We start from the raw sequence: 57,671 nt of genomic DNA, 5'->3' as shown, positions 1-57,671 counted from the left end.
TTGACGGGCGACATGGCATCAAAACAACATCCCCTCGTCCATGAACAGCTGTGCGCTGCGATCACAACCGCATTCGTGCTTGCCGCGATGCCCGAGAGCGGCGCACAGGCATCGGCGCTGCGGCCGCGAATCGTGAAACGCGTTGTGGACCAGCTGCGCGAGGACCCCGCGCGCGCCTGGACAGCCGGCGACATGGCTCAGGTCGCCGGCGTCAGTGTCCGCCGCCTGCAGGAAGGGTTTCGCGCCTATCTCGGCGTCACGCCTCGCGAGCTGTTGGCCGACATCCGCCTCGCCCGGGTGCGCGAGGAGCTGCTGCACGGAACCGAGAATGCCACTGTCACAGGGGTTGCCATGCGGTGGGGCTTCACCCACACCGGCCGTTTCGCCGCCGCGTACCGCCGCAAGTACGGCGAGCCGCCGTCGCAGACCCTGCACGCCTGACAGACATGGCCATCGGGTGCTGTCCAGAATTCCGCCGGCCACCGGCGTGACCCGGATCGCAACTCACCGCGCATTACGGATCGTGTCCGCGCTTTGCGGATCGACGCCGCTGACGGACCCAAATAGTTTGTCCCACAACGATCTCAACGAGGAGTCTCATGGGCGAGCAGCATGACTTGAGAAGCGTCTTTGGCCAATTCGCCACGGGCGTCACCGTCATCACGTGCCGTAACGGCGACGGCGCACCACACGGCGCCACAGTCAACGCATTTACCGCGGTGTCATTGGAACCGCGCCTGTGCCAGGTGACGATGACCAGACGATCCAAGGCCTGCGCGTACCTCAGCGGAGCGCCCTTCGCGGTCAACGTCCTGGCCAGCGATCAAATCGACACAGCGATGCATTTCGCCGGCCGGCCCTGCGTGCGTGACCCCGCATGGGCCGAAGGCCCGACCGGTCCGATCTTGACGGGCACGTCGGCCACCCTGTCGTGCCGCCCGTGGGCCGAGTATGACGGCGGCGACCATGTCATCTTCATCGGCGAAATAGTCGATGCCGTTGCCCACAACAAACCGCCACTCATCTTCTACCGCAGCACCTTTCACAGCCTCGGTGTGCCATCGGCGCACGCGACATGGGCAGGCAGCGCCGATGACCCCGAAATCGGTTGGTTCGACGCTGCGACGTCCTTCACTCCCCTGCACCTCCCTCACACCGTCTAACGCGAAGGAACACCCGACCATGACCACCACCACTCCGAGCAGCGACACCACACCCACCGAAAGCAGCGCCGTCAACTACGCCACCCGCCCCATGACCGGCGACGAGTACATCGAATCGCTGCGCGATGACCGCGAGATCTACCTGCACGGTGAACGCGTCGCCGACGTCACCACCCATCCGGCCTTCCGCAACCCCATTCGCATGACAGCACGGCTCTACGACTCGCTACACGGCGGCGAGCACGTCGACGAGGTGACCAGCCCGACCGACACCGGCAATGGCGGCGTCACAATGCCGTTCTTCAAGGCTCCCCATTGCGCCGACGACTTGCTCAAAGAGCGCGACGCGATCGCCCGCTGGGCGCGCATGACCTACGGATGGATGGGCCGCAGCCCCGATTACAAGGCGTCTTTCCTCGGCACCCTGCACGCCAACAAGGAGTTGTACTCGCCGTTCCAGGACAACGCCGAACGCTGGTACCGGGAGTCGCAGGAAAAGGTCCTGTACTGGAATCACGCCATCATCAACCCTCCGGTGGACCGGCAGCTGCCGCCTGACGAGGTCGGTGACGTGTACATGAAGGTCGAGAAGGAGACCGACGCCGGCCTCATCGTCTCGGGCGCGAAGGTCGTCGCCACCGGTTCGGCGATCACCAACTACAACTTCATCGCCCATTACGGCCTGCCCATCAAGAAGAAGCAGTTCGCGCTCATCTGCACGGTGCCGATGAACGCGCCAGGGGTGAAGCTGATCTGCCGGTCCTCGTTCACCCAGCAGGCCGCGGTCATGGGCACCCCGTTCGACTATCCCCTGTCGAGCCGCATGGATGAGAACGACACCATCTTCATCTTCGACAAGGTCCTGGTGCCGTGGGAAAACGTGTTCATGTACGGCGACGTCGACAAGATCAACGCCTTCTTCCCGCAATCCGGCTTCCTGCCCCGCTTCACCTTCCAGGGCTGTACACGACTCGCCGTGAAACTCGACTTCATCGCGGGGCTCTTGATGAAGGCGCTCGAGGCAACCGGCGCCGGCGGATTCCGCGGCGTGCAGACCCGGGTCGGCGAAGTGATCGGCTGGCGAAACCTGTTCTGGTCATTGAGTGAATCAATGGCACGCGACCCCGAGCCGTGGGTCGGCGACACAGTCATTCCCAAACTCGAATACGGCCTCACCTACCGGATGTTCATGATCCAGGGATACCCGCGCGTCAAGGAGATCATCGAGCAGGACGTCGCGTCGGGCCTTATCTACCTGCCTTCCAGCTCAGCGGATTTCCTCTCGCCGAACGTGCGCCCGTACCTCGACAAGTACGTCCGCGGATCCGACGGCATGCCCGCGGTCGAGCGCGTGAAAATCATGAAGGCGCTATGGGATTCGGTCGGTACCGAGTTCGGCGGCCGCCACGAGTTGTACGAGCGCAACTACTCCGGCAACCACGAGAACGTGAAAGCCGAGCTGCTGTTCGCCGCCCAAGGACGCGGCGACGCCACTGCGATGAAAGGCCTTGCCGAGCAGTGCCTTTCCGAGTACGACCTGGACGGCTGGACGGTGCCAGACCTCATCGGCAACGACGACGTGTCCTACTTCGGTAACCGCTGAGCCCACACGTCCTTCGCTACGAGTTCATGCCGCTACGTTCGCTTCCACCGGCGCGATCAAACTGCGCCGGTGGAAGCCTGAACCTGAGCCCATCCGGAGATGAACGGTGAAGATCACCCGGGTCGAGGCGATTCCGTTCGCCATCCCATACACGAAGGCGCTGAAGTTCGCGTCCGGTGAGGTGCACGTCGCAGAACACGTCTTGGTCCGGGTGCATACCGACGACGGGGTGGTCGGCACGGCCGAAGCCCCGCCGCGGCCCTTCACCTATGGCGAAACCCAGACGGGCATCATCGCCGTAATCGACCAAATCTTCGGCCCGCAGATCATCGGGCTGTCCCTGCTGCAACGCGAGGTCGTGAACGCGAAACTTGCTCGCACGGTGGGTAACCCGGCCGCCAAAGCCGCGATAGACATGGCCCTGTGGGATGCGCTCGGGAGAACCGTCGGCATCTCGGTCGGTGACATGCTCGGCGGGTTCACCGACCGACTGCGGGTGAGCCACATGTTGGGCTTCGACGACCCTGCGGCGATGGTGGCCGAGGCACAGAAGATGCATGAGGTGTATGGCATCCGCACCTTCAAGATCAAGGTCGGGCGCCATCCGGTCACGTTGGATACCGCCGTCGTCCGCGCACTGCGGAACCACTTCGGCGACGACGTCGAACTCTACGTCGACGGCAATCGCGGCTGGAGCGCATCGGAATCACTGCGCGCCATGAAGGAGATGAGCGACCTGGGCCTGCTCTTCGCCGAGGAACTCTGCCCAGCCGATGACGTGCTGGGCCGCCGATGGCTCGTCGAGCACCTCGACATCCCTTTTATCGCAGACGAATCTGTGCCCACGGCGGCTGACGTCACTCGCGAAGTCCTGGCCGGGGCGGCGACGGCCATCAGCATCAAGACCGCCAGAACCGGATTCACCCAATCGCGACGCGTGCACCACCTGGCCGAGGGTCTCGGGCTCGAAGTCGTCATCGGCAACCAGATCGACGGTCAGATCGGCACCGCCTGCTCACTCGCCTTCGGCGCCGCCCACCAGAACACGTCACAACATGCCGCTGAGCTGTCGAACTATCTGGACATGAGTGACGACCTGCTCGCGGAGCCGTTGAGCATCCGTGACGGAGCACTTCAGTGCCTACCCGGCCCCGGGCTGGGCATTGACGTCGATGAGGACAAGCTCGCCCACTACCGCACCGACCGTTGACATCCCGCGGTAGCAACAGGCCCCTCCATTCCCAGGCCCCCAGATTTGAAGGAGATAGAAATGACAACTTCTGCGACAAGCGCCACCGCCGCGGCGTCCGGCGCCGCTGCCACTGAGCGTTTTCACACCGACAAGACGCCGTACGAGGCAGTCACGGACACCCCAACTGAACGGGTCGACATGCTTGCGCGCGAGGTCCTCGCCGGCATCCACGAGACGATCCGGCGGCACGCCGTCAGCTACGACGAGTACAACGCCCTCAAGGCATGGCTCATTGGCGTCGGCGAGGATGGCGAGTGGCCCCTGTTCCTCGACGTCTTCGTCGAGCATGTCGTCGAGGAGGTCAACACCGCACATCGACGCGGCAGCAAGGGCACCATCGAAGGCCCTTACTACGTGCCCGACGCCCCCGAAATCGACTCTCCCGCAACGCTTCCCATGCGCGACGGCGAACAGGGCACACCACTGGTGTGGACCGGCAAGATCACCACTCCTGACGGCGCCCCGCTGCCAGGCAAGATCGAACTCTGGCAGGCCGACGCCGACGGTTACTACTCCCAGTTCGCGCCCGCCATCCCGCCGTGGAACCTGCGCGCCACCATCCCCTCCGACCGTGACGGCACCTTCAGCATCACCACGATCCGGCCGGCGCCCTACCAGATACCCACAGACGGCTCCTGCGGACGGCTCATCTCCGCAGCGGGCTGGCACGCCTGGCGCCCAGCTCACCTGCACGTCAAGGTGTCCGCGCCGGGATATCAGACCCTCACCGCACAGCTCTACTTCCCGGGCGATCCGCACAACAACGACGACGTCGCCACCGCCGTCAAACCCGAACTGATGCTCGAACCGGTCGCCGGGCCGAACGGCATCTCCGTCACCTACGACTTCGCCCTAGACCCGCAGAGCTGACCGCCGTGATCTTCCACGTCCGGATGGATGTCCACCCACCCACCGACCTCGACCCAGCGGCCTGGGCCGACCTCGTGGCCCGCGAGAAGGCCTACTCCCAGGACCTACAGCGCAGCGGACAATGGCCGCACATCTGGCGCATCGCCGGTGAGTACTCCAACTTCTCGATCTTCGATGTCGAGTCCAACGACGAACTCCACCACATACTCTCCAACCTGCCGTTGTTCGCATACATGACCATCCGCGTCACGCCATTGGCGACCCACCCCTCCGACATCAAGAGCCCGGCGCGGTGAGTACCCGACCCGTGCTCGGCGGTCTTCACCTTGCAGAGCCGCCGGGCGCTCCGGATTGTCCGCTCCTGGTGGTCGGGCCGTCGCTGGGCACCTCCGCGGCGGCGCTGTGGAATGCTGCCGCGCAACACCTTTCCGCCCATGTCCGGGTGGTCTCTTGGGACTTGCCAGGGCACGGCAGCACCCAGGGAGCATGCCATGACCCGTTCGTGATGGCGGACCTCGCAGCCGCGGTTCTGGAACTGGTCGACCAGTCGTCACCCGGGGCCGTCTTCCACTACGCGGGTGTCTCAGTCGGCGGGTGTATAGGCCTGCAACTGCTGCTCGATGCTCCCGAACGTGTAGCGACAGCAACGCTGATCTGTACCGGCGCGCGGATCGGCACATCGCAGGCGTGGCACGACCGCGCCGCGACGGTGCGGCGCAGTGGCACTCGCGCGGTTCAAGACAGCTCAGCGCAACGCTGGTTTGCCGCCGACTTCGACGAACGTGACCCTGCGACCTACCGGGCGCTCATCGACGGGCTGGACGAGATCAACCCTGAGGGATACGCCCAAGTATGCGAGGCACTCGCAGACTTCGACGTGGAGACCCGATTGCCGGAGATCGTCGCACCGGTCTGCACCATCGCCGGCGCTGAGGACATTGCCACGCCGCCACAGTTGTCGCACCAGATAGCCGTCGGCGTCCAGGCGGGGTGCAGCGCCGTCCTCGACGGTGTCGCTCATCTGGCTCCTGCCGAAAAGCCCAGAGAGGTCGCGGAAGTCATCTTGAGTCACATCGCCAGCTACGCGGACAGTAAGACCTGAAACAGGGCGTAGCCTGTTCGACGTGAAGTCGAAAGCTGCTCTCCCCCAGAATTTCTCGATAGTGGGTCCGGGACAGACACGTCTACAGCTCAGCAGTTGAGAAGGGTGACGTCGAGTCTTTGCGCCAGTTCCGCGCGGCTGATGCCGTAGGTGTCCCGGACGGTCACGCCGTCGGCCTCGATGTCGAACACTGCCAGATCGGTATAGACGCGCGACACGCATCCCAGACCCGTCAATGGATACGTGCACGTCGGAACCAGCTTGGCGGAGCCATCTTTGGCGAACAGCGTCATCATGACGAACACCTGTTTGGCACCGATGGCCAGGTCCATGGCACCGCCGACGGCGGGAATTGCATCGGGAGCGCCCGTGTGCCAGTTGGCCAGATCGCCGGTGGCCGACACTTGGAAGGCGCCGAGCACGCAGACGTCGAGATGGCCGCCGCGCATCATCGCAAACGAATCGGCGTGGTGGAAGTACGCGGCACCGGGAAGCTCGGTGACCGGGATCTTGCCCGCGTTGGTCAGCTCGGGGTCGATCTGGTCGCCGACGGCGGCCGGTCCCATGTTCAGCATGCCGTTTTCGGTGTGCAGCACGATGCCGGCGCCGGCGGGCAGGTGATCGGCGACGGTGGTGGGCTGGCCGATTCCGAGGTTGACGTAGGAGCCGGCTGGTATGTCGCGGGCGACCAAGGCGGCCATCTGGGCTTTGGTCAGTGGGCTCATACCGCTACCACCTTGTCGACGTAGATGCTGGGGGTGATGACTGCTTCGGGATCGAGTGCGCCGGTCTCGACCACTTCCTGGACCTGAACGATCGTGGTCTTCGCCGCCGTAGCCATCACGGGACCGAAGTTACGGGCGGTCTTGCGATACAACAGGTTTCCCATCCGGTCGGCCTGGTGGGCCCCTATCAGGGCGACGTCACCGGCCAAGGGATATTCCAAAATATAGGTGCGGCCATCGATCACCCGTTCCTCTTTGCCTGCGGCGAGCGGCGTTCCGACGGCGGTCGGGCAGTAGAACCCGCCGATGCCGGCGCCGGCGGCACGCATCCGTTCGGCCAGGGTGCCCTGCGGCACGACCTCGAGTTGGATGTCACCCGCGCGGTAGAGGCCGTCGAAGACCCAAGAATCGGATTGCCGGGGGAAGGAGCAGATAACCTTGCGGACGCGCCTGGCGGCCAGCAGAGCAGCCAAACCGGTGTCGCCGTTGCCCGCGTTGTTCGACACGACGGTGAGATCGGTTGCGCCGTGGTCGATCAGCGCATCGATGAGTGCGACGGGCATGCCCGCCATTCCGAAACCGCCGATAAGGACGGTGCTTCCGTCCTTGATGTCGGCCACAGCATCCGCGGTGGTGTCACAGATGGTCGCCATCACTGCACCGCCTCGAATACCGCGGCCAGCCCCTGGCCCCCGCCGATGCACATGGTTTCCAGGACCGTGCGTGCGCCACGTCGCCGTGCTTCGTAGGCCGCGGTGGCCAGGATTCGGGCACCGGTGGCACCGATCGGGTGTCCCAGTGAGATTCCGGAACCGTTGGGATTCAGGCGATCGTCAAGCGGGTCGACCTTCCACTCTGCGAGCACCGCCAGCACCTGGGCGGCGAAGGCTTCGTTGAGCTCGATCAGATCGATGTCGTCGAGCGTCAGTCCGGCGCGCTGTAGCGCTGCGGCGCTGGCCTTCACCGGCCCGATGCCCATGGCCTCGGGGGCGCAGCCCGTCACCGCCCACGCCCGTAACTTCAGAAGAGGCGTCAGGCCGAGCCGGGCGGCATCGGCAGCGGTGGTGACCACACACAGGGCGGCACCGTCGTTCTGCCCGGATGCGTTCCCAGCCGTGACTGTCGACTCGCCATCCACCTTGCACCGGATCGGGCGTAGTGCGGCGAGCTTCTCGACGCTGATATCTGCGCGGGGATGCTCATCGCGGTCGACGACGACATCGCCGTGACGGCTTGGCACGGTGACAGGCACCAGTTCGTCGGCGAAGCGTCCGGCTTCGTGGGCAGCGATCGCCCGCTGGTGTGAGCGCACCGACAACGCGTCCTGCTCGTCGCGTCCGATCCCGTAGTCGCGGCGCAGGTTCTCCGCCGTCTCGATCATGCCGCCGGCGATGGGATGTGAACTCCCACCGGCGGTTTCGCGGGCGCGATCGAGCCGGTCCATCAGCGCGACACCGCCCTGCCGGACGCCGGTCCGCAGACCGAGGGCGTAGTGCTCGACATTGGACATCGATTCCGCCCCGCCTGCGATCACCACACTTGCCGCTCCGGTGGCCACCTGCCCGGCGGCGTAGAGCACGGCCTGCAGGCCGGAGCCGCACCGTCGATCGATCTGCAGGCCGGGGACCCCGACGCCCAAGCCGGCGTCCAACGCTGCGATACGGCCGATGGCCGGGGCCTCACCGTTGGCATAGCCGTTGCCCAGAACGACATCATCGACGTCACCTTCGTCCAGGCCGGTACGGTCGATCAGCGCGCGCAGAGCCACGGTCGCCAAATCGGTAGCAGTCAGCGCCGCCAGAGCCCCGCCCATCCGGCCGACCGGAGTTCGGACGGGATTGCAGATCACGACATCCATGCCTCGACGGTAGGTCTGTGCGCAGATATTCTGAAATACTTAAATCAGAATCTTTGATAGGTAGAACATCCTAATGGAGCTGCGACATCTGCGGTACTTCCGGGCAGTCGCCGAAGAACTGCATTTCGGACGCGCAGCCCAGCGCCTACACATCGCCCAACCGCCGCTGTCGCAGCAGATTCGCCAGCTCGAGCGCGAGTTGGGCGTGGAGTTGCTGATCCGCTCGACCCGCCACGTCGCGTTGACCCCGGCGGGCCAGGCTTTCCATGCGCGTGCCATCGCAATCCTGGACGCGGTAGACGACGCCGCGGATCTGGCTCGCCGAGTGGCTGACGGCACCACCGGTCGGCTCACCATCGGTTGCGTCGGCTCGGCCACCTACTCGGTGCTGCCGCGGCTCGTCCGGGCGCTCGGTGAATTGCTGCCCGATGTCGATGTCCGAGTGCGTGGTGAGATGCTCGCCCCGGCGCAACTGGCGGCGTTGGCGGCGGGCGAGATCGATCTCGCCCTCCTGCGCCCGCCCGTCATCGACCCCGGGCTGTGCACCGAGATCATCCGCCGGGACTCGCTGTTGGTCGCGCTGCCGGAAGGACATCGGTTGAGCAAGCGAAAGGCACTGGCAATAGGCGATCTCCGAGAGGAAGGCCTCGTAGCACATGCCGGCGGGGGTCGCTCTGTCATGGCATTGCTACTGGCGACGCTGTGCGCCGACGCCGGCTTCACTCCCCGAGTGCGCCATGAAGTGGAGGAGACCTCGACACTGGTCACCCTGGTGGCCGCCGGACTGGGGGCCGCGATCGTGCCGGCACCAACATCGGCCCTGGACATCGCTGGTGTGGTCTACCGCCCACTGCAGCCGAGAAGTCTCGGCGTCGAACTGGTGGCCGCCTGGCCGGCCTCAGCCCACGATCAACTGGTCCGCCGCGTGATCGAGGCTCTCCGCGAGAGCGCAACGTGAGCTATCGTCGAAATGATCTTTGTTGCAAGGACATTGGCGGCGCGTGCGGCATCTGTGCACCCGACTGGCGACCGAAATCACTTGGCGGAGCTGCTATGCGTTGGCACTCGGATTGAGTGCGCGCCGAATTCCGCGCGCGGCGGCCAACAGGAGGGGGACGTGCGCGGTGAGTCGATCGTCATTGGGACCAACGATCGACAACGCCGCAATGGCTTTGCCCAGGCTGTCGAAGACGGGGACGGCAAGCCCTGCCGCGTCATCATGGATGTGGCCGGGAAGCAGTGCGTATCCGCGGCGGTGGACGAGGTCGAGTGCGTCACGCAGCTTTGCGGGGTCGGTGACGGTCTGTCCGGTGTAGGCCTTCATCGGTTGTCGCAGAATGCGCTCCCGCTGATCTTGGGGGCCAAACGCGAGCAGCACATGGCCCGAAGACGAGGCGTGTAACGGCAGTCGGCCGGCTATCCGTGAGTAATTGATGACGGCGTTTTTCGCCGACAATCGTTCAACGAAGAGAACGTCGTCGCCATCAGGAACCCCTAACTGCACGTGGTGGTCTACGACGGCGTGGATGTCGGACAGATACGGCATCGCCGCTTGATGCAGCGACAGGGTTGGCGAGGCGCGTGAAGCCAGTTCCCACAACCGGACGCCAACCCTCACTTCGCGGTTTTCGCCTCGCTCCAACAGTCCGTGCGCGACCAGTTCGGCCACGATCCTCGATGCCGTCGCGACATGGAGCTGACTGCGCCGGGCGATGGTCGAGACGGACAGTGCCGGCTGGTCGGGCTCGAACGCTGACAGCACGCGGATCGCCCGGGCGAGCGTGGATTCCCCCGTGTGGGTCCGTGGCATGTTGAGGTTCACCCCAGCTTCAGCGACTGAATCTTCTCATTCATTGATACACCAGTCGGTGGTGGCAGGGGTTGCGGATCACACTCATTCGCGAGTGTGAAGGAGCGGAGATGCTACCGATTGACGAACGAACGCCAGTAGCCCAGCGACGAAATGCCAGTGTGACAGCCGTCGTCGTCACCGAAAAGCGAGTCGTGGCCGAAGGGGTGGTGTCCCTGGAGCTGTCGGCTGCCCATGGCGGCCGGCTGCCTGATTGGGCGCCCGGCGCCCACATCGACCTCATCCTTCCCAACGGGCTGACCCGTCAGTACTCGCTATGTGGTGATCGCTGGACCCCTGATCGCTATCAGGTGGGTGTGCTCAAAGAGCCTGCCAGCCGCGGGGGTTCGGCATACGTGCACGACGTCCTCGCCGTCGGCGATCAAATCGAGATCGGCGGGCCGCGCAACAATTTCGCTCTCGTGCCATCGCCGACGTATCTGTTCGTGGCCGGAGGAATCGGCATTACTCCGTTGCTGCCGATGATCAGGCAGGCCGACATGCTCGGGACCAACTGGCACCTGCTTTACGGTGGCAGGCGCCGCGCATCCATGGCATTTCTGGACGAACTGTCGGCGTACGGCGATCGGGTGACTGTCGCTCCTCAAGACGAGTCAGGGCTGTTGGATCTGCCGGCCTTCCTTGGAGATCCGCGCGCCGACACCAAAGTGTATGCCTGCGGCCCGGTTCCACTCTTGGATGCCATGGAGCGCGCGATGGTTGACTGGCCGAAATACGCGCTGCGCAGCGAGCGATTTGTCGGCCACACCAATCTCAGCGCCGCGTCGCTGACCACGTTTGAGGTCACCCTGGCGCGCACCGGAGTGACCGTCACGGTCGGTCCCGACGATTCTGTGCTGGATGCCGTGCGGGCCGCTGGCGTTGACGTGCTGTCCTCCTGTCAGCAGGGCACCTGCGGCACTTGCGAAGTGACGGTTCTGCGCGGCACGCCTGATCACCGCGACGCCGTCCTCGATGACCACGAACGCCAGGCCGGTGACTGCATGTTCCCGTGCGTTTCGCGTAGTCACAGCGACAACCTGGTCCTGGATCTGTGACCCTTCCCGACTCTCGAAGGAGGACAATGATGTCCACACTGGTGCCACCCACCGCCCTACCCAACAACGATGCCGACCCGTTCAGCGACGAGCTACTTGAAAACCCTCTGCCCCTTCATGAGGCCCTCCGTGAAGCGGGCCCAATAAGCTACTTGAGCCTTTACGGCGTCTACGCGCTGGCCCGCTACGAACACGTGCGAGCGGCGTTGAGCAACTGGCAGGACTTTCAGTCGTCGGCCGGTGTCGGATTATCGAACTTCCGGCGCGAAAAGCCCTGGCGCCCACCGAGTCTGCTTCTAGAGGCCGACCCTCCCCGCCACGATGCACCACGGCGGGTATTGAGCAAGATTCTTGGGCCTCGCGCTCTGCACACACTGCGCGAGGGCTGGATCGCCGACGCGACCGCGCTCGTCGACACCGTCCTGGCCGACGGCCCCGAGTTCGACGCCGTCACTGCACTGGCGCAGGCGTTCCCGCTGCGCGTCTTCCCCGACACTGTGGGCATTGGTCAGGAAGGCCGGGAGAACCTCCTGCCCTACGGTGACCATTTGTTCAACGCGTTCGGCCCCGCCAACAGCCTTGTCGCCAATGGCGCGGCGCGCGAACCCGAACTCAGCGCGTGGACCCACGCGCAATGTCAGCGGGAAGCACTCGCGGACAGGGGGTTTGGCGCCGACATCTGGGCTGCGGCCGATCGGGGCGAGATCACCTACGAACAGGCGCCCGTGGTCGTACGGTCGCTGCTGTCGGCCGGCGTCGACACCACGGTGCACGGCCTGTCGGCCACGCTCTTCGCCATGGCTACCAATCCCCTGCAGTGGCAACGACTCCGGGAGGAACCCGCGCTGATCAGAACCGCGTTCGACGAAGCCGTGCGGTGGGAGTCGCCCGTACAAACGTTCTTCCGGACTGCCACCCGCGACGTCCATCTCGGCGATTCGGTGATTCCCGAAGGCGAGAAGATCCTGATGTTCCTCGGCGCCGCCAATCGCGACCCCCGGCGCTGGGACCATCCAGACCAATTCGACTTATCCCGAGATCCCTCCGGACATGTCGGATTCGGTATGGGGATCCATCAATGCGTGGGACAGCACGTAGCTCGTTTGGAAGCCGAGGCGCTACTGTCGGCGCTGGCACGCCGGGTCGAGCGGATCGAGTTGGCAGCGCCGGCGATTCGCCACCACAACAACACGCTCCGCGCATGGGAGAGCATCCCCGTCAAGGTGACGCTGGCTTGAACAACCGGGGCGAGGGTGCGGAACGGCGTGGTGTCTGAGGCGAGGGACGGATAATGCTCCCGTGCCCGGGGCGTACGCCTCGGGCACGGATTCGACTCCAATTCCCATATGGCCCAAGCCATATGGGAATTGGAGTCATCTGCGCCATGGCGGCATGTCCGAGGCATCGCCGTTGAGACGGCTCATTCGGACCCAGCCGGCAACTCCCTAATTCGGCTGCTGCCAGTGATTCCACTGCAGGAAATGATCGACAGGGGCGCGGTTGACTGGGCCGAATCGACCGAGGGGGTAACCAATTGGCACGATGGCGAATGTGCGGACATTGCTCGGTATGCCGAGTATGTCTTTGAGTTCGCGCTCAAACAGCAAATGCCAGGTGGTCAGGCTGGCACCCAGGCCGGACTGACGGGCGGCCAGGAGCAAATTTTCAACCGCCGGGTAGACGCTGGCGGCGATGGATAGGCGTCCGAACTTGCCGAAGTTCGCCCCGCCGGTCAAGGCTCGGCGGATACCGAGCTTACCGAAAGCACGTGCGACCGCCGCAATATTGTCGAGCCAATTGTCCATCATTGACGACACATCACAGCACACCACGATCAACGCGGGTACGTCTTCGAAGTGGTCGGCGAGATACTGCGCCGCCCCGACCGTGCGCTGATACTGCTTCGGTGACACTCCCGGTGGACGCGCGTCGGCCTGCGCGGTGACGTAAAAGCGTTCAGCTCGCCGCCACAGCGGCGCAATTCGTGCGATTTGGGTTCGGTCGTCAACCACGACGTAGCGAGTACCCTGCGAGTTGCCGCCGCTGGGCGCCCACGACGCAGCCTGGATCAGCCGTTCGATCAGCTCACGCGGCACCGGGTCCGGTTTGAGTCGGCGCATCGCGCGCATCGTGCGCATGACGTCATACAGATCGCCGGCCGGCGGCCGCGTCACTTCTTCTTCCTGCTCCGGCGCGATAACTGCGGTGTGCTCAATGGGCGACGCAGTGATGGGCTGATCCATTTGTTGGTTTCTCCTCGTCTTCGTCGATGGCTCAGAAACTGGTCGCTCCAGGTGTCCGATTGACACCGGGTCTGTCCGGGCGCCGGCGGGCGCAGCGGGCTCCGGCGGGAAGGTCATCAGACAACCTGACTCGATGGGTTGCGTCACTGAGCGGCATCTCTCACAGCATCGGCTGCTGTGGCGCAGAACACATCGGTTTAGGTACCCGTCTCCATACCTGCGGGCATACCTGTCTTGGCTCTGAGTCCCTTGCATTCGGCAACAAGCCGCTTTGCGATCTCGGCTGTCCCGCGAAGTGGGCTGCGGCATGAAAATTCAGGCGACGCGGCCCACACCAGGGAACAGGTATGCGAACGGGTATGGCAGTGGGCATACGTACCCGTGCGGGCCCCCGGCAGATCACGGATGGTCCTGTGTCATGAGTCACAACCACGTAGACGCCGTCATCGTCGGCGCCGGATTCGCGGGCCTGTACGCCACCTACCGCCTTCGGGACCAGCAGGGCCTTTCCGTCCAGAGCTTCGAGGCACTGGCGGGACCGGGCGGTGTCTGGCACCGGAACCGCTATCCCGGCGCCCGGTGCGACCTGGAGAGCGTGTGGTACTCCTTCTCCTTCGACGAGGATCTGCAGAGAGAATGGCGTTGGACCGAGCGCTTCGCCTCCCAGCCCGAGATCCTCTCCTACCTCGAGCACGTGGCGGACCGGTTCGACCTGCGGCGTAGCTTCCGGTTCAACACGCGGGTCATCTCGGCGGTCTGGCGGGACGACGCCGATCGCTGGGAAGTTCGAACCGACGACGGTGCGGTCACGATGGCTCGGTACTTCATCAACGCTGCCGGAGCGTTCTCCGTGTCGAAGCCGAATGATTTCCCCGGTCAGGACGATTTCGCGGGCACTATCGCCCACACCAGCCAGTGGCCGGCCGAGGGTGTGGACCTGCATGGCAAGCGCGTGGCCGTGATCGGGACGGGGTCGACCGGGATCCAGGTCATCCAGACGATTGCGGGTGAGGTGGGCGAGCTCACGGTCTTCCAGCGCACACCCAACTACGCGTGCCCGCTGGGCAACGGCCCACTGTCCGACGAGGAGTTCGCCGAGGTCGTCGCCGACTACCCCCGATTGCGCGCGGAGTCCAGGGCCAGCATGGCCGGCGCACCGTATCCACGCGCCGACCGGCCCGCCCTGATGGACCCGCCGGAGGTGCGGCAGAAGGTCTACGACCATTTTTACGAGGCCGGCGGCTTCCGCATGCTGGTCTCCACGTACATCGATCTCATCACGGACGCCGACGCCAACGAGACCGCGGCGGAGTACATCCGCGGAAGGATCCGGCAGCGCGTCAACGACCCTGAGGTCGCCGAACTCCTCTGCCCCGACAATCACCCGTACGGCGTGAAGCGAGCCACGTTCGAGTCCGGCTACTTCGAGGTGTTCAACCTGCCGCACGTGCGTTTGGTGGACGCGCGATCGACCCCGATCGAGAGGATTACGAGCAGAGGGATCGCGACGACGGAACAGGAGTACGAATTCGACGTCATCATCCTGGCGACCGGGTTTGACGTGGGTTCCGGCGCTCTTCTCCAGATGGGCGTGGTGGGTCGCGACAACCGCAAGCTGGCCGATCACTGGAGCGGGGGCCAGCGAGCGTACGTGGGGATGGCCACGCATGGGTTCCCCAACCTGTTCCACATCAACGGCCCACAGAGTTCGGCCGCGCTGTACAACAACCCGATCGGCATCGAGGACAGCGTCGACTTCGTGAGCGGAATCATCGCGCACGCCGATGCCGCCGGTTGCGCCCGTGTGGAGGCGAGCGAGTCGGCGGAGAACCGCTACAACGAGCTCGTCATGGAGTGCGCGAATGCGACGCTGGTCCCGACTGCGACCACCTGGTACATGGGAGACAACATCGCGGGCAAGGCGCGCACTCCGCTCTCCCTATTCACCGGCGGACCGATGTATCGGGCGATCTGCGCCGAGGTCGAAGCAACGGGATATGCAGGGTTCTCGTTCGACGAGGACGAGCAACCGCTGTCGAGCCTGGTGCAGGTGGATGGCTCCGCGGTGTTCTTCCTCGCCGGCATGATGAACAGCGGGGCCAAACCGCTCGAGGAGTGCAACCTCGAGGAAGCGCGGGCCGCCATGGACATGTTCCAGTTCTTCCAGGCGCCGCTTCCATCCGACGTCTCCATCAGCGAGGTGGACTTCCCCGCCGGCAACGACGGTCGAAAGCTCCGCCTGTACCACCCCAAGGAAGCGTCGGCACCGCTGCCCGTGGTCCTGTTCATTCACGGTGGCGGCTGGATCGGCGGCAGTCTGGACGCGTTCAACGAGCCGTGCGCCGCTCTCGCCCACAACACCGGGGCCTTGGTGGTTTCGCCCGAGTACCGGCTGGCGCCCGAGCACCCGTTCCCGGCTGCGGTCGAAGACACGCAGGCGGCCCTGAGGTGGGTCGCGGACAACATCGCGACATACGGCGGAGATCCGGAACGGATCGCCGTCGGCGGCGAGAGCGCAGGTGCCAACCTCGCTGCCGTTGCCGCCCAGCGCGCTCGCGACGATGGCGGCCCCCGGCTCACCGCGCAGGTGCTCGTCGCCCCTGTCACGGACCCGTTGGCAGAGACGGCATCACGGAAGTTGTTTGCGCACGGCCCCGTCCTGTCGATGGAGCTCTGTGCACGGATGGCCGGGATGTACGTCACCGATCCCGCCGCGCTGACCTCGCCCCTGATCGCTCCTGCCCGGGCTGCCGACCTGTCGGGGCTCCCGCCCGCCCTGGTGCTCACCATGGGGGTCGACCCGCTGCGTGATGAGGGTGAGGACTACGCCCGCGCGCTGGCCGCGGCGGGTGTTCCCGCGGAGTCACGCCGGTTCGAGGGCCTGATCCACACCACGCTCTCCATGTCGGGCCCTATCCCGAGGGCTGCGGAGATCCAGGAGGCGATCGCGACGTTCCTCGTCCCGCTGTTCTCCGCCAGCAACGCCCCCACGACAGTCGGCATCTGACCCGAAGAAGCGGCAGAAGCAGGATAAGAACTCATCGCTGGGGAGGTCTTTGATCCGCGAATCCGGTTCCGACGGATACCGATTCGATACTCGGCTCAAGCCGAGGAAACGATCTGCCGGACCCATCCGAGATCACAACCGCGAATCACGACCTGCCCGCTGCGCCTACGGAATCCGATCACAGACCCATGTTCTTGGCGATGATCATCTTCATCACCTCGCTGGTGCCACCGTAGATCCGGTTGACTCGACAATCTGCGAATATGCGCGCGATCGGATACTCGACGACGTATCCGTAGCCACCGTGCAACTGCAGGCATCGATCGACCACTCGTGACGCCACTTCGGTGCAGAAGAGCTTGGCACTTGCACCGTCGGCCGGCGTCAGTTCATGGGCATCGTAGGCCTCGAGTGCACGGTCGATGACCGCTTCGGCGGCGTCGACCTCGGCCTGGCATGCAGCGAGCTCGAACTTGCTGTTCTGGTAACTCGCGAGCGGACGTCCGAAGACCTGCCGTTGCTGCACATACTCAGCGGCAAGCCGCACAGCGGCCTTTGCCTGAGCATATGCCTCCACGGCGATCGTCAATCGTTCCCGAGCAAGGTTCTGTCCGAGATGCGCGAAACCCTGGTTCACGTCGCCGATCAGGTCTTCGGCGGGAACTACGACATCGCGGAAGGACAGCTCCACGGTATCGATCGAGTGCTGCCCGATTTTCTTGAGCTTGCGGCCGACCTCGAAACCCGGTGCGGTGACGTCGACTGCCAGCAGCGAGATGCCGAACCGGCGATCCCCGTCCTTCGGCGGTGCAGTGCGGGCGCAGACGATGACGCGATCGGCACGAGCACCGCCGGTGATGAAGGTCTTGGCGCCATTGAGCACAAAGTGGCTGCCGTCATCGGAAAGCGTTGCCGTCGTCCGCATCCCGGCTAGATCCGACCCCGTTCCCGGTTCGGTCATGGCAATCGCGAACATCGTCGTACCCGCCACGAAACCCGGCAGCCACCGCGCCTTCTGCTCTGCGGTGGTCAACTCGAGCAGATACGGCAGGCAAAGGTAGATATGGGCGCCCACACTGCCGAATGTCACTGCCGCACGGGCACTTTCCTCGATGATAATGGCTGCGTACTTGAAGGAGTCGACGCCGGCGCCACCATATTCCTCCGGCACTTCGATGCCCAAAATGCCCAATTCGCCCAGACGCTGGGAGAACTGGCGCGGGGTGACACCGGCGTCCTGCCATTCCTCATAGACGGGCACCACCTCATCCTCGATGAGCGAGCGGACCATTTTCCGAAACGCGTCGTGTTCGGCGCCGAATACGGTTCTCTGCATTTCTTTTTCCTCGGGACTCGATCAGCGTCGGTTGGGTCAGGGGTAGAAACGAAACACTGGCTGAGCGATGCACGCGGGCTTGTCCGAGCCCTCGATATCGATGCGAATATCCGCACTCAGCTGCACACCGCCCCGGTCGACCTGCGTTACGTCGACGAGAGTGCCGGCCGCGCGGATGCGGGCTCCGGCCGGAACGGCGGATGGAAAACGCACCTTGTTCAAACCGTAGTTGACCTTCGTACCCACCCCTGCGACGTCGAGCAGGTCGGACCACAGCGGGATGACCAGCGACAGCGTGAGGTACCCATGTGCGATGGGTGCGCCGAACGGGCCGTTCTTCGCGCGTTCGGGATCGACGTGGATCCATTGATGGTCGTCGGTCGCGTCGGCGAAGGTGTTGATCCGACTCTGATCCACGGTCATCCAGTCGGTCGTTCCGAGGTCGGACCCGACGAGTTCGCTGAGTGCGTCGAGCGTAGTGGTGATCAAGATTCCTTGCCTTCCGTATCGAGATTGAGCACGCGTATTGCGTTGTCTTTGAGGATTTTTGGGATCACGTGAGGCTTCATTTCCAACGTGGCGAAGTCGGCCAGCCAGCGGTCAGGTGTGATCATCGGGTAGTCCGAGCCGAAGAGCACCTTGTCGGCCAAGAGCGTGTTGGCGTAACGCACGAGTTGAGGCGGGAAGTACTTCGGAGACCATCCAGAAAGGTCTATGTAGACATTCGGTTTGTGGGTGGCGACGGCCAAGGCCTCGTCCTGCCATGGAAAGGACGGGTGCGCCATGATGATTCGCAGATCGGGGAATCTGACCGCCACCTCGTCGAGCAGTATCGGATTGGACAGCCCGAGGCGGATGCCGCCGCCGCCGCGCATATTCGCTCCGATACCTGTCTGACCGGTGTGGAACAGCACAGGCACGCCGTACTCCTGGGCCACTTCGAGCAACGGATAGGCCGTGCCATCGTCGGGTGCGAAGTTCTGGATGCTGGGGTGGAGTTTGAGCCCTCGCACTCCGTGCTCTTCGATCAGCACTCGCAGTCGGCGTGCGCCGGCCCGGCCTTTGGCGGGATCGATGCTGGCGAACGGGATGAGCACATCGGGGTGCGCGGCGGCGCCGGCGGCGATCTCCTCGTTGGAGAGTGCCGGATGCCCGGTGAACGCCTCGATGTCAACGCTGAACAGGACGGCGCCGATCTGGCGCTCGCGGTAGTACGCGGCGATGGCGTCGATGTTCGGCTTGACGGTCTCAGCGCCGAAATACTGCGTCGAGGCCGCGACGAACTCGTCCGGCAGCGACATGTGGCCGTTGCAGTCCACCTCGACGTGGACGTGGACGTCGATGGCCTTGAGCTTGGTGGGATCCATGATTCCGGTTTCCTAAACGGCGGCCGGTTCCGGCAACTGCTCGCCGACCGTCTGCAATCGGGGCTCGAATACGGTGGGCCAGGCCTCTGCGATCGCGTCGGCGGTCCACCCTCCGTCGGCGTAGGCGGCGACGATCTGCTCTGGGTGAGACCACAGGGACAGGCGATCGCCCCCGATCCCAATCGCCTGGCCGGTAATCTCACCCGCGGCGTCAGAGGCCAGGAACGCGACGAGACCGGCCGCGTCCTCGGCCGTGCCGAACCCGAGCGCCCGACGCGCGAACGGGGGCATGGGATCTCCCTGGCGCGCCATGTCTACGTAGTGCTTGAGAGCGGGAATAGTCTCGGTCATCGCGGTAGCGGCCACGGGCACCACCGCATTGACGGTGATGGCTGCGCGCGAGAGCTCCATTGCCCAAGTTCGAGTCATGCCGACGATCGCCGCTTTCGCGGCCGAGTAGTTGGTTTGACCGAAGTTGCCGCGCTGTCCCGCCGGCGATCCGATCAGGATCAATCTGCCGCCGCGGCCTTGTTCGCGCATACGGATGGCGGCGGCTCTGGCGCAGGCGAACGTGCCGCGGAGATGAACCGCGATCACGGAATCGAAGTCATCATCGGTCATCTTCCAAAGAACTTTGTCCCGCAGTACACCGGCGTTGCTCACCAGAATGTCCACGCCCCCAAACTCATTGACGGCGCGATCGATGAGCTGCTGCGCTGCCTCGCTACTTCCTATGGCAGCGACCTCTGCGACCGCAATGCCCCCCGCCGCTCGGATCTCATTGACTGCCTCGTTCGCAACCTCGGCGTCGATGTCGTTCACCAACACCTGAGCGCCCGCGACGGCCAACCTCTTCGCATACGCGAGTCCGAGCCCACGTCCACTGCCGGTCACGATCGCGACCTTGCCCTCGAGATTCATTTGCACTCCTTCCTCGACATAATTGATGAGAACATCAATGATTGTAAATGTCAATGATTGTTCAGTCTGCGCGAGACATGGCAGACTTAGCTCTGGAAGGAGGCCTGTCATCGTCGCTGCACGCCCACGGCGGACTCGCCCCGCCGCCTTGTCGGAGGACCCGGGATTCCTGCTCGCTCGCGCCGGCGGACAGGCGATCCGCCAGCTCAATCGCACACTGGAGCACTTTGGCGTGCGGAGTAGGCACTACACAGCACTCGTCGCGGTCAAAGAACGCGAAGGGGTGTCTCAGCGCGAGCTCAGCGAGATCCTGGACATTGACCCCAGCGCGGTTGTCGCCGTGATCGACGATCTGGAGCGCGCGGGTTACGTCAGCCGCACGCCCAACCCAGACGACCGGCGTACCCGAATGGTGGTGCTCACCGCCGCCGGCCGCGCTGCGCTCGCCAAGATGACACACCTATCCGCGGCTGTCGACGAGCACATACTCTCCGCATTGGAACCCGGCGAGCGCGAGCTGTTTGTCGATATGCTCTGTCGCGTCGCGCGACTCAAGCCATAGCAAGGCGCGAGGCCGGCCGGGTCCGAAGCCAGCGGGGTCGTCGCCCCGGACTACCCTGTGCCTACCTGCCCGCGGATTAGCCGGCAGACACGCCAAAGCCCATGGGGACAACGCCTTTCGACTACAAGCCCCAGAAACATCACTTGACGAGATGATCGCGCAGTCTTGAGACTTCCGTTCAGAGCCTCAGCTCGTCGCGGGCTATCATCGCCGGCTCTTCGATTGGGAGGTCCCTCAGCACGCGGCGAAGGATCTTGCCCGCGGGCGATTTCGGAATGCGGTCGATGAACGCCACCCGTCGAATCTTCTTGTAGGGCGCAACGCGCTCAGCCACCCACGCGATGATCGCGTCTGCATCCGACGGGCCGGGGTCGGCGGCGCTATGCACCACATAGGCGGTCGGCAACTCACCTGCAACGCGGTCCGCCAATCCGACTACCGCTGCATCCGCGATCTGTGGGTGCTGCAAAAGCAAGGCTTCAAGTTCTGCGGGCGCAACTTGATAACCCTTGTACTTGATCAACTCCTTCAGACGGTCGACGACGTAGAAGCAACCGTCGCGATGCTCGACGACGTCTCCGGTCCGCAGCCACCCCTCAACGATCGTGGCGTCCGTTTCCTCGGGAAGCCCCAGATATCCCTGCATGATCTGCGGTCCTCGAACCCAGAGCTCGCCAGCGCTTCCAACACCGACGTCTTCGCCCGTAGCCGGGTCGACGATCCGGGCGGTCGTGCCCGACAGAAGGTGACCGACACTTCCCGCCGGTATCGCGACAAACTCATCCGACGGCGCGCCGTGGGTCCCCGGACTGGCCTCAGTCATGCCGTATCCCTGGCGGATCCGAATTCCGGTTCGCTCCTCGACGCGCGCGGCGAGTTCCTCATCCAGCGGGGCTGCCCCGGATATCGCCCTCGTCATCGACGTCAGGTCGTACTGGTCCACTTCAGGAGCCGTCGCCAACGCCAGGACGAGTGGCGGTGCCAAGTGTCCGAGCGTGACACGGTAGTTCTGCACGACTTCCAGGTAGCCACGAAGATCGAAGCGCGGCATGGTGATCACCGTGGCGCCCGCAAGAATCGCGGAGTTCAGTATCACCGTGAATCCGTAGATGTGAAACAGCGGCATCGCCGCGCACACGACAGCCTCGGCATCCAGCGCCCAGCAATCATGCAGCTGTATCAGGTTGGCGACCAGGTTGCCGTGACTTAGCATGACCCCCTTGCTGGTTCCGCTGGTACCGCTCGAGAATGGCAGCGCCGCAAGATCATTCGTCGATGCGGGCTGGTAGGAGATCGCCGGTGCCGACGAGAGAAGAGCACGAAAGGAGCGTGTGTCGGCAGAGTCGTCGAACGAGTAGCAGGCCTCAACCTGGGTACCCACAACCGCTTCGGCAAGCCAGCCGCCCCCGGTTGCCGCTACAACGGCTTTCGCGCCGGCTGTCGCCAGCTGCTTTCCGATCTCTGAACCGTTGAGCACCGGATTGATAGGGCTGACGACAGCCCCGGCCCGCAGGATCGCATAGACGGCCACCGCATACATCGGCTGGTTGTTGCTGATCAGGGCGACTACGTCACCCGGACGAATTCCGTCCTTCAGGAGCCCGCCGGCCGCGCGCGCGGACATCTCGTCCAGCTCGCCGTAGGTCAAAGTGAGGCCGCTGACCGCATCTATCACCGCGGGCTTCGACCGGCGCGAATCCACATCGGCCAGTACAAAGTCAGCGAGATTGATTGTGGGCACGTCAATCTCGGGGATCGGCGCGGAGAAGATCATGCACATCCTTTCTTGGCTGGCCACCACACGCTGTTGCTGTTCAGAACTTCCCTGGCGGCCGGGCACGCTGGCGTCAACGTCGCCAGTGCGTTGGAGGTTGAGTAGTTGTCGGTGTCAGGCGTGGCAGTCGCGACGTCGTCGAATCGGGTCACGACTCAACAGTCATCTCGGGCGAGTAAAGACCGGCTGCTCCGCGCAGGCTCTGGCCAACACCGACTCGATGTCAGCGGAGAATGGATCGTATCGCTCAGCAAACTGGACTACGGGACCGCCCCGCTGCGACTGAGGCACGTCGGTTGGTTTCGCCATCGATCCTCCTCGGCGGTTGGGGCGCACGCCATCGCATTGACAGTAGGAGGATGTGTCGTCGGGCACATCGGATGATCACGCCAAGTTCGTTTGACCGAATTGGTCGGATCAACCAATCGCGGGGCTACGGTGAGAAGATGGATGGCCTCCGCGAAGCCGTGCTCGAGATGATGCGTGATGTCGCCGAAATCGGCGTGCAGGCGGCCGAAGTGATTCTGCGCGAGGTTCCCGAACTACGCGATGCCAGCGCCGAGATTCAAGCTGCCATCCGCACGGTTCCGGGGGCCGAACTGTTGGCCAGCTTCGACGCCATGGTGCGCGCTCTGCCCCGGGAAGCGATGACACCATCGACAGAAGTGGTGGAGGCCACCCGCCTCATGGCACGGGCCAGGATTCCGCTGCCGGCGGTGCTGCGGTGCTTTCGGGTGGTGCAGCCGATCATCTGGCAGTCATGGTCGGAGGCGGTGCGCCGAGCGTTGCCGGATAGCCGTCAGCAGTCCGTGCACGATGCAGGCGCAGCGTTCATGTTCACCTGGAACGACCGTTCGTCGGAGGTGATCGCCCAGGAGTACCAACTCGAACGCGACCGCCTGGCCCACGCAACGTCAGCGGCACGAGTCGACCTCGTCGAAAGGCTGCTCGCTGGTGCGCCTTCCGATCCAGAGTCGACACGACGCACCCTGGGCTACGCGATTGAAGGCGTCCATGTCGCCGCCGTGCTGTGGACCGACCACGGCGCCGACGTCGACTCGCTCTTGCGGTTGGAGCGTGCCGCGACTCGGCTGTCCGGGGAGCACCGACCATTGCTCGTCCCGGCCGGCGCGCACACCATGTGGGCGTGGATGCACACGCTACAAACGGTCGGCTTAGAAGCCGACGTGCACGCCGCCATCGGCGACACCGGCACGGGTCTGATCGGATTTCGTGACAGCCACAACCAGGCCCTGCAAGCCAGACGCGTGGCTGAGCTGATCCCCGGTATGCCTGGCCGGATCATCCGGTTCGCCGACGTCGAGGTCCTCAGTCTGTGCACCGTCGATCCCGACCGCGCCCGCGCCTTCGCCCGCCGAGTTCTGGGCGACCTGGCGGGCGATGGGGACATTCAGGCGCGGCTGCGCGAAACTTTGTCTACGCATTTCCAGACGCGCTTCAACCAACGTGAGACCGCGCGCCGTTTGGGACTGCATCACAACACGGTGATCTATCGGCTACAGCAGGCAAACGCCGCACTCGGTCGGCCAGTGGATGACGATCCGGTCGCGGTGGCACTGGCGTTGCGGCTAGCTCAGCTCCTCCCTGTCACACCAGCCCAATCCTGACATCGAATCCGGTGGCCCTGGTGTCCATCCAGCTAACACCTGCCCGGAGCCGGCCGCTCGACGAGAGATGGGTGTTGGCTGTTTGCGCCACCACACTACCTCCATCGCCGTTCACACTGGTCGTCCAGAAAGGCGTTCTACCGCTTGGGAAGTGGATCGACACTTCTCAAGGACTTTCGGTCAGTGAAATCCGGCGATAGCAGATCCACAACCCTTGTCGTTCACTTACCGCATGCGAACCCAAGTTGCCATCATCGGCGCCGGGCCGGCCGGCATGTTGCTGTCACATCTGCTCGCGGCTGATGGCGTCGAGTCGGTGATCATCGAATCGCGAACCGAGGACTACGTTCTCGCCCGCATCCGTGCCGGAATCCTGGAGCATTCATCGGTAGAGTTGCTTCGCGCGGTCGGCCTGGGTGACCGCCTGGGGCGCAACGGTATCGAGCATCGCGGAATCTACCTGCAGACGCCATGCGAACGGCAGCATCTCGACTTCGTCGACCTCGTCGGCCGCAGCGTATGGGTGTACGGGCAGACCGAGGTCCAAAAGGACCTCGTCGCCGCGCGCCATGCCGGCGGCCAGCAGATCATCTATGAAGCCGAAGCGGTTCAGGTGCACGACATCACCTCGGACCAACCGTATGTCACTTTCACCGTCAACGGCGTCGATCAACGTGTTGGCGCCGACGTAATCGTCGGCTGCGACGGCTCGTTCGGCCCCAGTCGTGCTGCCATTCCCGAAACCGTCAAACAGGTCTGGGAAAAAACCTATCCATACTCATGGCTTGGCGTACTCGCCGACGTCCCTCCGTCGACCGATGAACTGATCTACGCTTGGCATCCCGATGGCTTCGCAATGCACTCCATGCGTTCCGAGACCGTCAGCCGTCTGTACCTTCAGGTTCCCAACGGGACCAACATCAATTCGTGGTCGCACGAACGAATTTGGGACGAGCTGTCGAAGCGGCTCGAAGGAGACATCGGTGACTGGTCTTTGAAGACCGGCCCGATCACCGAATGCAGTGTGCTGCCGATGCGGAGCTACGTCCAGAGCCCAATGCGTTACGGGCAGCTGTTCCTGGCCGGCGACGCCGCTCACATCGTTCCTCCGACCGGAGCCAAAGGGCTCAACCTCGCCATAGCTGATGTTGCGCTCCTCGCCCCCGCCCTGACCGCCTTGGTGAAGAAGCACGACCCGAGACTGGCCGACACGTACTCACAGACGGCATTACAGCGAGTCTGGCGATGTACACATTTCTCCTGGTGGATGACGAGCATGCTGCACATCAGCGGTGACCCATTCGATGCGGAGTTGCAGCAGTCCCAGCTCCGCTGGGTATTCAACAGTGCGGCAGCCGCGACGGGGCTGGCCGAGAACTACGCCGGGCTTCCGCTGACCACGGTCTGAACAACGGCGCACCGAACACGAATGAGGGACGGCCCGAAGCTTTCACGGGCCGTCCCCATTGCATAATTCAATGCGGCTACGCCTAATGGCCGCGGGCAATCCAATCCTCCAAGTACGGCGCTTCACCGCCGACACTGGTCGAGTCTCCGTGGCCGGTGTAGACGTGAGTGTCGGCGGGCAGCGTCAAGATTCGGTCCCTGATCGACCCGATGATCGTCGGAAAATCGGAGTGGGACCTGCCGGTCGCTCCGGGGCCACCGGAGAACAACGTGTCACCAGAGAACAGTGAGTTCGCCTCTGGCAGATACAAGCACACCGATCCTGGTGAGTGGCCAGGCGTATGAATCACATTCAGGTGTGTGCCGGCGAACCCGATGCGCTGGGTGTCGTCCAGTGACATGAACGGCCGGTCCGAGTGCACTGCTCGCCAGAGCATGGTGTCGGCAGGGTGCAGCAGCACGGGCGCGTAGAGATTCTCTCCGAGTTCTGCGGCTGCGTTGATGTGGTCGTTGTGTCCGTGGGTACAGATCACCGCGGTGACGTCACGCCCACCGACAGCCTCGCCGATCGTCGCCGCGTCATGGGCCGCATCGACGACTATCACCTCGGTATCGGTGCCGATCAGCCATACGTTGTTGTCGACGTCCCATGTTCCGCCGTCAAGGCTGAAGGTGCCTGAGGTGACGACGCGTTCGACGCGAAGCCCTGCCTTCTCGGCCACCACGGTCGCTGCGCTCACAGCACAACCACCGAGCGGAGCACCTTACCCTCGTGCATCGCCTGGAACGCCGCTTCGATGTCGTCCAACGTAATGCGTTCGGAGACAAAGCGTTCCAGCGGTAGGCGCCCCTGTTGGTACAACGACACCAATGTCGGGAAGTCGCGCTCTGGCAGGCAGTCGCCATACCAAGACGACTTCAACGAGCCGCCGCGGGAGAACACATCGACCAGCGGAAGTTCCAGCCGCATATCAGGAGTCGGCACCCCGACCAGAACTACTGTGCCGGCAAGGTCGCGGGCATAGAAGGCCTGACGCCACGTCTCGGGCCGGCCCACGGCATCGATCACAACGTCGGCGCCGAAGCCGCCGGTGAGCTCCTGGATTGCCGCCACAGCGTCAGCCTCGGCGGCGTTGACAGTATGCGTGGCACCGAATTCTTCGGCCCACTGCAGCTTTACGGGATCTCGGTCGACAGCGATGATGGTAGACGCGCCCGCCAACCGAGCACCGGCAATCGCGGCGTCACCGACACCGCCGCATCCGATGACTGCCACCGAGTCACCGCGGCTGACACCGCCGGTGTTGACCGCGGCGCCCAAGCCGGCCATCACGCCGCAACCCAACAGACCGGCGACCGCAGGATCAGCGTTGGCGTCGACCCGCGTGCATTGCCCCTCGTGCACAAGAGTTTTCTCGGCGAACGCACCGATCCCTAGCGCTGGGGTCAGAACTGTGCCGTCTGTCAAAGTCATTGGCTGTGAGGCGTTGTGGGTGTCGAAGCAGTACTGTGGCCGGCCGCGTTTGCATGCCCGGCACTGCCCACATACCGCCCGCCAGTTGAGAACCACGAAATCCCCGGGTGCTACCAGGCTGACATCGGGGCCAACTGCTTCAACGACACCTGCTGCCTCATGGCCCAGGAGAAACGGAAATTCGTCGTTGATTCCGCCGTCACGGTAGGTCAAGTCCGTATGGCAAACACCGCACGCGGACACCTTGACGACGACATCATGGCCGACGGGGTCCGGAACAATGATGTCGACGATCTCGGTGGCTGTTTTTGGCTTGCGGGCGATGACTCCGCGGACTGTGCTCGACATTCATGTTCCTCGCATTTGGCGGGCGCGCAGGGTGCACGCGTCTTTACGTGCCTCACCTTGAGTCCGACACAGCAAGCAACGCAACACCGGCCTTTCACTGGCCGAAACAGTGGGGCCCGAGTGGTGGCACAAGGCCGTCTGAATTAACTCAAACTTCGCGAAATACCCTGTGCAGCAACATTCAATGCTGACACGAGCCGTAACTTGTCGCGGTTGAGACTGGGTACTACTACGCCCAGCGCGGCGACGACATCGTCGCCGCGGTACACCGGTACCGCGACTGAGCAGGCCCCGAGTGTCATCTCTTCGACAGTGGTGGCATACCCATCCCGGTGGACCCGGGACAGTTGGTTGCGCAGCACACCACCATGGATGACGGTGTGCGCGGTGAGTCGAGTCAGATGGGCGAGCACCTCCGTCCGGATGGCTTCGGGCGCATGGGCCAAAAGGACTTTGCCAACCCCAGTGGCATGCATGGGGAGTCGTGTTCCGATCTTGCTGACCACTGGGACGGACGCGTGTCCGGATAGCCGTTCGATATACAAGGCGTTCGTTCCCTCCCGGACCGCCAAATGGACTGTGGCGAGCGTCGCGCCGTACAGGTCATGCAGGAACGGGGAAGCCACCTCCCGCAGGCCGGTTTGCATGGGGGCCAACAGGCCGACGTCCCACAAGCGACGCCCGATCACGTAGTCCCCTGACGATGTTCGCGTCAGCGCACCCCATCGCTGTAACTCGTTGACCAGCCGGTACGCGGTCGGCACCGGCAGATCCGCCCGTCGGGCCATATCGGTCAACGACAGGCGACGATGCGCCGCGTCGAAGGCACCCAGCAGGGCCAGCGTGCGCGATGCCACCGACACGCCCGGCTTCGAGGCATTGCCTGCCACGGCACCTCCTCACATCTGACCGACAAGCTTTCACTGAGTAAAAGCGTACCCTCGGCTTCTCTCAACGGTTGCGGTTAGCGTCAGCACCCATGACAGCTCTAACGGACGTCACGGCGCTGGCGTCCCAGCAGGAAGTCTCAGCGGAGATCACCGCATACCACCGCTCGTCCGAAGTGGCCCAACCGCAACTGGATTACCCGCCCTATCGGAGCAGTGTCCTGCGGCACCCGCGCAACCCGCTGCTGTTGACCGATCCTCACGAACTCGAGCTTTCAGGGCCGTGTTTCGGTGCGCGGGATGTCTCTGCGCTGGACGCTGATCTGACGATCGGACATGCCGGAGAGCCGATCGGTGAACGCATCATCATCACCGGACGGGTCACCGACTCACGTGGCCGCCCCGTCGCCGGCCAACTTGTCGAAATTTGGCAGGCAAACGCCGCCGGCCGCTACATCCACCAGCGCGATCAGCATCCCGCCCCGCTGGACCCCAACTTCACCGGCGCGGGCCGCTGCATCACGGATTCTGACGGCACCTACCGATTTGTGTCGATCAAACCGGGGCCATACCCGTGGCGTAATCACCACAACGCCTGGCGACCCGCACATGTTCACTTTTCTCTGTTCGGCACACAGTTCACTGAGCGCCTGGTCACTCAGATGTATTTTCCCGGTGACCCCCTATTTGCGTTGGACCCGATATTTCAGTCGATCACTGATCCGGCCGCGCGCGGCCGGCTGGTCGCCACATATGACCACGACCTCACTCAACCCGAATATGCCACCGGCTACCGCTTCGACGTTGTGCTCGACGGAGCCCGCCGCACCCCTTCCGACGAGGACACCCATGTCTGAGCTTGCCGCGACTCCCGGCCAGACCGTCGGCCCGTTCTTTCACTACGGACTTTCTTATCGTGGCGACAATGAACTTGTGCCTTCTGGACATCCCGGCGCGATCCGATTGCACGGCACTGTCTTTGACGGTGCCGGAGAGCCTGTCCCGGACGCCCTCGTGGAGGTTTGGCAGCCAGACAGCGCCGGCACCGTCATCGATGCCGAGGGCTCGCTGCACCGCGATGGGTGGACGTTCACGGGCTGGGGCCGCGCGGCCACCGACCCGACCGGTCATTACAGCTTCACCACCGTCGCACCCGGCGGGCAGATCCCATACTTCGCTCTCGCCGTGTTCGCACGTGGTCTGCTCGACGCCTTGTTCACTCGGGCGTACCTCCCGCACGCCAATCTCTCCGACGACCTGCTCACCCGACTCGAGCCACATCGGCGACAGACGTTGATCTGCCAAGCCGAAGACGGCGGCTATCACTTCGATATCCATCTGCAGGGGGCCTCCGAGACCGTGTTCCTCCGTCATTCCAGGGTGCGTGCATGACCAACCTGTTGTGGCCCGGCGATCACCGCGCAGAACGGTTCCTCACCGACGCCGCGGTGTGGGAGGCGATGCTGCAGGTTGAGAACGCCTGGCTGCGTGGCTTGGCAGACAACGGATTGATCCCGCACGCTGCTGCCGACTGCGATCTCTCCGGTTTGGTTGATGAATCCGACCGGGAATCGGTGACCACCGCGTCGGACGACGGGGGCAACCCAGTCATCCCGTTGGTCGCATTGCTGCGACAACGCGCACCAGAGGCTACTCGACGCTGGATTCATCGCGGCCTCACCAGCCAGGACGTCATGGATACCGCCCTGATGCTGACGTTGCGCGACGCGCTGCGTCGGCTCCGCACCGAGCTCGCCAACCATGTCGGCAGCCTGGCAAGCCTGACCGCTGCGCACCGTCACACGCCGATGCTGGCGCGGACTCTCACCCAACCAGCCATTCCAATTACGTTCGGCGTCAAGGCAGCTGGCTGGCTGTGCGGCGTCTGCGACGCTGCGAAAGCGGTTTCCAGTGTACGAACGCCCGTTCAGATCGGCGGCGCAGCAGGCACTTTGGCAGCGTCGACGGAAATGGCTGCGCTCGTGAAGGGCAGCGCGCAGGGCCCCGCGACTGCGCTGGCCTTGTTGGAGTACATGGCCGACGACCTTGAACTCGACAGACAAATGCCGTGGCACACCCGTCGAAGCCCCGTCACTGCGATCGGCGACGCACTCGTCGGGTGCACCGACGCATGGGCCCGCATCGCTTCGGATGTCTTGACGCTCAACCGATCAGAAATCGGCGAACTCACCGAACTCCGGGAGACCGGTCGTGGCGGCTCCTCGACAATGCCCGACAAGCACAACCCGGTGTTGTCAGTTCTCATCAGGCGCGCCGCGCTGACAGCTCCCGCGATGGCCGCGGCCCTGCACACCGCAGCCGCGTTCACCAACGATGAACGAGCTGACGGAGCTTGGCATGCGGAATGGGACACCGTACGCATCCTGGGCCGGCGGACACTGATCGCCGCGTCCCAGGCCACCGACCTACTGGCAGGATTACAAGTCGATTCCGAGCGCATGGCCGCCAATCTGGCGACCGCCGCGGTATCGGGCGAACAGGATGCCATCGCCGCCCTATTCGGAAAGCATTCCACACCAACCTATTTCGGAGCATCCGATGCGATCATCGATCACGCTCTGGATCGTTCACGACAATGTCTCGAGGACCTTCGATGACCCTCCCGGCTCTCACCGCGGTGGACTTCGGCGGCCCAGAGGACGCCCCGTTGCTCGTCCTCGGACCGTCACTCGGCACATCAGTGGCAGCACTGTGGTCCAATGCCGCCAGGCTCCTGGCCACCCGTCATCGAGTTATCGGATTCGATCTTCCCGGGCACGGTGGGAGCCCGCCCCCTGTCGAGGCCTTCACGATGGCTGACCTGGCTCACGCCGTCGACACTATCGCCATGTCATACGAGGCCGGCCCCTATCACTACGCCGGGGTCTCTGCGGGCGGCGCGGTGGGTTTGGAACTCCTTCTCGACCACGAGGACCGGATTGCCACTGCCGCCTTGATCTGCACCGGCGCCAAGATCCGCACCGCCGAAGCCTGGAGCGAGCGAGCACGTAACGTGCGCCGCAATGGGACTTCCGCAATGACGGAATCCGCTCGTATCACCTGGTTTTCGGCAGGATTTCCGCTGCGCGATCCCGACACTGCCGCCGCGCTGCTCGAGTCGCTGAGGGAAACAAACGCTGAAGGCTACGCGGCGACATGCGATGCACTCGGACAGTTCGACGTCCGAGATCGCCTGACCACGATTGGAGGCGACGTCATCGCGATCGCAGGCGCAGAGGACATCGCCACCCCACCGTCGTCACTGCTCTATCTGGCCGAACACATACCGCGCTGCGACTACCTCGAAATCGCTCAGACGGCACACCTGGCACCGGCCGAGCAACCCGAACTCATCGCACAGGAACTTCTCGCACTCACTCAACGGAGCCCGGCATGACCGACCAATTCGACCGGTACCAAGCCGGAATGTCAGTGCGCCGCCAAGTATTGGGTGATGCCCATGTGGACCGTGCGAGCGCGCGCACCACCGAGTTCACAGCCGACTTCCAGCGGCTGATAACTGAGTACGCGTGGGGATCGATCTGGACGCGCCCCGGGCTCGACCGGCGGTCACGCTCGATCATCACCCTCACTGCGCTCATTGCGCGAGGGCACCATGAAGAGCTGGCCATGCATCTACGCGCGGCACGCACGAATGGACTGACCGATGAAGAAATCAAGGAGGTACTGCTGCAAACGGCGATCTATTGCGGCGTACCCGACGCCAATACCGCGTTTCGTATCGCGCAGGACACCCTGTTCACCAACGACGCTGACGAATGAGCCGGCCGTCAACCTGATCGAGCACTTCCTCGACCTTGAGCGCGACGGGCCACACGGTGCCCGCATGGACGACATCGTTCGTCGCGCGGCCGGGGCTGGGCATCTCCTGGAGCAAGTTCGGTGACAGCCAGATCGAGGACCGCCCACACAGCGCGCAGCTCGGAACGTGGCCGGCGGTCGCCGGCGGGGCCCGCCCCGTGCGGTACGAGCGACCGCGCGGATTCTCCGTGGTCGCCCCGCGAATCCGAACTCCTTGCGATCACACTGGAATTGCTCGAAGAACACGGATACGACCGGCTGTCGGTGGACTCGGTGGCGACCATCGCACGGGCCAGCAAAGCCACGTTGTACCGCCGCTGGCCGACCAAAGCCGAACTGGTAGCGGCCGCCTTCGTCGAAGGCACGCGTCAGTCTGTCGTCGACCCCGACACCGGAACGCTGCGTGGTGACCTGCGGCAGATCGGCGAAGCCATTCGGATACACATCGGCGCCCATGCCGGGGCCCTGCGCGCCATCCTCGTCAAGCTCCCACGCAGCGCCAGCCTCGCCGACCTCGTGCGGCAGCAATTCCTCGACCAGCCAAGGGAATCGATCCAACGAGCGCACGCCCGTGCCGCCGATCGCGGCGAGGTAACGGGTAACGCCAGCAAAGAGCTCTGGGACCTGCTCCCCGGTTACCTCATCTACAAGACGGTCCTCACGGGCCGAGCGCCGTCGCGGCGCGCGGTGCAGCACCTTGTCGATACCGTACTGATGCCCAGTCTCACCCGAGTCGACGCGCCAACGGTCTAGTGGGTCCGCCATCGCCTGGCGGTCTGGGTTACCAAGACCCGCACCGACTCCGACTGATCGCGGTTGAGCGCATCGACGGGCGTTTGGCCGTTCAGCTGATGAGCCGGCGTCCTCAACCCTCGTGGTTCAATTCTTAGCCTGGAACTGGAACAACGGTTGGCCTTGACGATCACCATTTCATGAGCCACCCATAGAAAGTGTTGATGATCAAGGGTTTAGCAGGCACCTTCAGTATCGACGCTGACCGCTAGCGGCAATCGAAATGACGAGGCGCTAGCCCCGGGTGGACACGTCTGGAGACTATGGCTACCCGCGGTCCTAGGCTAGTTGGATTGCACCTTGTTCAAAACTAACTAGTCGGCACAGTCGGCGTTGTAACGCGGCCGCCATCGACCTGCGGTTCGGATCGCCAAGAGCCGCACGACCTGGGTCTCTTGGCGCTTGAGCGCGTCGACCGGCGTTCGGCCATGCAGCTGGGTGCTCGGCGTCGTCATCCACAGGGCTACTTGCCAGCGGTCATCAGTAGCACTCGAAAGGATAGCCAGGATGTCGGCTAGGCCGGGCAGCACGGTGCCGTCTTGATCAATTTGGAAGGTGGGGAACACCAGTGTGCCGTCGCTGGTCATGCATCCGAGCAGTTGATGGCGACGGGCTCGATGCTGGACGGCATCGGTCGAGATGTCCAATCGGCGGGCAACTCCGGCCACGTCGTAGAACGGACCGATCAGCCCGTTCCATTGATCGAGCGACGAAGTCAGGTTGTCTTGCACTTGAGCTGCGACACCGTCCGCCATGCCTGGGCGGTCGCGGTACTGACTGATACGCACGGCGAGTCCGTTGTCGGTGATCTGCCGACTGAGTTGAGCATCGGTGATTTCGCGGTGCACATTGATCGCTTGCACGACTCCCCCGCTTCCGGCTGGCCTGAACTCCACATTCGTGCCGTTGGCTACGACCTCGATTTGAGTAGCCAGCTCCACTAGTCCTGTCAGGGTGAGAATCAGGTCGGTACCGGCCAAACGTATTCCAGACAAGGCGATTTGGTGTGCAGTCGCCGACTGCTCTCGCCGCCCAAGAACTACTACGCCGGCGGGAACGGCGTTGGGATTCAGTGCATTCGGGGATTCAGCTGCGCGTTCGGGCTGTTGACGCAGGACGTCGGCGATCTGCTCCGCTCCGAGCTTAAGCAGCCCTTCTGCCAGCGCCACGACATCGGCGCGTGCGGTTCCCCTGGCAACAATGGACCGGGCGATGTCGACTGCGACGCGTGCGGCCTCGTCCGGGTCGCTGTTGTCGACGATGTCGCGGATGCTCACGGCATCACTGACCTAAGCCTAGGCTTTCAAGAATTTCGGCCCGATACTGTTCGCCAGTGATTCTTCCCATTGCCAAGTCGCCTAGCCGTGCAACAGTTTTCGCGTCGGGTACGTACCCCTCAATGAGGCTGTTGGCTACCGCGTCGTGCACCATCCGGCGTTCTCGTGGTGGAAGGGCCGCGAGAATCCGCTGATACGCAGAGGGGGAAACTGCGCCGTCCGGAGCGACAAACACTGCCGGATCGTCGCGGCGCCGGGTGCGCGCGACAGCGCAAACGCGTTTGGGCCGGCTACCGTCATGTGCCGACGGTGGATCGCCGAGGACGTCGCGGTCGTCGGGTTCGAAAGGATCGGCCATGGTCTCAGCGTGCCACGTCGGTCCCGATAAGTCGCGTGTTTGCAGGACTCCATTTTCACCACTAGTAGTGCATAATGATTAGTGGTGGATCCAGGCTGTGGCTGGTCCGAAGAGCCAGTGTGCGGGGCGCGAGCTGGCCGCTCAGGAGAATGTAGTAGAAGCCCTCGAGTGCCCAGCCGGGTCCACCCCAAAGCGCTTGGCGCAGATGCGGGATTGCGCCATGGACACCCGGATCGGGTTCGAATCGGCGTGTGCGATTGAGCTTAGCGCTCCTGCTGCCGAGCAGCGCGCGTCGGAACCATTACCGGATGCCCTCAACAAGCTCGGCGGCGGTGACACCGAGCGCCTTGGCAATGTCGAACAGTCGCTCGTGCAAGATTCCGCGCCGACCGTGCTCAACATCCATGAGAACGTTGCGCGAAACGCCAGAGAGCACAGCGAGCTGTTCGAGAGTAAACCCGCGGTCGATCCGGTGTTTATGAATCTTGAGGCCGACCTGCCGACGGCGACGTTCCCATGCAGCGACCCGTTTCGGGTCGTTCTGACTAGGACGCGTCGGCACGCCCTCTAGTAGCTAACGCCGACGGCCCAATGTCAGCCCTACTAGTAGGTCTTTCTTTTTCGGCGGACGATAGAGCAAGGCCCGTGTGCCGACGAGTCGTGATTCCGGGTGCCGAACTCGATCCTTGCCGTGTCAGCGGCCCACGAGGTAGGGGCGAGGCGCCGCAGGTTGTCGGCTCTCGTTGCTACTGTGACGGATATGCAGGTAATGCGCGTCTGCGAAGTGTGCGATACCGAGGTGGTTCTCACGCCAGACCAAGCGGATGAACCGGGTTGGCACTACCCGCCGAAAATGGGAGTGGCCGGTGTCATCAGCCCGCGCACATGCCCTACTCGCCTGATCATGCATGCTCACATCCCTAGGCAAATCGCGAAGATCGAACGGATCCGCAGGGAACCCGACGACGTTGTGGTCCTAACAGTGGCGACGCACCACCACAGCGAAGGCGCGGCGACTCGCTGTGACCAGTTCGAGTCGAGCATTACCGTTCTGAAATTGCATTCGACCAAGATTGCACCACTGATAGCCTCGTGATCAGATGCGACCCTCAGCGCCTTCTAAAGAGCGTCAACGTGACCGGTTACGCGAAGTGGCGGCTAGTAGCGGGGCCAGCGAACGGTAGCTGCCACCGCCCCAAAAGCTGTCTCCGCAAAATTGCCGATGTAACCATGCGGTCCCACCCCCAAGCCTGCCCATGCGCCCTCCTTCGAGGACAAGAACAACGCGCCTTCGAGGACAAGAACATTGATGTCAGAGTTCGCACGCCTGGAAGCACTACTAGTACAGCCTCAGGACCATTTTGACAGCTATTCGACAGCCCGACCCCTTGCGGACAATCGGCGCGCGACGGGATGACAGGACGGGGGGCCTGCCATCTTTTGATCAGCGCTTCACGGCCGCGATATCTTGCGCGGGCGGCTAGTTGGGGATGTGTGGCGCCGCCCGCTCGTGTCACCTTGCGCAACGAGGAAGCGCCCGATGGCTTCCCGGAACGCCCCGCAGAGTAGCAACCTTCACATTCTGAAATTTGGCACTACTAGTAGTGCACAATATCAGAATGGCAGGGCATGCATTTGCCGCCGACGATCCACCCTCGCACGGCAGTTCCGAGCTGGGTGCCGCCCAGTTGCGCACCATTGCAATCCGTACGCTGCCACTTCGACTACCGCCGGTCGCCGGCGAGAGCATCGAGTCTTGGCTGGAGGCCTTGGCCAGTCGCTGCGGCGCGACGTGGGGTGAGCTCCTCGCGGCGGTTGGGCTGCACGGCGAGAGCAATCGGGTTCGGGTCGCGCATTTCACGGTTTCACCGACAGGCGAGCAGCTGGCTGCAATCAGCTATGCGACAGGCGTCGCGGCCGCGGCAATCACAGCGATGACCACCTCATCGCTGTTCGAGACGGCCACCGCCGGTGCGGCGACTGCAGGCCCTTTCGCGCTACCCCGTTCGCGATTCTGTCCGAAATGTCTCGAGGACAACGGCGGGCGGTGGCAGCTGTGGTGGAAACTGCGGTGGGCGTTTGTTTGCCCAATACATCGTTGCCTGCTGCTCGATGCCTGCCCCCGCTGCTCCGGTGACCAGCGCCGACGGCCGCTGCCGAAGAGTCTTATCCCGCGCCCTGGGCGCTGCACGTGCCGAGCCCCAAACAGCTGGGGTCGTAGTCTGCGACGCTGCGAGGCGCTGCTGTCAACCGCTCCTTCGCTGGAGTTGACTGAGAACCATCCAGCTGTGGTAGCGCAGGACTACATGCTGGCAGTCATAGCGGCAGGGTTAGTTTCGGCGGGAATGTACGCGGAGTCTCCGGTGTCGTCGCTGCAGTTCGCCACCGACATCACGGTGCTGGGCCAGCAGATCATGCGCTATGCGCACGCCGACGACATCCGACGACGAGTACCCGCAGATATATGGAACATCCACGAGGACAACACCGTCCGGCCGAAACAGGCCGATCAGATCGGAGCGCTATGGCTAGCTCACGATTGTTCTGCCACGATGGCGGTAGCGGCATGTGCGGCACTGCCAGTTCTCCAAGCTTCCGATGCGACCGTCGGTGGCCAGCGTCTGCGGTGGCTGATTGGCTCGATGCGCACCAAAGGGACGTGGGCGCACACGACGGCTATCGCCTGGGATCGCGAGGTAAGCACGCCGCTGCGCGAAGTCCAATTACGTTCTGTGAGATCGTTTCTCGGACCGACGGATCAGCTGCGGAACCGGGCTTGGGCTCGGCACCCGCAGCGACCCGACCGCAACCGTTCGATCCTTCGATCGGTTCCGGCATCGCTGTGGCCATGGTGGGCCGTCCCGATCAGCGGGCCGGGGGTGGGGTTGGCCCATGTGCGAATGGCGTTAAGTGTGGCGCTGCTGCTAGTCGGCTCGCGCATCGGCATCCCGTTGGCTTGCGCACAGTTGGGGCCAGTGACCACTGCCCGCGAAGTAGGTCGGGTCCTCGGGGTTCTGTCGTCCAAAGATGATTGGGAGACAACGGCATCAATGCTGACCAGCCTGGCGGATGTGCTCGAAAGCGGTGTGTGTCCGATTGACTACCAGCGGCGCCGCGAACTGGTTAACCAGGAGTTGCTGACCAGTCCAGGGTGGCGTCGTGTCTGCAAGGAAGCACAGACATCGGCCGACGATCCGACCCGGGCGCGCCTGTGCAATTGGTGGCTGTACGAACGTCTCACGGGCACTTCGGTGGGACGCAGTCCCGCTACTTCCGGAGGGACACACATGTGGCGACTGTTCGCTGATCTGCCAGCCAGCCTGTCCCTCGAAGAAGTTCTGGCCTTAGACCAGTTCGGTCGAACGTACTTGGACGCACACGGGATGGCCCATGAACCGCTGCGCTGGCAGCCGCCCGCGGACGCGCTCGGAGTCCCGCCAGATCGCGAAAGCACCTGGCACGGGGTGGATATCGAGCGACTGCACCATTTGATCCGGGTCAACAAGCTCTCAGCCGCGATGGCTGCGTGTGCGCTGGACGTTCCCGTCGATATTGTGCGCCAGACTCTGAACGAGCATCCCGCGCCGCATCAACCCCACGCAGCACGCGGAACCGTCTTGGCGATCGCGCGTGCGGAGCTGCCGCGCGATCGATTCATCGAACTGTATCGCCATCGGGGCCAGTCGCTGTGGGAGATTGCGATGCTCGCAGGTGTCTCACCGAGCGTCGCTGGGCGCCTCGCGCGGGAGTACCGGATTCCGATACGGCCGCCGCGCAGCCCGCGGGCGCGCCAGTAAGCGCTTGATCCCCACCTCTACCGCTGCGCCCGGCGCCGACAGGTGCTGCAGATCTCCATGTGGTTCCTCAGCCGGATCTACCCCACCGTCGCTGCATGCGTACCGCAACGGCCGATCGACATCAGTCACGCATCAGCACACTGCGCGCCGAAGGATTCGTTCAAGAGCAACGCATTTCGCGCTCTCCATAGTGAACGCCCTCGGCAGATGCGACGACGCTATCGCCGACAACAACACAATCAGGGGCCGCCGGCGGCCGCGAGACGCATCACCGCCTGCCGTACCTTCTTCCCAAAAGGCGTTACGCGCATGGGTCGCCTGTTGTGGCCGCGGTCGACTAACCGGCCGCCGAGGTCACGCTCTAGACGTTGCACTTGAACAGACAAACATCCCGAGTGCAAGCGGAGTTCGCGCGCTGCGATACCGAAGCTCGGGTATCGAACGATGTCGGCGAAGCGCTGCAACCGCTCCCAGCCACCTACGCCAGCCAAGGCCGGCTTCAGAAACCGCGGGATTCTCCTGTTAGCACGTAGCTCCACAACAGGGTGACGCTCCAGTCGCCGAACCGGGATGCCGTTTCGTTTTGCCCACGTGCTCAAGCCGGTTCGTGAGACGCCTAGCTCGCGGCAGAGCTCGCCTAGGGACCTTCCCTGTTCGACATGTTGGGTGTGGAACCATTTCCGGTCGATTTGAATCTTCCCATGCTTGCGAACGGGAATGCCGTAGTCGCCCATCAGCTTCTCGATCGTCGAGGTGCTGACATCGGCCTGCGCGGCCAGACACCTAAGACTCTGTCTCTGCTCGGCGTACAGATCGACAAGACGACGACGAGGAAACGTTGTCACGGCTCTCCCATAGGACGTCCCCCGATGTGCGAAGCGATGTTCCCTGTGACGCGTGACGCGATGCTCTTTGCGGCGGGTGGAGCGAGGTCTCCCACGCTTACGGATGGGGCCGCGGAGGGCGGGCTGGCGTTCCAGAACACAGCGGACTGCATCGCTGGTGATCCCGAGGTTGTTGGCGGCTTCCGCAATGGTGATCCGCCGCCCGCACACCATCTCGTGTAATGCGACGGTATCGATGGTGTCGATGTCGATGCCGGGAAGAGCTACGCCGGCAAAGACGTGGTGGGGTGGCTCCCACCAAACAGGCTCGTCGGTAATACCCTGGCCGGCAAGAAAATTCAGCGCATACTCATCGAGTGCGTCGAGCAACTCGGGTGTCAGACGCTCGCAGAAACTCAGGATATGGGCAGCGGTACTCTCGGCTTCGCGAGGGACGGGCATCGGTATGGACGGTGACCCGGTGATTCGTTCTCGCAGGAAACCGCGGGCGATCACCGCACCTTTGGGCGTGGTGAAGTTGGCACGCGCGGTGCGAGCCCACTCCTCGTCGGGAAGGAATGCCGTGTAGTCGAGTTGACGACGCCGTTGATAGTCGATCGGCGGAGGGAAATTATCAAGGTAATCGGCGAGTCTGATCAGAACAGACCGGATGCCGCTCCACTCTGGCGCTCGCTTGAGTCTGCGGAGCACGCTGCTTACGGTGCCGGTTGTGGTCGCGTTCCCGAGAGCTGCGACGGCATCGGCGATGGTGGTGGTTGTCCCGACGAGATGCAGAGCCGCCGACAAGGCGAGGCGTGGATGACGCTGGGACGGGCCAGGTGGGCACATTATTTGCGCGAAAGCTGGCCACAATAACGCTGGAATGGCACCACAGCGCCGATCGACGCGGGTGGTGTTGCGGGCCGGGCGGCCGGGCAGTGGAGTCCCGATCCGACAACGCAATTGGTCAACGGCCGACAGTTGCACACCACGTGAGGCCGTGCTCACAGCACGTAGCACGGGGCTTGCCGACCCGCTGGGCCGGTCTTTCACCGGAATGTCACGTTGCAGCTGCCTCTGGTCCACATTCAACGCGGCCAACGCATCCGCAGCTGCATCGATGGTCGAGCACTTCAGAATGTTGAAGGCGGCGGTCGCGACGACGGCGGTACGGACCGCTGGGGCCGGATTCGAGATGAAACCCTTTAACCTGCCATGCAACACAGGAAACTTCGCCTCTTGCGGCAGCATAGTTGCTTGATACTCACCTGCCAGATCAGCAGCGACGACGGTGTTGAGATCGTCGATGTTGACGGCGTGGACGATGGCGTTGCCGAGGGCACGAATGTCGGCGAGGACGGCGACTGGCGGTTGGGGGTGGTCGACGTACAGGCCGAATTCGGCAACGTCACAGTCGATCAGCCGGTCGACGGTGGTTTGAGCGACCAGCGCCGGGTGCTCTGCGGGGAGAACAAGTACGGGCGCTTGGGTCAGATCAGCGTCGCAGGGCGGCCGCCATGTGTGCGGCGTTCCAACTACGGGGTTGGCACATCGCCCTGGATGTACAACTGAGTTTCCGGCTCGGTAGCCGTAGCGCTGAACAGCGCCACAATGCGGGCAGCGATCAGCCAGCAAGCAACGATGACGTAGGCAGGCGAATGTCCACATCAGTCGCCACCGCAGGAGCCACGATCCACCTGTTGCCGCAAGGCAGCTCGGGCAGAACCGAGATCCAAACACGCGCCCCCAGGGACCTGCACCCGTGAACCGTCCAGTGTCATCGATGCCGACAACGGTGCTGTAACGAGACAGGGTCATGCCACGGACTTGCTGAGGTGTGCAGCCGGACGCCGTGGCCACCGCCGCGACTTCGGCATCGGTGAGTTGGCGGTTGACATACAGCCCGAGGCGCGTGAATGGCGCTTCGAAACCCATCGACTCATAGATTTCGCGCAAGGTGACGCCGTAACGGGCGGCGATGACCTCCAGCCACGAATCTAGTGATTCCCCGGGTAGCGGCGCGGTGCGCAGCGGCAGCGTCCGGACCGTGGCATCAGCGTGTAAAGGCGTTGTCGCGCTAGCAGTCACCTCGAGGTCCGATGCTTGCTAGGAGGAAGGTTGATCTGGGATTTTCCGCATCGCGCATGAACTGGCGTCTTCGTTCACGGATCGCGCACATCGAAAACGCGAGAAATGGACGTGGTCGTTGCCGCAGCGAGCGGTCCGTCAGGCCGAGCATCCGTACCGTTCAAGAATCTTGGTGGCCTGCGGACGGGTTCCGTAGGCAGCGTGCAGTTCCGCGCGGGCGCGTTCGGCGGCGCTGTCGATCATGATCGATTCGAATAGTTTGATGGTCAACGCTTCGGAACCCTCGAGGATGGCCGCCGCGCAGCCACGGCGAATCAGGGTGAGCAAGGAACCGATGTGTCCGCCGCTGCGGGCATACAGGTAGTCAGCTATTTCCACCAGGGTTCCCGGCTCGTGCCGTGCGAGGACGATGTCGTCATCGATGCTGGCCACCAGTTCCCGCCATTGACGCTGTTCTCGTGCAGTCGTGTTCCGGTAGCCGAAAAACCCGTACTCGGTGGTGTTGCGGGCTGTTTGGGCCAGGGATTCCTGCGCGGTGCCCGCTCGCAGGAGGCCCCGTTCAGCCAAGCCGATGCCGATGACGACAACGGTGACCGGGCATTCGTTGGCGATATATTTGAAGTGATTGTTCAGCTCGACGCCACCGTCGCGTTGCCAGTGCAAAAAGTGGACGTCATCGATGATGAACAGGCGGGTTTCGCACAATCGCACCAGGGTCATCACCCGTCGGCCGAGCTCGTCGACATCGTGGCACCGGCGACCCGGGTGGGCATAGTAGTCACATGCAGCCCGGTTGAATGCGGTCATCCCGGTGTTGCCCCGCATCCCTACCCGCAGCACCGGGATGCGTTCATCGCCGGCCGCGGTGTACATGCCGTGTCGGCGGATCTCCTTGTCGTGAAACTTCTTTGCGAACGCGTGCACGGTGGTCGTCTTACCCAGTCCGGGCAGTCCATCGATCGCCACAGCGTCCTTGGTGACCCAACCGTCCTTGTGTACGTCAGCCTCCATGACCACGTCCAGCCGCTTGTGGAGCTGCGCGGATTGCGGGGTGAAGTAGGGGCCCATATTGCTGTGCCATTGGCACCGTCGCTGCAGATACTCGTCGGCGGCGACGTCACCGAGTTTACGAATGCCCCGAACAGTAAGGCGCTCTGGCCGTGGACGTTTCGGTGCGTTAACGTAAGCGAACCATCCCTCCTTCCCTGCGAGGGTGACGTTGTCTAGTCCACTCATGTCGGGTTCAGCCTTCTTGGCGCTCACAATTCCTCCAGCCGTCAATTGCTCATCGCTGTTTCGCCGTCCACCTTGCGCTCATTGAGACCGGGGACGCTGAACATCGGTCGCCTAGCGTGGCGGCTCCGCGCAACCATCCTGCGGATGAAGCGCGTGCTCAGTCTGTACCGACGTAACGTTGTCGGGACAAGAAACGGACGTGGTCGAAGAACAGCATCGCGTCGTGGTCGAATGCGGCCGGCCCTTCGTTACCTCGCATCCCCACGCGGATGACCGGGACGATCGCGGACAAGTCGTCGTCCTCCTGCTTCTCCACGGGGGTGATGCCGCCAGATTCGCGCGCCCCAGGCTCAGCTGTCGTTGACTTCTTAGCGTTCACATTTCTTCCAATCTCCGGTATTCCGTCGCTGTTTCGTCGTCGAAGTCGTCTTCGTCGAGGTCTTCGTCGTATTCATCGAGGTCGTCTACGAACGCCTCGATCGCTGCGCGTGGCGGTTCTGCGGTGGCCTGCTGCGCTCGCTTCTTGGCCGTCGCCTTGAGCTGGGCCGCCTGATCCAGATCGGCCGCCAATGAGGATTGTTCCCGCGACAGCCGCAGCGCTGCGTCACGCTTCCGCATGTCGAGTTCATGGCCTAGTTCGTGACGTTTCAGGAACGCGGCGTGCGCCAGTTTGGCGTCCACGGGTCGGTCCCCCGACCGCACAAGCTCTCGCGCGAATTCCCATCCGTCAGCAGACATCGGCATCTCCAGTGCCCGGGCCATGTCCCACTGCAGCGGTTCCCACTGGCCCGATCCTTTGACGTCCAGGAAGTAGACCGTGCGGATGTCATCAGGATTGACGCGGATGGGCCAGCGACCCTTTTGATGTTTGTAAGCGCTGAGCTCTCCCGGGCTGTACGCGTCGAGGACTTCGCCGTTGTACATGCGGTGATCAATCTTGATACCCGCGGGCTGCCGTGTGCGCCACTGCAGGGGCAAGAAGTGGTAGGCCAGCTGTGGATCGCGGGGCGCTTCAATGTAGCCGGCGCGAGCGATGCCGTGCGCCAACATCTGCGCCGGCGACATGTCTAGGGACCACAGGCCGGGCTCGCCCACACCTTCGTGGGGGCGCACGTGATACTCCGAGGCGATCCATTCGCGTAGTAGCGCTTCCATCTCGTCGATGAAGTAGAAGCCGTCCTTCTCCGGATGTACCCCGCGGCTGTACACATCTGGGCCCTTGTAGCCCGGTAGTTCCTGCAGAAACCCCGTTCTGACGGTGCCGAAGAATCGTTCCACCGGCGCTTTGTCGTAGGGAATCTTCAGTCGCGCCGGGGCTATCGAAATACCCACGGCGCGGCAGGCGCTGTGCATCGCGGCACCGACGAAAATCTTGCCGTGATCGACAATCAAGTTGTCCGGAACGATCGCCGGTATGGCGCCTATCACACTGCGCGGATCAAGATGCTCCAACTCCACCAGAATGTGTCGCGGCACACCGGCCACCGGCCACAACGCATGTTCGGGCCAGTTCGCCCCAGGTGCTTTGGGCCGGAACGCCTCGTAGAGCACGGCCAGACCGTCGATCGCGCGGGCCCAGGGAGACAGACCGACGCCGACGATGCATTTGCTGTACCAGTCCATCGCGACTGTCAGGTCCAGGCCGACCCACTTGAGGGTCTGGCAATCCATCGCGTGCACGTCCAGACGCGTGGTGTCCATGAGCAAGTATTCGCCGGGCCGGGTGGGCCGCAGCTTGCCGTATGCGCCCTGGGGTCTTGCTGCGACATCGCGAACATGCTTGGTCGACCCGATGAACAGTGGCGTGATTTTCTCATCGCCCAACAAGATTCGATTGGCCGTGGCATCCGACGGCAGGTGGATACCGTCAGGCCCGTATCGCGCGACCAGTCGCGCATTGGTCCGTGCGACGACCAGCGATTTGGTCGGCTTGGACTTTTCGGTGTATTCGGCTTTCACCTCACGCGAGGTCGGCTCCCAGCGCGGATCCTGGCGGCTCCCCAACCCCGGTGCCACAGCACGTTTAGAAATCAACCCAGCTTCGCCATACCTGTCGTACCGGTCGATCCATCGGTACAACGACCGTGCACCGCAACCCATCTCCTTGCATTTGGCGGCGATCCGTTGTCCTTTGGGAAGATCGGGTCGGTACATGGCGCGTGGCTCGCCCGGCAATGCGGTGTCGGCGCTGCCAGACTGATATCCGGTCTGGACTTCGCGGATGTGGCCCGCGTACGCGCGGGCTCTTCTTCGTGCTTCTTCAGGTGCGGCTTCCCACAGAATCGCTACCGGCTCACAGTCGCCTTGGTCCACGCCGACGGGCGTCAAATCCTCGCCGAGGATCCGTGTCCGCGGCGAATAGAGCACTTCCTGCAGAGAAAACCGGTGCAGCTGGCCGGTGCGCATATGTTCGGCGGTGAATTCAGGTAGCCCCGACCAGGAAGACTCCGTCAGCGCCACGATGGTGAACAGTTCTTCACCATCGCGACTAAACTTGGTCCGCAGGCCCACCGGCACACCAGCTAAAGTCATTGCGGCGCCTGCAGAATCGTTGTTGACTGCAGCGGTTGCATGATGTCGAAAACGAGCTCCTGGCGCCACAACAGGTGCAGCAGAACGCTGCGCACCAAGGGTTTACTGCGGTGGGCGAATCGGTTCTCCGCGGCACGAAAGCTCAGACCGGCCAGCTCGCCTACGACCGGACGTATCTCGCACAAGATTTCCTGGTTAATCAACCAGTCCCGGCGATAGCCAGAGAGGAAGCGGACGTTGTCGAACAGGACCGGGGACGGCTCGGAAAACACCACATAGGACCACCCCATTGACTGGACGACGCGCCGCGTCCATGCGATGAGCAACTGGTACTTCTCGTGCGTGAGACGCTCGGCCCGCACCACATCGACGACCACCGGTCCGGCGTCCGTTGCGAGCAAGTAGTCGAGAGTGTGGCGCCTCCACTTGCCATTGATGTTGGCCTGCAACAAGAATGGTTGCGCGATAATGCGATGGACCCGTGGGTCAAAATCGGCGATCATCGCAGCTGACTTCTCCAAACGAGATTCGTGCGGCACGAAGTCGTCCTCGGTCACCGACCAATACTCGCCCGAGTAATGGCGCTGGCCGGCATACCAGCGGAATACCCGCATCGGCCGCGCGGTATACAACTCGGACGGGACCGCGGCAGAAGCGGCCAATGACCGTTGCTCGCCGTACGCGGTCTTGAAATCAAGGACCGCGGTGGCGACGTCAACAAGAAGATCAGCAACCATTGCAATACCCCTGACGCAATCAGGTTCTTCCGAGTATTGCACTCCGCGACAGCCGCAGCAAGCCCCCCGGACGATTTCTGAAAACGGATTCGACTACACCCACAAAGAACGACGCATATTCCCAATTATGTTGCTATATAGTATTTTTCGATTCGTCACGTCTTCACTCACGATTAGCCGTCGAGTCAATGGAAGCAATTTCCGAACACCATTCACGCAATTGTTGGAATTTTAGCGCGAGCCTCACGCCCGACACGCCACTAGTATGAACTGGCGAATGGTTGTGTCGCCCAACACAGGCATCCGCCATAGCCGAATCATCACAGCACCGTGCTCGCCCTACACGAACGGGTACCCGCTACGAGTACTCTTCGTGGTGTAATCCCCGGCATGTGCGCCTCTCCTGTTCAGCAGTGATTCGCAGCCGGGGTTTCCTTACCTGCAGTTACCGGGCGCTGACGCGTCAACAGGTGTGATCGGCTGGCACGCTACTAAACAACGAGATGACCCGCGGAGCCGGGAGGCCAGCCCCATACGCTGAACCCAATCGTTCGGCCCGCTCCGAGGTTCAACTCGGGACCGGGCCGGATTTCGTATCTGCTCCCCCGTAATTTTGGTGGGCGATATCGCGGCGCGTACCCGCTCGAACTGATCTTCGCAACAAAATTGCGGCGACATGCCGTCGACGACGTGTCACGCTGCAACGATGAGCAACGATTCCGGTAGTAACGCGGGTGACGCTCAGAGCGGACCGCAGTGGCGCACCGTTCCAGAAGCATTCTGGCGCTCTCTGGAAGGCCAGCAGTCCGCGGCGGCGGACGACGAGCTCGCCGATTGGCTGGCCACACACCACGGGGTAGCGATTCATCATCACGGCGGCTTCGCGCCCGAATACTGGGCCGGATACGTTGATGGACACAGCTTTGCGTTTCGTGAGCGCCACGGCCAGTGGGACATCGAGATCGACCGCCAGCCCAGCGGTCGATTCATCAAACAGCGAGCGGGCACCGAACCTGACGGCACCGCGATCTACCGCGACCATGAGCTGGAAGTTGGAGAAGTCATCGCCTCCGGCACCACCGACGCCGCCGGCTACGGAACCACGGCGGTCGAGCGGGCACAGTTCATCATCGAAACCATCCGAACCCACCTGACCCGACAATCCTGCGGCCACTATCTCGACAAGCTCGAAGCGATCGCTGCCCTGCTCGGCGTCCCGGCCCGCTGGTGCCCACGCTGCGGAACCCGCCTAACCGACCAATGATCGCGGAAAGTTCTGAAATCCCTTCGAATACTGGAGATTTCAGTCGCGCGATTTGAGGTATCAGCTAGCTGACCAATCTCGGAATTCCTGCACAGCAATAGAAATTGATCGAAATCTAGCTCGATCGGCGCGCCGCTCCGTACGACTCCCTGCGCACCGCGCGGCTCATCGTCGACTCTCGGTCCGGCGGGCGTAGCGGTCACGCGCCGCGAGTCGTTCGACGTTGGACGGTTCGGTGTTGAGCTGCGTGGCCAACTGGGCGTACCCGACATCAAGAACGCGATCCTTGAGGGCTTCGGCTCCCGCCCGCAGCAGTGCGCGCAACGCCGCCGCTTCTGACTTGATGTCGTCGGCGGCGTTGTGCTCACCGCCCAATCGCGCAGCACCTCGAAGGCAGGCGAACCCTCGTCGAGATAGGGACCAATCATGGCCTCGTCCGACGAGTCGCCAAGGATCAAGCTCACACGCTTACTTATAAGGTGAGTTTTACACCGTTAGTCGGTGCGTCATCCAGCGCAGATCGTGCGCTTTCCCGCATGAGCGGTTGTATAGAGCTGTGTCGCCGGCGGCTGCGAATACCTCGGTTGTCACCAGTCGCCTCTCGCCTCACACCACCAGCGAGCTTCTCCGAGCCGCAATTCGTGACCGCCGCTATAGGTGACCCCTCATCGAGTTGGCAATTTTGCCAACTTGTGCCATCTCAAATGACGAATTGCCACGCAGATTGAGAAGTGACACCTGGTTGCCCAGGCCTGAGCTGGTGGCTTCCACTTTGATGGCGGCCCGCTCCAGTTTCCAATGGTCCCCGTCTTTTTTGGCCGTCAGGGTTGTATCGGACGATTTGTCTCCGAAGTTCACCGCCACGTGCACCTGGCCGAAGCTGATCGCCGAGTTGCCGCCGGATGACGAGCTGTCGCTGAGGATGCGGATGTTCGTGATGGGCCATTTGGCGATCTGCTGCTTGAGGATGTCGTCGGTCAGGAAGTCCTTTGAGGCGGGCTGGTCGCTACTGAATGCCAGGGCACCGTTCGCGTCCCCGCGGGACAGTGCCTCGAGGTAGCCCTTGACGGCGTCGCCGGCGGAGGCGGCGCTGTCCGGGCCGGAGCTGCTGCCCGTGTTCAGGAATGTCCAGCCGGCAGCACCAACGATGGCGACGACGACCGCGATCGCGAAGGCGATGAGCAGCGGTTTGCGGTTCTTGGCCGGTGCTGGTGGCTGTCCGTACCCGTTGGTTCCCGGCGGGGGTCCGTAGCCGGGCGGCGACGCGACAGGCTGCGGCGCAGCCAGCGGTCCGCCGTAGGCGTTCGTGCCGGGCTGCGGGGGAACGGTGGGCGGCACCTGCGCCTGCTGCGGGGCCAGTGGGTGGCCGTAGGCGTTCGTGCCGGGCTGCCGCGGCGGGTAGCCCCCGGCTGGGGCGTGCGGCGGCTGCGCGAGCGGATGGCCGTAGGCGTTGCGCGGGCCTTCGGTGCCCGGTTGTTGGCCGGGTGTCGGTGGTGTCCACCCTGCCCCGTAGCCGCCGTTACCGGACCCAGGCATGTTCGTCATTTCTTTCCCGCTCCCCCTGTGTTCGACGGGCAGATTGGCGCTGCCGTCACGCAACCGTAAGTCTAGGGGGCACCCGGTAGACGTCCCTGCACCAATCGTGTGCCGGGGTTCCGCAACGGACGACACGCACCCGTGGCGAAAGCGCCCCGCTCCTAGGCCCCCGGCTGCCAGAACCCAGGGTGCGGGGTTGGGCTGGATTTCGGTCGTCTGCGCTGTAGCCCTAAACATGCTGGCGGCGTGGACAATCCGCTCCCGTGGAGGGTATTTACCGGAGGGCCATCGTCGGTGGTGACGCTTTGAGATCGACGTTGCCGTAGATGTACATGGTGTCGTTCACGGGCGGGTGTGGCTGTCCGTCGTGCCCCATACCTGTGACGCCCAAGAAATCGGCCTGCCCCATCACGGTGGTGGTGAACCCCGAGTACTGATCAATGCCGTTGATCTTGACGCGGCTCAGATCGGCCGTCGGCCAGTTGACGGTCCCGTCCTCCATCCCTATAGCCAACGCATTGCACGGCGCTGGAGGCTTGTGCAGACGGGAATTCGTGCAGGTGTCGGTGACGGCTTTGACGCCGTTCAAGATGGCGGCTTTCGCGGCGTCGGCGATCTCGTACGTGGCCGCCAGGAACGCGGCGGTTCCGCCGGTGGCCAGGCCATCGAGCAGGATCGGTTTCGTGGTGACGGCGATGTTGGCGTTCGTGGAACCGACGTCCAAAAAGCCCGGAAACAGGTAGGCGGTGCGGCCGTTGAGCGGCTTCCCGAACATCGTCAACGAGTTGGGAAGTTCCTGGTTTCCGACGCCGGAGGCCGTGTCGAGCTTGACTGTCGCGTGGGCTAGCCCCCAGCGGCCGTCCTGTTTCTTCACGATGAGTGTTGTATCGGAGGTCTTGTCACCGAAGTTCGCCGCGACGTGGACTCGACTGAACCCTGTAAGTGAATTGAGAGGGGTCGAGTCGTCGTTCAGGATGCGAATATTAGTGATGGGCCATTTGGCGATCTGTTTTTTCAGGACGTCGGCGGTGAGGAAGTCTTTCGAGGCGGGCTGATCGTTGCTGTACGCCAGGGCGCCGTCCGCGTCCCCGCGCGCCAGCGCTTCGAGGTATCCCTTGACGGCGTCGGCCGCTGAGCCGGCGTTGCCTGGGCCAGAGCCGCTGCTGCCGAAGTATTTCCAACCGACTCCGCCGGCAACTGCCAGAACAACCACGATGACCGCGGCGATCACCAGTGGCTTGCGGCTCTTTTTGCCCGGGGCGGGCGGCTGCCCGTACGGATTCGCCGCGGCGGGTTGCCCGTACCCGGCTGCCGGTACCGGTGCCGCGACGTGGCCGTAACCGTTGACGCCCGCCGGCGGCCGCTGGGGCACGATGGGTGGCACCGTGGGCGGCGGTGCGGCCGGCTGGCTGGTGCCGCCCCACTGCCCTGTACCCGGCGGCTGACCTGGCGTTGGTGGCGTCCATCCGCCCCCGTAGCCCCCGTGGCCGGACCCAGGCATGTTCGTCATCGCGCGTGCTCCCCCTGTTTGATACGCGCAGCGTGACGCTCGTGCTGTCGCGTGAAGCCAGTTTATTGGAGCTGGCGGGGGCTGCCCGTCACCAATTCCGGTAATACCGGCGCACCGACGGAGCGCGGTCTGGCGGCCGCCAGCGTGCGCGCCCGAGCCGGGCTACTACTTTTCTGGCTACGCCAACCTGCTGATACAGCGAACACCACGCTCGAAGCGCGATCCCACACATAGGTGCAATTTGAATTGACGGATATCTGTCAACAGCATATTGACACTCCGTCGTTCTAGGAGGAGCGTAATCAGCATGGATGACGGGGCACCTAGAGAGTCAACAGAAGTCGGGACAGCTCAACTCTTAGCCCTGATTGACGATTTCAGGGAAGCAGCGGGAATCACGCACGCCGAGGTCGCCCGGCGCATCGGGATCAGCCGGCAGAACCTCGACCTATGGCGGCGCCGGGGTATGCGAGCGATGCCCACTTCCGAGGTCCTTCAAGGTGTCGCTCAGGCGATTGGTCGTGACTACATCAGCGTCCTGACCGCAGCGTTGAATGACGTCGGATACCTGCGCACCGACCACGTTGCAAGTCCGCCTCGTTCTGCGGAGGCAATCGAGATGGGCACCTACGCAGCCGCGATCATCGGTAGCCGCCGTGAACAGCGGGCGTTTAGCAATCCCGTGACCCATATGAAAACAAGAGGCGAGACGAACCCGTACTTCACTCTCTGGCGCGCTGAGCTGCACATGACCGATGCCGATAATCCCGCGACCACCGTCGTTGCCGGCTACGTCGACTTCATTAGAGCCAAAATCGGGGCATCCGTCGCCGAATTTCTAACCGAACTTCCATCCGATCACGGCGATGCATGCGATCCACATGGTTTCGCGGCACTTTTCGATTCCGCGGACCGCGACTTCGCGCCACCCGTTGAGCAACTGTTCGAGCCGCTGGGCGGTGTTTTCGGCGCAGCCATACTTATTGAAAACGTGTTTATCGACCCAGCATTTCGCGGGTTCAAGCTCGGCCCATGGCTGGTCGTTGACGTCATCGAGCGCTTGACCGAGGACGTCAACGACATGGTGGCCATGATCCCGCACATATGTTCTCGCATCTTCGACGACACATTCTTCGACGAGAGAACCCGGGTTCAGGAGTCCCACCCCTTGTACTGGCGGAACCTTCTTCACCTCGACGAGGTGATCGTTGACGGCACTCTGATGCTGGTTCAAGCGACAGGATTTACGGCTCTCACTGAGGCACAGGCTGAACTAGCCAGCGTGATCGACGGGCAGCTCTTTCCGATCGACGTCGCCGAACTGCTTGACCGTTATGCACGGGGGAATGCGTTGCTGTGGCCGCTATCTGGTTGGCGGCCTGCGCAGACGTCACCCGACGTTGTTTTCGAGCAGCGACGGGTACGTGCGCTGGAAGCGGCAATGGCAGAACGCTTTACCGGCCTAGCGTCCCGTCATGTAGACGGTCTCAAACACGTGCTCGACTCCGTTCCCACCGGTGCCCGGGAAGCGGTTAAGGCACGTTTGGCGGCCATCGTCACGTTTCTTGGGGAAGAGGACTCAGAGGCTCAGAATAGCGGCCCATTTGCGCGAGCGGCGATCTATCTCGCCGAGCATCCGGAGCTTGCGGTCGCGGGCGTGGACTGGGACTGCTTTGAGGACGAGGACGGGCGGATCATGTACCGGCTTGACGTAGAAGTCACTCCCCCCGCGCATTTCGGATTCGGATAGCGGACGGCGATGCCGAATTGTCCACCGCGGTATCGACATCTGTCCTACCAATACCGACTAGGTGTGGAGTTCCACCGGGTTGGTTACGGGCGAAAATCTAGCGAGTCCCGGCGCCGCTCAGCACAAGGTCGACGAGCCGCTCGAGGAAACCATGGTCTATTGGCTCTTTGGTCAGCAATGTTCTGAAGTGCAATGGCGCAACGACTGCCTCAAGAACGAGGCGACCGTCCACGGTTCGTTCGAGCTCGCCGCGTTCTTTCGCCCTGTCAATGACGGCGGCGAGCGTCCCGCGCCTGGCGGCCCAGAAGTCATGCAAGGCCTCGTCATTGGCTGCGGGTGCCTGCGCTCCAGCTTTCAGGAACGCAGCCCCGACGGGTGACTGAAGGAAAGCCGCAATGGCGCGTGCCAGGGCGACGAGGTCGCCGCGAAGCGAGCCGGTGTTCGGAGTGGGGATATCGGCACTGGTCCGGTCGATGAGAGCGTCAAGGATCAGGTTTTCGCGGGTTTTCCAGCGCCGGTAGATCGACGTTTCGTGTACGCCGGCGCGGGAAGCGATCGCCTGAATCGTGGTGGCGTCGGCGCCGTGGGCGGTGATCTCTTCGATCGTCGCGTCGAGGACCGCGCGCCGCAGTGCCTCGCCGCGCCGACCCAGGCGATGTGTATCTGTCACACCGTTCATCGTATTGCAAGTTTCCTTGCGTTATGTCCGCGAGCGGCCTAGCCTGGCTATCGCAATCTACCTTGCGATAGGAGTGCTGATGGCTGCAACCGCCCCCGTTTTGGACTGGCGACCCGAAGCACCAATCGTCGGCTACCACCATTTCCACCCGGACGACAGTCTGAATTTCCAATGCAACCGGTGGGTGCAATGGATCGGACCTGACGCCATTAGCGAAGTGTCGACGCTGGCCAAGGAGGCGAACAGCTACCCGGACTGGATCGACGGATTCCTCACCCTCGCAGAAGGGGCACGGCGTCGCGACCGTATTCTCGCCGCGGCCTACTACACTCGCGCTGCCGAATTCTTCATGGCACCAACCGATCCACGGCGCGCGACCAGCCGGGCGCGCTTTCTTGCCGATATGCGTGCCACCTACCAGGTCAGTCCCACCGAGGTGCCGTACCACGATGGCAGCAACCTCGGGGCGCTGCCGACCTACGACCTCAAGCCACAGGGAACGCCTGTCGATACAGTGCTGGTCTTCGGCGGGTTCGACAGCTACGTCGAAGAGTTCCTGCCCATGATCGTCGGCATCGTTGCTGCCGGATACCGAGTGATCACCTTCGACGGCCCCGGACAGGGCGGTGCATTGGAAGACCATGGTCTGCCCATGACACCCGAGTGGGACAAGCCCGTGGCTGCGGTGCTGGACCACTTTGGCATCGACCACGACGTCACGGCGATCGGCGTCTCCCTCGGCGGCGGACTAGTGATCCGCGCGGCAGCATTCGAACCCCGATTGCGCCGAATCATCGCCTTCGACATCCTCGACGACGAACTTGAGGTCACCGCCCGCCAAATCGGCCGAGGTGCGGCGCCGGCACTGCGGCTGTTGTTGACTCTTCGAGCCCGACCGGTCATCAACGCAATTGCCCGCCGGTCCTCGGCGCGAAAGCCCGTCTCCGCGTGGGGACTTCAGCAAGGGATGCATATCACCGGAACAGCTTCCGCATACGACTTCCTCGCCACAACCAGGGCTACCCATACCCGCAACGTCTCGGGCAAGATCACCGGCGACGTACTGCTGCTTGCAGGAGCGAAAGACCACTATGTACCGCTGCGTCAGCTGCACCGGCAAGCGACAAACCTGACGAACGCCAGGTCAGTGACCACGCGCATCTTCACCGACCCTGAAAATGCAAGCAATCACTGCCAAATCGGCAACGTCGGACTGGCCATACGCATCGCCCTATCCTGGCTCGAAGACCTCCGATAGCCGCCGGCAGTGCGCTACTGCGCGGCGTCGAAAGCCTCCACCACCGACGCAGAAATGCGGCCCCGCTCAGACACCTTGTGGCCGTTGTTGGCAGCCCAGGCGCGGATGGCCTTGGCGCGGCTGCGTTCATTGGTGTTCACGGTGGTCTTGCTCGCCGCGGCCTTCCGCGGCGGTGCGGCCTTGCGTGCTGCCGTGTTCTTTGCCGGTGTGGCGGTTTTTCTTGCTCCCGTGGACTTTTGAGTTCGAGCTGCGGGCTTGGCCTTTGCCGCTCGGGCCACCTGTGCCTGTGCTTTCTCGGCGGCCTTGATCCACGGCGCGATGTCCTTGTCGAACTGGGAACCGTGCTGTTTGGTCAGTACCAAGGTGTAGGTATTTCCTCGGTACGAAAAGTCAACGGTGTCAACGTTCTTCGGGTCGATGTCGGTGTTGTCGAGGTCGTCCACGTAGTCGGTCGTGACGTATGCGGGCATTTGCTCACTTTCTTTGAGGTTCGATCGAGACTATCGCGCTGCACCGATGAGCGTCTTTTCCGCGGCGCGGCTGTACCACTTGGTCGGTCAGATGGCTGGGAATTGACCGGCGCGAAGTCGCTGGAGCGCCACGCCGTTGCCCAGTTCACCGCGCGCGGCGGGCGTCAGCCAGTAGTAGCGGATCATCCAGAACAATGCGGCCCCGTTCGGGGCGTAGAGGCTCGCGTTGGCGATGACCGCCGGCTGGCCGCCGTGTGGCCAAAGGATGATGGGGCGCAGGTTCTTTCCTTGCACACCTGTGCCGGTGATGTTGACGACATCTGACCACGGCAAGGTGAACGCGGTGACCGCGTCGTGAAATTCGACCCCTGCCGACGAGAGTCGCAACCCGGGTCGCGGTCGCCGGCCGGCTCGGACCATCGCGACTAAACCGAGGACAGCGCCGAGCACCGTCACCGCGAAGAACGCCGCGCTGCGGGCCCGCACGTCCGGGAATTCGCCGCCCATCTGCGAACCGAACATCAGATAGCCGGCGACGGCGACCAGGACGGCGCCGAACCACACGGTGAGCCATCGAATGCCCGTCGCCAGGGCGAGGGCGGTCCCGGTGCCGTCCACGTTGGCCCGCAGACGACCGCGGCCGGTGAACATCAGCACGATCCACACCGTCGGGATGACGAAAATGGTCGTCGAGACTGCGGCGACGGTAGCTGCAGCCCAATGCCCGTGTGCCGTAGCAACAACCGTCTTCACGGTGAAGTAGATGCCGCCGAGCGCCGCGATCGCCAGCATCGACCCGAAAAGCCGGTAGCGGTTGTTCCAGCCGTGCGGCTGAGGCAGCTGTGTGTTCACTTCTGCATTCTCCTCGACCACATAGGGTGCGGGGATGATCGAGGACAAAGGACACGATTCCGAGGCGATATTCACCATGGAACCGGTGGAGGCTCTGATCGCGATGGCCAGGCTCATCGTGACCAAGCAACGCTTCCTCGCCGACGCCGCCCGCGCGTACACAGCCCTGTCTCCGCAGGTGAGGCAGACCCCCGAAGGCGCCGCGCTCCGGGCCCATCTCGATGCGCTCGGTCAGCGGACCGCCGAGGGGTTTCCTTCTATGGTGGCCAGTCTTCGTGTCGCACTGGAGGTGTACGACACGTTCGGCCCGGGACGGGTCACCGTCGATGCGCCTGACGAGGCCGCGCTGTGGAACAACAAGCACTATGTCTGGACCCAAGAGCTGACCGTGCCGCCGCTCAACGAGTGAGCGTCAGCATCACCGAACACCGGCTCCTTTCGGGGCTGGCGGGCCCGCGTAGTTCTACCCATACCGCGCGCCCTGGTGGGCGCCAATACTCGAGGCATGCCTGTAGGGAACGGCGAGCGCCGTCGCCGGTCACCGATTCGCCTGGTGATCACCACTGCGATGGTCGTGGCGATCGGAGTGACGGCGGCTAGCTGCATCTTTGGCCGCCGCGGCGACGCCGAGGACCTCGACCGTCACGTCCGTGCGATGCCCGGGGTCGCCGACACCGACATGACCTATGTCAACTCCTTCACCTCGGGGGAACGCTTCGATCTGAATGTGACGCTGCGCCAGGACATCACGGAGTCGCAGATCCGAGATATCGGAGAGTTCTTCGCCAGCCGCACCGACGAGACCGGGTTGGCCGACCGCTCCGCGGAGTTGTGGCTGCGCATGCCGATCGTGCCGCCGCCAGCACCGAACAACCTCTACGCGCCGGACCACCAATCGGCGTCCTTCTCCCGGGGCTACTACAGCACCGCCCACAGTCCCAGCGGCGACCAGATCGCCGACGCCGCCGCGGCCTGGCTGCGCATGACCCGGTCACCAATCGTGGCGAACGCCAGCCTGACCGCCCCGACCTGGGGCGGCGCGGGTGACAGCCGCCGGGTCACGATCACGTTGAAGCCGACCGCGACCCAGGCCGAAGCGCTGGCCCTGCAAGCCGGCGAACCGATGCTGTCGGACGCCGATTGGGGTATCTCGATCCAGGACGACCCAACATCCCGGCCGCACGAATACTTCGCGAGCCCACGACCTCCCAGCGATGACGACCTCCGAACGTGGCGTGAGGTCAGCGCACTCATCGGTTACTACTACGAGGCGACCGCAGAGGCCAACGTGCCGGCCGCTGCGGGACAGCAGGCCGAGACGGTCGTCCAGTTCGCGATCGCTACCGACGCCGGCAGCCAGCCGCGTGCACGGCAGATTGCGTTCGGTGTCCCCACGCTTCTGCAACGGCTCGGCAGGCCTGTGGCGGTGACCATCCGGACAGTCGACGGGCCTGCAGAGTTCATCGTCGGCGGCTGCTACCGGCACGACGAGAAGCATCACCGTCTTCCTCTGGAGCTTGATCTGTCGGCCGCGTTTGAAAAGTGCTGACGCGCAGTGTGATACGGGGCATGGGTGTGTGCGCCATGCGACGACTCGAAGGGTAATGCAGCCTGCATACCGTGCACGGCGCGTGCTAGGTGTGCAGGGAGTTGAGGTTCGAATACCCAGGCGGACTGTGGATCACCCCGCAGGTAGTGCCATCGCGGGCCGGAGGCCTGCAATACTCGAAACCACGAGGCATCTCAGAGGGGGGATGGTTGTGAGAGGTCGTGCGGTCGTCGGGCTTCTGGCGGCGTTGGTGGTCGCCGGCTGTGGTAATTCGGGAAACGGTTCCGGCGGCTCATCGGCGCCGACGGTGGGCACCCCGGCGGACCTGCTGGTCGCGATCCCCACCACGACGCCGAAACCGTCGTGGACCATCAAACTCGCCGACGTGGTCCACGCCCCGGACCTGAAACAGGGCATCCTGCCCGGCAGCGTCGAGGACCGGGCGTTCGCGCTGGCATACCCGGCCCACCCGGACCCAGCCGGACCTGGCACCTCCTGGGTCTACTCGTTCAACCCCCGCACCGGCGCGATCCTGTTCAATGGCGTCGAATTATCGGGCAGCGTGGCGGGCTGCTACATCAACGGGCCCAACCAGCTCACCTGCCTCGGCCGCCAGAACGCCGCGGCAGCCGATTCGCATCCGTGGGCGTGGGTGCTCGACAGTCACAACGGCAAGGTGACCTACAACGGGCCCACCGACATCGTCAATGGCGACGCGATGAGCGTGTACAAGGTCGGCCACTACCCGGTGGTCGCCGTACCGGGTACCGGCTGGTACGGCATCGGCTCATCCGGTGAAAAGACCTGGTTCGTGCCCGGCAGCGGCAAGGCCAGCGACGACACCTTCTGGTCCCGCGACATTGCCCCGCAGCGGCTGGTGGTCGGTGACCGACCCGATGGCACCTA

Annotated in this window: 52 protein-coding genes and 2 pseudogenes (1 of these 54 running past the window's edge); 27 read left to right on the top strand and 27 right to left on the bottom strand. The window is 63.5% G+C overall.

The window, feature by feature from the left end; translation table 11 throughout:
• The 7 genes from VXD91_RS24760 to VXD91_RS24730 all read left to right on the top strand — a co-directional run.
• A protein-coding gene (locus tag VXD91_RS24760) for an AraC family transcriptional regulator (protein ID WP_095795043.1) crosses the window boundary here: on the top strand, positions 1–441 show its end. The gene continues 483 nt to the left of window position 1, outside the view; 441 of the gene's 924 nt are visible here — the last part of the coding sequence; the start codon falls outside the window, past its left edge; its stop codon occupies positions 439–441.
• Between the two features lie 158 nt (positions 442–599).
• Positions 600–1,163, top strand: a complete 564-nt coding sequence (locus VXD91_RS24755; protein WP_016895008.1) for a flavin reductase family protein — start codon at positions 600–602, stop codon at positions 1,161–1,163.
• A gap of 19 nt (positions 1,164–1,182) precedes the next feature.
• Positions 1,183–2,766 (top strand): 4-hydroxyphenylacetate 3-hydroxylase N-terminal domain-containing protein, encoded by a 1,584-nt coding sequence (locus tag VXD91_RS24750; RefSeq protein WP_095795042.1) that lies wholly within the window; start codon positions 1,183–1,185, stop codon positions 2,764–2,766.
• Positions 2,767–2,872: 106 nt separating this feature from the next.
• A complete protein-coding gene (locus VXD91_RS24745) occupies positions 2,873–3,976 on the top strand; it encodes an enolase C-terminal domain-like protein (protein WP_095795041.1) in 1,104 nt (367 codons plus the stop codon).
• 60 nt (positions 3,977–4,036) lie between these two features.
• On the top strand, positions 4,037–4,888 hold the full coding sequence (gene catA / locus VXD91_RS24740; RefSeq protein ID WP_095795040.1) for a catechol 1,2-dioxygenase: 852 nt from the start codon (positions 4,037–4,039) through the stop codon (positions 4,886–4,888).
• Positions 4,889–4,893: 5 nt separating this feature from the next.
• Positions 4,894–5,184 carry a muconolactone Delta-isomerase gene (gene catC, locus VXD91_RS24735; protein WP_095795039.1) on the top strand — a complete coding sequence of 97 codons (291 nt, stop codon included), beginning with the start codon at positions 4,894–4,896 and terminating at the stop codon, positions 5,182–5,184.
• Positions 5,181–5,990 carry an alpha/beta fold hydrolase gene (locus tag VXD91_RS24730; RefSeq protein ID WP_293023639.1) on the top strand — a complete coding sequence of 270 codons (810 nt, stop codon included), beginning with the start codon at positions 5,181–5,183 and terminating at the stop codon, positions 5,988–5,990. The genes catC and VXD91_RS24730 overlap by 4 nt, the downstream gene beginning before the upstream one ends.
• 89 nt (positions 5,991–6,079) lie before the next feature.
• Here the strand turns inward: VXD91_RS24730 and VXD91_RS24725 are convergent, their stop codons facing one another.
• Genes VXD91_RS24725 through VXD91_RS24715 form a run of 3 tightly spaced genes read right to left on the bottom strand, consistent with a single transcriptional unit; the run spans position 6,080 to position 8,573 of the window.
• Positions 6,080–6,715 (bottom strand): 3-oxoacid CoA-transferase subunit B, encoded by a 636-nt coding sequence (locus VXD91_RS24725; protein ID WP_095795037.1) that lies wholly within the window; start codon positions 6,713–6,715, stop codon positions 6,080–6,082.
• Complete coding sequence (locus VXD91_RS24720) at positions 6,712–7,368, bottom strand: 3-oxoacid CoA-transferase subunit A (protein WP_095795036.1); 657 nt, start codon at positions 7,366–7,368, stop codon at positions 6,712–6,714. Before VXD91_RS24720 ends, VXD91_RS24725 begins: the two co-directional genes overlap by 4 nt.
• The gene (locus tag VXD91_RS24715) at positions 7,368–8,573 is read right to left on the bottom strand and encodes an acetyl-CoA C-acetyltransferase (protein ID WP_095795035.1); all 1,206 of its coding nucleotides are present in this window, start codon (positions 8,571–8,573) and stop codon (positions 7,368–7,370) included. Before VXD91_RS24715 ends, VXD91_RS24720 begins: the two co-directional genes overlap by 1 nt.
• A 73-nt stretch (positions 8,574–8,646) precedes the next feature.
• Between VXD91_RS24715 and VXD91_RS24710 the strand changes: the two genes are divergently transcribed.
• Entirely contained in the window at positions 8,647–9,531 is an 885-nt protein-coding gene (locus tag VXD91_RS24710; RefSeq protein ID WP_095795034.1) for a LysR substrate-binding domain-containing protein, read from the top strand.
• 93 nt (positions 9,532–9,624) lie between these two features.
• Here the strand turns inward: VXD91_RS24710 and VXD91_RS24705 are convergent, their stop codons facing one another.
• Positions 9,625–10,383: an IclR family transcriptional regulator gene (locus tag VXD91_RS24705; protein WP_095795067.1), complete on the bottom strand. Its 759-nt coding sequence runs from the start codon at positions 10,381–10,383 to the stop codon at positions 9,625–9,627.
• 110 nt (positions 10,384–10,493) lie between these two features.
• Between VXD91_RS24705 and VXD91_RS24700 the strand changes: the two genes are divergently transcribed.
• Together VXD91_RS24700 and VXD91_RS24695 are read left to right on the top strand one after the other, a co-directional pair.
• Entirely contained in the window at positions 10,494–11,480 is a 987-nt protein-coding gene (locus tag VXD91_RS24700; protein WP_176470767.1) for a PDR/VanB family oxidoreductase, read from the top strand.
• Between the two features lie 29 nt (positions 11,481–11,509).
• Positions 11,510–12,718, top strand: coding sequence for a cytochrome P450 (locus tag VXD91_RS24695; protein ID WP_095795066.1), 1,209 nt, complete (start codon positions 11,510–11,512; stop codon positions 12,716–12,718).
• Between the two features lie 207 nt (positions 12,719–12,925).
• Here VXD91_RS24695 and VXD91_RS24690 read toward each other — a convergent pair whose 3' ends face one another.
• Positions 12,926–13,723: a nitroreductase family protein gene (locus tag VXD91_RS24690; RefSeq protein WP_095795032.1), complete on the bottom strand. Its 798-nt coding sequence runs from the start codon at positions 13,721–13,723 to the stop codon at positions 12,926–12,928.
• A gap of 418 nt (positions 13,724–14,141) precedes the next feature.
• Here VXD91_RS24690 and VXD91_RS24685 point away from each other — a divergent pair, with 418 nt between their 5' ends.
• Positions 14,142–16,730: an alpha/beta hydrolase fold domain-containing protein gene (locus VXD91_RS24685; RefSeq protein ID WP_095795031.1), complete on the top strand. Its 2,589-nt coding sequence runs from the start codon at positions 14,142–14,144 to the stop codon at positions 16,728–16,730.
• 178 nt (positions 16,731–16,908) lie between these two features.
• On the opposite strand, the gene VXD91_RS24680 is transcribed toward VXD91_RS24685, so the two are convergent.
• The 4 genes from VXD91_RS24680 to VXD91_RS24665 are packed head-to-tail and all read right to left on the bottom strand — an operon-like array spanning position 16,909 to position 20,354.
• Complete coding sequence (locus VXD91_RS24680) at positions 16,909–18,066, bottom strand: acyl-CoA dehydrogenase family protein (RefSeq protein ID WP_095795030.1); 1,158 nt, start codon at positions 18,064–18,066, stop codon at positions 16,909–16,911.
• A gap of 36 nt (positions 18,067–18,102) precedes the next feature.
• The gene (locus VXD91_RS24675) at positions 18,103–18,555 is read right to left on the bottom strand and encodes a MaoC family dehydratase (RefSeq protein ID WP_016895361.1); all 453 of its coding nucleotides are present in this window, start codon (positions 18,553–18,555) and stop codon (positions 18,103–18,105) included.
• A complete protein-coding gene (locus VXD91_RS24670; RefSeq protein WP_095795029.1) occupies positions 18,552–19,433 on the bottom strand; it encodes an amidohydrolase family protein in 882 nt (293 codons plus the stop codon). Before VXD91_RS24670 ends, VXD91_RS24675 begins: the two co-directional genes overlap by 4 nt.
• Before the next feature lie 12 nt (positions 19,434–19,445).
• Complete coding sequence (locus VXD91_RS24665) at positions 19,446–20,354, bottom strand: SDR family NAD(P)-dependent oxidoreductase (RefSeq protein ID WP_095795028.1); 909 nt, start codon at positions 20,352–20,354, stop codon at positions 19,446–19,448.
• A 148-nt stretch (positions 20,355–20,502) separates the two neighbouring features.
• Between VXD91_RS24665 and VXD91_RS24660 the strand changes: the two genes are divergently transcribed.
• Positions 20,503–20,916 carry a MarR family winged helix-turn-helix transcriptional regulator gene (locus tag VXD91_RS24660; protein WP_079630350.1) on the top strand — a complete coding sequence of 138 codons (414 nt, stop codon included), beginning with the start codon at positions 20,503–20,505 and terminating at the stop codon, positions 20,914–20,916.
• Positions 20,917–21,094: 178 nt separating this feature from the next.
• Here VXD91_RS24660 and VXD91_RS24655 read toward each other — a convergent pair whose 3' ends face one another.
• Positions 21,095–22,690, bottom strand: a complete 1,596-nt coding sequence (locus tag VXD91_RS24655) for an AMP-binding protein (RefSeq protein WP_176470766.1) — start codon at positions 22,688–22,690, stop codon at positions 21,095–21,097.
• 380 nt (positions 22,691–23,070) lie between these two features.
• Between VXD91_RS24655 and VXD91_RS24650 the strand changes: the two genes are divergently transcribed.
• Both VXD91_RS24650 and VXD91_RS24645 read left to right on the top strand, forming a co-directional pair.
• Positions 23,071–24,318: a helix-turn-helix domain-containing protein gene (locus tag VXD91_RS24650; protein WP_346416673.1), complete on the top strand. Its 1,248-nt coding sequence runs from the start codon at positions 23,071–23,073 to the stop codon at positions 24,316–24,318.
• Positions 24,319–24,550: 232 nt separating this feature from the next.
• Positions 24,551–25,726 (top strand): 4-hydroxybenzoate 3-monooxygenase, encoded by a 1,176-nt coding sequence (locus VXD91_RS24645; protein WP_079630353.1) that lies wholly within the window; start codon positions 24,551–24,553, stop codon positions 25,724–25,726.
• Between the two features lie 82 nt (positions 25,727–25,808).
• On the opposite strand, the gene VXD91_RS24640 is transcribed toward VXD91_RS24645, so the two are convergent.
• From VXD91_RS24640 to VXD91_RS24630, 3 genes are all read right to left on the bottom strand, one after another.
• A complete protein-coding gene (locus VXD91_RS24640) occupies positions 25,809–26,465 on the bottom strand; it encodes an MBL fold metallo-hydrolase (RefSeq protein ID WP_095795026.1) in 657 nt (218 codons plus the stop codon).
• Positions 26,462–27,547: an S-(hydroxymethyl)mycothiol dehydrogenase gene (locus VXD91_RS24635; RefSeq protein ID WP_016895352.1), complete on the bottom strand. Its 1,086-nt coding sequence runs from the start codon at positions 27,545–27,547 to the stop codon at positions 26,462–26,464. Before VXD91_RS24635 ends, VXD91_RS24640 begins: the two co-directional genes overlap by 4 nt.
• A 143-nt stretch (positions 27,548–27,690) precedes the next feature.
• Complete coding sequence (locus VXD91_RS24630; protein WP_095795025.1) at positions 27,691–28,437, bottom strand: IclR family transcriptional regulator; 747 nt, start codon at positions 28,435–28,437, stop codon at positions 27,691–27,693.
• 89 nt (positions 28,438–28,526) lie between these two features.
• On the opposite strand from VXD91_RS24630, the gene pcaH reads away from it, so the two are divergent.
• The 6 genes and pseudogenes from pcaH to VXD91_RS24600 form a co-directional block, all read left to right on the top strand.
• Entirely contained in the window at positions 28,527–29,291 is a 765-nt protein-coding gene (pcaH, locus tag VXD91_RS24625) for a protocatechuate 3,4-dioxygenase subunit beta (protein WP_095795024.1), read from the top strand.
• Positions 29,284–29,826: a protocatechuate 3,4-dioxygenase subunit alpha gene (gene pcaG, locus VXD91_RS24620; RefSeq protein ID WP_095795023.1), complete on the top strand. Its 543-nt coding sequence runs from the start codon at positions 29,284–29,286 to the stop codon at positions 29,824–29,826. The genes pcaH and pcaG overlap by 8 nt, the downstream gene beginning before the upstream one ends.
• Positions 29,823–31,052 carry a lyase family protein gene (locus VXD91_RS24615; protein ID WP_095795022.1) on the top strand — a complete coding sequence of 410 codons (1,230 nt, stop codon included), beginning with the start codon at positions 29,823–29,825 and terminating at the stop codon, positions 31,050–31,052. The genes pcaG and VXD91_RS24615 overlap by 4 nt, the downstream gene beginning before the upstream one ends.
• Positions 31,049–31,831 carry an alpha/beta fold hydrolase gene (locus VXD91_RS24610; RefSeq protein WP_025997249.1) on the top strand — a complete coding sequence of 261 codons (783 nt, stop codon included), beginning with the start codon at positions 31,049–31,051 and terminating at the stop codon, positions 31,829–31,831. The genes VXD91_RS24615 and VXD91_RS24610 overlap by 4 nt, the downstream gene beginning before the upstream one ends.
• Complete coding sequence (gene pcaC, locus VXD91_RS24605; RefSeq protein WP_025997248.1) at positions 31,828–32,217, top strand: 4-carboxymuconolactone decarboxylase; 390 nt, start codon at positions 31,828–31,830, stop codon at positions 32,215–32,217. The genes VXD91_RS24610 and pcaC overlap by 4 nt, the downstream gene beginning before the upstream one ends.
• A 222-nt stretch (positions 32,218–32,439) precedes the next feature.
• Positions 32,440–33,009 (top strand): annotated as a pseudogene (locus VXD91_RS24600) (TetR/AcrR family transcriptional regulator); the annotation flags it as partial.
• Positions 33,010–33,362: 353 nt separating this feature from the next.
• Here VXD91_RS24600 and VXD91_RS24595 read toward each other — a convergent pair.
• The 3 genes from VXD91_RS24595 to VXD91_RS24585 form a co-directional block, all read right to left on the bottom strand.
• Positions 33,363–34,325 carry an antitoxin Xre/MbcA/ParS toxin-binding domain-containing protein gene (locus tag VXD91_RS24595; RefSeq protein WP_141245003.1) on the bottom strand — a complete coding sequence of 321 codons (963 nt, stop codon included), beginning with the start codon at positions 34,323–34,325 and terminating at the stop codon, positions 33,363–33,365.
• Between the two features lie 4 nt (positions 34,326–34,329).
• Entirely contained in the window at positions 34,330–34,683 is a 354-nt protein-coding gene (locus tag VXD91_RS24590) for an antitoxin VbhA family protein (RefSeq protein ID WP_079630363.1), read from the bottom strand.
• A 301-nt stretch (positions 34,684–34,984) separates the two neighbouring features.
• Positions 34,985–35,245 carry a helix-turn-helix transcriptional regulator gene (locus tag VXD91_RS24585; RefSeq protein ID WP_079261756.1) on the bottom strand — a complete coding sequence of 87 codons (261 nt, stop codon included), beginning with the start codon at positions 35,243–35,245 and terminating at the stop codon, positions 34,985–34,987.
• Between the two features lie 1,057 nt (positions 35,246–36,302).
• Between VXD91_RS24585 and VXD91_RS24580 the strand changes: the two genes are divergently transcribed.
• The gene (locus VXD91_RS24580; RefSeq protein WP_095795019.1) at positions 36,303–38,480 is read left to right on the top strand and encodes a TniQ family protein; all 2,178 of its coding nucleotides are present in this window, start codon (positions 36,303–36,305) and stop codon (positions 38,478–38,480) included.
• Between the two features lie 239 nt (positions 38,481–38,719).
• On the opposite strand, the gene VXD91_RS24575 is transcribed toward VXD91_RS24580, so the two are convergent.
• The 5 genes from VXD91_RS24575 to VXD91_RS24555 form a co-directional block, all read right to left on the bottom strand.
• A complete protein-coding gene (locus VXD91_RS24575) occupies positions 38,720–41,392 on the bottom strand; it encodes a TniQ family protein (protein WP_095795018.1) in 2,673 nt (890 codons plus the stop codon).
• Between the two features lie 138 nt (positions 41,393–41,530).
• Complete coding sequence (locus VXD91_RS24570) at positions 41,531–42,655, bottom strand: TniB family NTP-binding protein (protein ID WP_255251179.1); 1,125 nt, start codon at positions 42,653–42,655, stop codon at positions 41,531–41,533.
• Positions 42,656–42,785: 130 nt separating this feature from the next.
• The gene (locus tag VXD91_RS24565; protein WP_176470763.1) at positions 42,786–42,944 is read right to left on the bottom strand and encodes a hypothetical protein; all 159 of its coding nucleotides are present in this window, start codon (positions 42,942–42,944) and stop codon (positions 42,786–42,788) included.
• 59 nt (positions 42,945–43,003) lie between these two features.
• Positions 43,004–45,139, bottom strand: a complete 2,136-nt coding sequence (locus VXD91_RS24560) for a helix-turn-helix domain-containing protein (RefSeq protein ID WP_293016925.1) — start codon at positions 45,137–45,139, stop codon at positions 43,004–43,006.
• Between the two features lie 17 nt (positions 45,140–45,156).
• Positions 45,157–45,897 carry a TnsA-like heteromeric transposase endonuclease subunit gene (locus VXD91_RS24555; RefSeq protein ID WP_079630369.1) on the bottom strand — a complete coding sequence of 247 codons (741 nt, stop codon included), beginning with the start codon at positions 45,895–45,897 and terminating at the stop codon, positions 45,157–45,159.
• Positions 45,898–46,603: 706 nt separating this feature from the next.
• Between VXD91_RS24555 and VXD91_RS24550 the strand changes: the two genes are divergently transcribed.
• A complete protein-coding gene (locus VXD91_RS24550) occupies positions 46,604–47,161 on the top strand; it encodes a hypothetical protein (protein ID WP_176470762.1) in 558 nt (185 codons plus the stop codon).
• Between the two features lie 165 nt (positions 47,162–47,326).
• Here the strand turns inward: VXD91_RS24550 and VXD91_RS24545 are convergent, their stop codons facing one another.
• From VXD91_RS24545 to VXD91_RS24535, 3 genes are all read right to left on the bottom strand, one after another.
• Positions 47,327–47,536: a hypothetical protein gene (locus VXD91_RS24545; protein ID WP_255251178.1), complete on the bottom strand. Its 210-nt coding sequence runs from the start codon at positions 47,534–47,536 to the stop codon at positions 47,327–47,329.
• A gap of 276 nt (positions 47,537–47,812) precedes the next feature.
• Positions 47,813–48,706 (bottom strand): hypothetical protein, encoded by an 894-nt coding sequence (locus tag VXD91_RS24540; protein WP_293016927.1) that lies wholly within the window; start codon positions 48,704–48,706, stop codon positions 47,813–47,815.
• Between the two features lie 265 nt (positions 48,707–48,971).
• The gene (locus VXD91_RS24535; protein ID WP_095795015.1) at positions 48,972–50,207 is read right to left on the bottom strand and encodes a DUF4878 domain-containing protein; all 1,236 of its coding nucleotides are present in this window, start codon (positions 50,205–50,207) and stop codon (positions 48,972–48,974) included.
• Between the two features lie 307 nt (positions 50,208–50,514).
• On the opposite strand from VXD91_RS24535, the gene VXD91_RS24530 reads away from it, so the two are divergent.
• Positions 50,515–51,957, top strand: coding sequence for a helix-turn-helix transcriptional regulator (locus tag VXD91_RS24530; RefSeq protein ID WP_176470760.1), 1,443 nt, complete (start codon positions 50,515–50,517; stop codon positions 51,955–51,957).
• A gap of 97 nt (positions 51,958–52,054) precedes the next feature.
• Here the strand turns inward: VXD91_RS24530 and VXD91_RS24525 are convergent, their stop codons facing one another.
• Complete coding sequence (locus tag VXD91_RS24525; RefSeq protein WP_255251176.1) at positions 52,055–52,627, bottom strand: TetR/AcrR family transcriptional regulator; 573 nt, start codon at positions 52,625–52,627, stop codon at positions 52,055–52,057.
• 88 nt (positions 52,628–52,715) lie between these two features.
• On the opposite strand from VXD91_RS24525, the gene VXD91_RS24520 reads away from it, so the two are divergent.
• A complete protein-coding gene (locus VXD91_RS24520) occupies positions 52,716–53,894 on the top strand; it encodes an alpha/beta fold hydrolase (RefSeq protein ID WP_141245002.1) in 1,179 nt (392 codons plus the stop codon).
• Between the two features lie 14 nt (positions 53,895–53,908).
• On the opposite strand, the gene VXD91_RS24515 is transcribed toward VXD91_RS24520, so the two are convergent.
• Positions 53,909–54,364, bottom strand: coding sequence for an Lsr2 family protein (locus VXD91_RS24515; protein ID WP_095795012.1), 456 nt, complete (start codon positions 54,362–54,364; stop codon positions 53,909–53,911).
• 87 nt (positions 54,365–54,451) lie between these two features.
• Positions 54,452–55,216 (bottom strand): hypothetical protein, encoded by a 765-nt coding sequence (locus tag VXD91_RS24510; RefSeq protein ID WP_095795011.1) that lies wholly within the window; start codon positions 55,214–55,216, stop codon positions 54,452–54,454.
• Positions 55,217–55,250: 34 nt separating this feature from the next.
• Here VXD91_RS24510 and VXD91_RS24505 point away from each other — a divergent pair, with 34 nt between their 5' ends.
• From VXD91_RS24505 to VXD91_RS24495, 3 genes and pseudogenes are all read left to right on the top strand, one after another.
• Positions 55,251–55,625 carry a hypothetical protein gene (locus VXD91_RS24505; protein ID WP_095795010.1) on the top strand — a complete coding sequence of 125 codons (375 nt, stop codon included), beginning with the start codon at positions 55,251–55,253 and terminating at the stop codon, positions 55,623–55,625.
• 96 nt (positions 55,626–55,721) lie between these two features.
• The gene (locus VXD91_RS24500; RefSeq protein WP_293016928.1) at positions 55,722–56,765 is read left to right on the top strand and encodes a hypothetical protein; all 1,044 of its coding nucleotides are present in this window, start codon (positions 55,722–55,724) and stop codon (positions 56,763–56,765) included.
• Between the two features lie 211 nt (positions 56,766–56,976).
• Positions 56,977–57,671 (top strand): annotated as a pseudogene (locus VXD91_RS24495) (hypothetical protein); the annotation flags it as partial.

It is taken from the genome of Mycobacterium sp. SM3041 (assembly GCF_039668335.1).
In the GTDB taxonomy this organism is placed as follows: Bacteria; Actinomycetota; Actinomycetes; order Mycobacteriales; family Mycobacteriaceae; genus Mycobacterium.
Note: the sequence above shows the minus strand (reverse complement) of the source record. Positions and strands in the feature narration are given on the sequence as shown.

What these genes read in the sequence shown, in the direction of transcription:
- VXD91_RS24515 (WP_095795012.1), bottom strand. Translation starts at nt 54,364, where the DNA reads ATGCCCGCATACGTCACGACCGACTACGTGGACGACCTCGACAACACC.
- VXD91_RS24530 (WP_176470760.1), top strand. Translation starts at nt 50,515, where the DNA reads ATGGATGACGGGGCACCTAGAGAGTCAACAGAAGTCGGGACAGCTCAA.
- VXD91_RS24500 (WP_293016928.1), top strand. Translation starts at nt 55,722, where the DNA reads ATGCCTGTAGGGAACGGCGAGCGCCGTCGCCGGTCACCGATTCGCCTG.
- VXD91_RS24590 (WP_079630363.1), bottom strand. Translation starts at nt 34,683, where the DNA reads ATGGCCGATCCTTTCGAACCCGACGACCGCGACGTCCTCGGCGATCCA.
- VXD91_RS24635 (WP_016895352.1), bottom strand. Translation starts at nt 27,547, where the DNA reads ATGTCGAGCACAGTCCGCGGAGTCATCGCCCGCAAGCCAAAAACAGCC.
- pcaG (WP_095795023.1), top strand. Translation starts at nt 29,284, where the DNA reads ATGTCTGAGCTTGCCGCGACTCCCGGCCAGACCGTCGGCCCGTTCTTT.
- VXD91_RS24720 (WP_095795036.1), bottom strand. Translation starts at nt 7,368, where the DNA reads ATGGCGACCATCTGTGACACCACCGCGGATGCTGTGGCCGACATCAAG.
- VXD91_RS24755 (WP_016895008.1), top strand. Translation starts at nt 600, where the DNA reads ATGGGCGAGCAGCATGACTTGAGAAGCGTCTTTGGCCAATTCGCCACG.
- VXD91_RS24505 (WP_095795010.1), top strand. Translation starts at nt 55,251, where the DNA reads ATGATCGAGGACAAAGGACACGATTCCGAGGCGATATTCACCATGGAA.
- VXD91_RS24615 (WP_095795022.1), top strand. Translation starts at nt 29,823, where the DNA reads ATGACCAACCTGTTGTGGCCCGGCGATCACCGCGCAGAACGGTTCCTC.
- VXD91_RS24680 (WP_095795030.1), bottom strand. Translation starts at nt 18,066, where the DNA reads ATGCAGAGAACCGTATTCGGCGCCGAACACGACGCGTTTCGGAAAATG.
- VXD91_RS24555 (WP_079630369.1), bottom strand. Translation starts at nt 45,897, where the DNA reads ATGGTTGCTGATCTTCTTGTTGACGTCGCCACCGCGGTCCTTGATTTC.
- VXD91_RS24580 (WP_095795019.1), top strand. Translation starts at nt 36,303, where the DNA reads ATGGCAGGGCATGCATTTGCCGCCGACGATCCACCCTCGCACGGCAGT.
- VXD91_RS24690 (WP_095795032.1), bottom strand. Translation starts at nt 13,723, where the DNA reads ATGGATCAGCCCATCACTGCGTCGCCCATTGAGCACACCGCAGTTATC.
- VXD91_RS24610 (WP_025997249.1), top strand. Translation starts at nt 31,049, where the DNA reads ATGACCCTCCCGGCTCTCACCGCGGTGGACTTCGGCGGCCCAGAGGAC.
- VXD91_RS24750 (WP_095795042.1), top strand. Translation starts at nt 1,183, where the DNA reads ATGACCACCACCACTCCGAGCAGCGACACCACACCCACCGAAAGCAGC.
- VXD91_RS24705 (WP_095795067.1), bottom strand. Translation starts at nt 10,383, where the DNA reads ATGCCACGGACCCACACGGGGGAATCCACGCTCGCCCGGGCGATCCGC.
- VXD91_RS24685 (WP_095795031.1), top strand. Translation starts at nt 14,142, where the DNA reads ATGAGTCACAACCACGTAGACGCCGTCATCGTCGGCGCCGGATTCGCG.
- pcaC (WP_025997248.1), top strand. Translation starts at nt 31,828, where the DNA reads ATGACCGACCAATTCGACCGGTACCAAGCCGGAATGTCAGTGCGCCGC.
- VXD91_RS24710 (WP_095795034.1), top strand. Translation starts at nt 8,647, where the DNA reads ATGGAGCTGCGACATCTGCGGTACTTCCGGGCAGTCGCCGAAGAACTG.
- VXD91_RS24540 (WP_293016927.1), bottom strand. Translation starts at nt 48,706, where the DNA reads ATGACGAACATGCCTGGGTCCGGTAACGGCGGCTACGGGGCAGGGTGG.
- VXD91_RS24520 (WP_141245002.1), top strand. Translation starts at nt 52,716, where the DNA reads ATGGCTGCAACCGCCCCCGTTTTGGACTGGCGACCCGAAGCACCAATC.
- VXD91_RS24535 (WP_095795015.1), bottom strand. Translation starts at nt 50,207, where the DNA reads ATGACGAACATGCCTGGGTCCGGCCACGGGGGCTACGGGGGCGGATGG.
- VXD91_RS24645 (WP_079630353.1), top strand. Translation starts at nt 24,551, where the DNA reads ATGCGAACCCAAGTTGCCATCATCGGCGCCGGGCCGGCCGGCATGTTG.
- VXD91_RS24715 (WP_095795035.1), bottom strand. Translation starts at nt 8,573, where the DNA reads ATGGATGTCGTGATCTGCAATCCCGTCCGAACTCCGGTCGGCCGGATG.
- catA (WP_095795040.1), top strand. Translation starts at nt 4,037, where the DNA reads ATGACAACTTCTGCGACAAGCGCCACCGCCGCGGCGTCCGGCGCCGCT.
- VXD91_RS24725 (WP_095795037.1), bottom strand. Translation starts at nt 6,715, where the DNA reads ATGAGCCCACTGACCAAAGCCCAGATGGCCGCCTTGGTCGCCCGCGAC.
- VXD91_RS24700 (WP_176470767.1), top strand. Translation starts at nt 10,494, where the DNA reads ATGCTACCGATTGACGAACGAACGCCAGTAGCCCAGCGACGAAATGCC.
- pcaH (WP_095795024.1), top strand. Translation starts at nt 28,527, where the DNA reads ATGACAGCTCTAACGGACGTCACGGCGCTGGCGTCCCAGCAGGAAGTC.
- VXD91_RS24650 (WP_346416673.1), top strand. Translation starts at nt 23,071, where the DNA reads ATGATCACGCCAAGTTCGTTTGACCGAATTGGTCGGATCAACCAATCG.
- VXD91_RS24665 (WP_095795028.1), bottom strand. Translation starts at nt 20,354, where the DNA reads ATGAATCTCGAGGGCAAGGTCGCGATCGTGACCGGCAGTGGACGTGGG.
- VXD91_RS24670 (WP_095795029.1), bottom strand. Translation starts at nt 19,433, where the DNA reads ATGGATCCCACCAAGCTCAAGGCCATCGACGTCCACGTCCACGTCGAG.
- VXD91_RS24550 (WP_176470762.1), top strand. Translation starts at nt 46,604, where the DNA reads ATGAGCAACGATTCCGGTAGTAACGCGGGTGACGCTCAGAGCGGACCG.
- VXD91_RS24655 (WP_176470766.1), bottom strand. Translation starts at nt 22,690, where the DNA reads ATGATCTTCTCCGCGCCGATCCCCGAGATTGACGTGCCCACAATCAAT.
- VXD91_RS24695 (WP_095795066.1), top strand. Translation starts at nt 11,510, where the DNA reads ATGTCCACACTGGTGCCACCCACCGCCCTACCCAACAACGATGCCGAC.